This is a genomic window from Allobosea sp. P5_A5 (assembly GCF_056400625.1).
This window is the reverse complement of record NZ_JBFUKY010000019.1, coordinates 1-42,002: the sequence shown is the minus strand read 5'-3', so window position 1 is coordinate 42,002 and position 42,002 is coordinate 1. Positions and strand designations below refer to the sequence as shown.

The 42,002-nt window shown below is 61.2% G+C and carries 65 protein-coding genes, 4 tRNA genes and 1 pseudogene; 28 read left to right on the top strand and 42 right to left on the bottom strand.

Annotation, left to right across the window (positions count from 1 at the left end; all coding sequences use genetic code 11):
- Window positions 1-88 precede the first annotated feature (88 nt).
- Window positions 89-163, bottom strand: a tRNA-Val gene (locus AC1DR6_RS22630).
- A gap of 221 nt (window positions 164-384) precedes the next feature.
- Here AC1DR6_RS22630 and AC1DR6_RS22625 point away from each other — a divergent pair.
- Genes AC1DR6_RS22625 through AC1DR6_RS22565 form a run of 13 tightly spaced genes read left to right on the top strand, consistent with a single transcriptional unit; the run spans window position 385 to window position 6,386 of the window.
- Window positions 385-762, top strand: a complete 378-nt coding sequence (locus AC1DR6_RS22625; RefSeq protein ID WP_476831528.1) for a hypothetical protein — start codon at window positions 385-387, stop codon at window positions 760-762.
- Window positions 759-1,040 carry a hypothetical protein gene (locus AC1DR6_RS22620; protein ID WP_476831527.1) on the top strand — a complete coding sequence of 94 codons (282 nt, stop codon included), beginning with the start codon at window positions 759-761 and terminating at the stop codon, window positions 1,038-1,040. Before AC1DR6_RS22625 ends, AC1DR6_RS22620 begins: the two co-directional genes overlap by 4 nt.
- Window positions 1,037-1,894: a DNA-methyltransferase gene (locus tag AC1DR6_RS22615; RefSeq protein WP_476831526.1), complete on the top strand. Its 858-nt coding sequence runs from the start codon at window positions 1,037-1,039 to the stop codon at window positions 1,892-1,894. Before AC1DR6_RS22620 ends, AC1DR6_RS22615 begins: the two co-directional genes overlap by 4 nt.
- A complete protein-coding gene (locus AC1DR6_RS22610; RefSeq protein ID WP_476831525.1) occupies window positions 1,891-2,538 on the top strand; it encodes a hypothetical protein in 648 nt (215 codons plus the stop codon). Before AC1DR6_RS22615 ends, AC1DR6_RS22610 begins: the two co-directional genes overlap by 4 nt.
- Complete coding sequence (locus AC1DR6_RS22605) at window positions 2,538-2,885, top strand: hypothetical protein (protein ID WP_476831524.1); 348 nt, start codon at window positions 2,538-2,540, stop codon at window positions 2,883-2,885. Before AC1DR6_RS22610 ends, AC1DR6_RS22605 begins: the two co-directional genes overlap by 1 nt.
- Window positions 2,878-3,501, top strand: a complete 624-nt coding sequence (locus tag AC1DR6_RS22600; RefSeq protein WP_476831523.1) for a hypothetical protein — start codon at window positions 2,878-2,880, stop codon at window positions 3,499-3,501. Before AC1DR6_RS22605 ends, AC1DR6_RS22600 begins: the two co-directional genes overlap by 8 nt.
- Entirely contained in the window at window positions 3,498-4,412 is a 915-nt protein-coding gene (locus AC1DR6_RS22595; RefSeq protein ID WP_476831522.1) for a hypothetical protein, read from the top strand. Before AC1DR6_RS22600 ends, AC1DR6_RS22595 begins: the two co-directional genes overlap by 4 nt.
- Entirely contained in the window at window positions 4,409-4,768 is a 360-nt protein-coding gene (locus AC1DR6_RS22590) for a hypothetical protein (protein WP_476831521.1), read from the top strand. The genes AC1DR6_RS22595 and AC1DR6_RS22590 overlap by 4 nt, the downstream gene beginning before the upstream one ends.
- Window positions 4,765-5,010, top strand: coding sequence for a hypothetical protein (locus tag AC1DR6_RS22585; protein WP_476831520.1), 246 nt, complete (start codon window positions 4,765-4,767; stop codon window positions 5,008-5,010). Before AC1DR6_RS22590 ends, AC1DR6_RS22585 begins: the two co-directional genes overlap by 4 nt.
- Window positions 5,007-5,273 (top strand): hypothetical protein, encoded by a 267-nt coding sequence (locus AC1DR6_RS22580; protein WP_476831519.1) that lies wholly within the window; start codon window positions 5,007-5,009, stop codon window positions 5,271-5,273. Before AC1DR6_RS22585 ends, AC1DR6_RS22580 begins: the two co-directional genes overlap by 4 nt.
- On the top strand, window positions 5,270-5,704 hold the full coding sequence (locus AC1DR6_RS22575) for a hypothetical protein (RefSeq protein ID WP_476831518.1): 435 nt from the start codon (window positions 5,270-5,272) through the stop codon (window positions 5,702-5,704). Before AC1DR6_RS22580 ends, AC1DR6_RS22575 begins: the two co-directional genes overlap by 4 nt.
- Window positions 5,704-5,964 carry a LexA family protein gene (locus tag AC1DR6_RS22570; protein ID WP_476831517.1) on the top strand — a complete coding sequence of 87 codons (261 nt, stop codon included), beginning with the start codon at window positions 5,704-5,706 and terminating at the stop codon, window positions 5,962-5,964. Before AC1DR6_RS22575 ends, AC1DR6_RS22570 begins: the two co-directional genes overlap by 1 nt.
- On the top strand, window positions 5,961-6,386 hold the full coding sequence (locus AC1DR6_RS22565; protein WP_476831516.1) for a hypothetical protein: 426 nt from the start codon (window positions 5,961-5,963) through the stop codon (window positions 6,384-6,386). The genes AC1DR6_RS22570 and AC1DR6_RS22565 overlap by 4 nt, the downstream gene beginning before the upstream one ends.
- A gap of 307 nt (window positions 6,387-6,693) precedes the next feature.
- On the opposite strand, the gene AC1DR6_RS22560 is transcribed toward AC1DR6_RS22565, so the two are convergent.
- The 7 genes from AC1DR6_RS22560 to AC1DR6_RS22530 form a co-directional block, all read right to left on the bottom strand.
- A complete protein-coding gene (locus tag AC1DR6_RS22560; protein ID WP_476831515.1) occupies window positions 6,694-7,215 on the bottom strand; it encodes a hypothetical protein in 522 nt (173 codons plus the stop codon).
- 48 nt (window positions 7,216-7,263) lie between these two features.
- Window positions 7,264-7,869 (bottom strand): hypothetical protein, encoded by a 606-nt coding sequence (locus AC1DR6_RS22555; protein ID WP_476831514.1) that lies wholly within the window; start codon window positions 7,867-7,869, stop codon window positions 7,264-7,266.
- The gene (locus AC1DR6_RS22550; protein ID WP_476831513.1) at window positions 7,866-8,573 is read right to left on the bottom strand and encodes a hypothetical protein; all 708 of its coding nucleotides are present in this window, start codon (window positions 8,571-8,573) and stop codon (window positions 7,866-7,868) included. Before AC1DR6_RS22550 ends, AC1DR6_RS22555 begins: the two co-directional genes overlap by 4 nt.
- A 62-nt stretch (window positions 8,574-8,635) precedes the next feature.
- Window positions 8,636-8,995: a hypothetical protein gene (locus tag AC1DR6_RS22545; protein ID WP_476831512.1), complete on the bottom strand. Its 360-nt coding sequence runs from the start codon at window positions 8,993-8,995 to the stop codon at window positions 8,636-8,638.
- 3 nt (window positions 8,996-8,998) lie between these two features.
- On the bottom strand, window positions 8,999-9,760 hold the full coding sequence (locus AC1DR6_RS22540) for a hypothetical protein (protein ID WP_476831511.1): 762 nt from the start codon (window positions 9,758-9,760) through the stop codon (window positions 8,999-9,001).
- A 485-nt stretch (window positions 9,761-10,245) separates the two neighbouring features.
- Window positions 10,246-10,581 carry a hypothetical protein gene (locus tag AC1DR6_RS22535; protein ID WP_476831510.1) on the bottom strand — a complete coding sequence of 112 codons (336 nt, stop codon included), beginning with the start codon at window positions 10,579-10,581 and terminating at the stop codon, window positions 10,246-10,248.
- A gap of 71 nt (window positions 10,582-10,652) precedes the next feature.
- Window positions 10,653-11,243 carry a phage antirepressor N-terminal domain-containing protein gene (locus AC1DR6_RS22530; RefSeq protein ID WP_476831509.1) on the bottom strand — a complete coding sequence of 197 codons (591 nt, stop codon included), beginning with the start codon at window positions 11,241-11,243 and terminating at the stop codon, window positions 10,653-10,655.
- A 231-nt stretch (window positions 11,244-11,474) separates the two neighbouring features.
- On the opposite strand from AC1DR6_RS22530, the gene AC1DR6_RS22525 reads away from it, so the two are divergent.
- Window positions 11,475-11,750 carry a hypothetical protein gene (locus AC1DR6_RS22525; RefSeq protein WP_476831508.1) on the top strand — a complete coding sequence of 92 codons (276 nt, stop codon included), beginning with the start codon at window positions 11,475-11,477 and terminating at the stop codon, window positions 11,748-11,750.
- A gap of 206 nt (window positions 11,751-11,956) precedes the next feature.
- Here the strand turns inward: AC1DR6_RS22525 and AC1DR6_RS22520 are convergent, their stop codons facing one another.
- The 33 genes from AC1DR6_RS22520 to AC1DR6_RS22360 form a co-directional block, all read right to left on the bottom strand.
- On the bottom strand, window positions 11,957-14,002 hold the full coding sequence (locus AC1DR6_RS22520) for a hypothetical protein (RefSeq protein ID WP_476831507.1): 2,046 nt from the start codon (window positions 14,000-14,002) through the stop codon (window positions 11,957-11,959).
- On the bottom strand, window positions 14,002-15,903 hold the full coding sequence (locus AC1DR6_RS22515) for a phage tail tip lysozyme (RefSeq protein ID WP_476831506.1): 1,902 nt from the start codon (window positions 15,901-15,903) through the stop codon (window positions 14,002-14,004). Before AC1DR6_RS22515 ends, AC1DR6_RS22520 begins: the two co-directional genes overlap by 1 nt.
- Before the next feature lie 4 nt (window positions 15,904-15,907).
- On the bottom strand, window positions 15,908-16,699 hold the full coding sequence (locus tag AC1DR6_RS22510; protein ID WP_476831505.1) for a hypothetical protein: 792 nt from the start codon (window positions 16,697-16,699) through the stop codon (window positions 15,908-15,910).
- A gap of 18 nt (window positions 16,700-16,717) precedes the next feature.
- On the bottom strand, window positions 16,718-17,380 hold the full coding sequence (locus tag AC1DR6_RS22505) for a hypothetical protein (protein ID WP_476831504.1): 663 nt from the start codon (window positions 17,378-17,380) through the stop codon (window positions 16,718-16,720).
- Window positions 17,380-17,682, bottom strand: coding sequence for a hypothetical protein (locus AC1DR6_RS22500; protein ID WP_476831503.1), 303 nt, complete (start codon window positions 17,680-17,682; stop codon window positions 17,380-17,382). Before AC1DR6_RS22500 ends, AC1DR6_RS22505 begins: the two co-directional genes overlap by 1 nt.
- Complete coding sequence (locus AC1DR6_RS22495) at window positions 17,682-18,308, bottom strand: hypothetical protein (protein ID WP_476831502.1); 627 nt, start codon at window positions 18,306-18,308, stop codon at window positions 17,682-17,684. Before AC1DR6_RS22495 ends, AC1DR6_RS22500 begins: the two co-directional genes overlap by 1 nt.
- Complete coding sequence (locus AC1DR6_RS22490) at window positions 18,308-19,510, bottom strand: hypothetical protein (RefSeq protein WP_476831501.1); 1,203 nt, start codon at window positions 19,508-19,510, stop codon at window positions 18,308-18,310. Before AC1DR6_RS22490 ends, AC1DR6_RS22495 begins: the two co-directional genes overlap by 1 nt.
- Before the next feature lie 173 nt (window positions 19,511-19,683).
- Window positions 19,684-20,022, bottom strand: a complete 339-nt coding sequence (locus AC1DR6_RS22485; RefSeq protein ID WP_476831500.1) for a hypothetical protein — start codon at window positions 20,020-20,022, stop codon at window positions 19,684-19,686.
- Window positions 20,023-20,071: 49 nt separating this feature from the next.
- Window positions 20,072-20,356 (bottom strand): hypothetical protein, encoded by a 285-nt coding sequence (locus AC1DR6_RS22480; protein ID WP_476831499.1) that lies wholly within the window; start codon window positions 20,354-20,356, stop codon window positions 20,072-20,074.
- Window positions 20,357-20,364: 8 nt separating this feature from the next.
- Window positions 20,365-20,772: a hypothetical protein gene (locus tag AC1DR6_RS22475; protein WP_476831498.1), complete on the bottom strand. Its 408-nt coding sequence runs from the start codon at window positions 20,770-20,772 to the stop codon at window positions 20,365-20,367.
- Window positions 20,773-20,830: 58 nt separating this feature from the next.
- Window positions 20,831-21,970, bottom strand: coding sequence for a phage capsid family protein (locus AC1DR6_RS22470; protein WP_476831497.1), 1,140 nt, complete (start codon window positions 21,968-21,970; stop codon window positions 20,831-20,833).
- 3 nt (window positions 21,971-21,973) lie between these two features.
- Window positions 21,974-22,798, bottom strand: coding sequence for a hypothetical protein (locus AC1DR6_RS22465; protein ID WP_476831496.1), 825 nt, complete (start codon window positions 22,796-22,798; stop codon window positions 21,974-21,976).
- Between the two features lie 104 nt (window positions 22,799-22,902).
- A complete protein-coding gene (locus AC1DR6_RS22460) occupies window positions 22,903-23,298 on the bottom strand; it encodes a hypothetical protein (protein WP_476831495.1) in 396 nt (131 codons plus the stop codon).
- Window positions 23,299-23,390: 92 nt separating this feature from the next.
- A complete protein-coding gene (locus AC1DR6_RS22455) occupies window positions 23,391-24,866 on the bottom strand; it encodes a hypothetical protein (RefSeq protein WP_476831494.1) in 1,476 nt (491 codons plus the stop codon).
- Window positions 24,867-25,328: 462 nt separating this feature from the next.
- Window positions 25,329-27,422 (bottom strand): portal protein, encoded by a 2,094-nt coding sequence (locus tag AC1DR6_RS22450; protein WP_476831493.1) that lies wholly within the window; start codon window positions 27,420-27,422, stop codon window positions 25,329-25,331.
- Window positions 27,413-28,693: a phage terminase large subunit gene (gene terL, locus AC1DR6_RS22445; protein WP_476831492.1), complete on the bottom strand. Its 1,281-nt coding sequence runs from the start codon at window positions 28,691-28,693 to the stop codon at window positions 27,413-27,415. The genes AC1DR6_RS22450 and terL overlap by 10 nt, the downstream gene beginning before the upstream one ends.
- A gap of 94 nt (window positions 28,694-28,787) precedes the next feature.
- Entirely contained in the window at window positions 28,788-29,225 is a 438-nt protein-coding gene (locus AC1DR6_RS22440; protein ID WP_476831491.1) for a terminase small subunit, read from the bottom strand.
- Between the two features lie 56 nt (window positions 29,226-29,281).
- Window positions 29,282-29,353 (bottom strand) — tRNA-Asn (locus tag AC1DR6_RS22435).
- 7 nt (window positions 29,354-29,360) lie between these two features.
- Window positions 29,361-29,434, bottom strand: a tRNA-Trp gene (locus AC1DR6_RS22430).
- 145 nt (window positions 29,435-29,579) lie between these two features.
- A complete protein-coding gene (locus tag AC1DR6_RS22425; RefSeq protein ID WP_476831490.1) occupies window positions 29,580-30,104 on the bottom strand; it encodes a hypothetical protein in 525 nt (174 codons plus the stop codon).
- A gap of 10 nt (window positions 30,105-30,114) precedes the next feature.
- Window positions 30,115-30,612, bottom strand: coding sequence for a hypothetical protein (locus tag AC1DR6_RS22420; protein WP_476831489.1), 498 nt, complete (start codon window positions 30,610-30,612; stop codon window positions 30,115-30,117).
- Window positions 30,613-30,813: 201 nt separating this feature from the next.
- Window positions 30,814-31,065 carry a hypothetical protein gene (locus tag AC1DR6_RS22415; RefSeq protein ID WP_476831488.1) on the bottom strand — a complete coding sequence of 84 codons (252 nt, stop codon included), beginning with the start codon at window positions 31,063-31,065 and terminating at the stop codon, window positions 30,814-30,816.
- A complete protein-coding gene (locus AC1DR6_RS22410; protein WP_476831487.1) occupies window positions 31,052-31,276 on the bottom strand; it encodes a hypothetical protein in 225 nt (74 codons plus the stop codon). The genes AC1DR6_RS22415 and AC1DR6_RS22410 overlap by 14 nt, the downstream gene beginning before the upstream one ends.
- A gap of 139 nt (window positions 31,277-31,415) precedes the next feature.
- Complete coding sequence (locus AC1DR6_RS22405; protein ID WP_476831486.1) at window positions 31,416-31,667, bottom strand: hypothetical protein; 252 nt, start codon at window positions 31,665-31,667, stop codon at window positions 31,416-31,418.
- Window positions 31,664-32,518, bottom strand: a complete 855-nt coding sequence (locus tag AC1DR6_RS22400; protein WP_476831485.1) for a hypothetical protein — start codon at window positions 32,516-32,518, stop codon at window positions 31,664-31,666. Before AC1DR6_RS22400 ends, AC1DR6_RS22405 begins: the two co-directional genes overlap by 4 nt.
- Window positions 32,518-33,003 (bottom strand): endonuclease domain-containing protein, encoded by a 486-nt coding sequence (locus AC1DR6_RS22395; protein ID WP_476831484.1) that lies wholly within the window; start codon window positions 33,001-33,003, stop codon window positions 32,518-32,520. Before AC1DR6_RS22395 ends, AC1DR6_RS22400 begins: the two co-directional genes overlap by 1 nt.
- On the bottom strand, window positions 33,000-33,182 hold the full coding sequence (locus AC1DR6_RS22390) for a hypothetical protein (RefSeq protein ID WP_476831483.1): 183 nt from the start codon (window positions 33,180-33,182) through the stop codon (window positions 33,000-33,002). The genes AC1DR6_RS22395 and AC1DR6_RS22390 overlap by 4 nt, the downstream gene beginning before the upstream one ends.
- Window positions 33,182-33,430, bottom strand: a complete 249-nt coding sequence (locus tag AC1DR6_RS22385; RefSeq protein ID WP_476831482.1) for a hypothetical protein — start codon at window positions 33,428-33,430, stop codon at window positions 33,182-33,184. Before AC1DR6_RS22385 ends, AC1DR6_RS22390 begins: the two co-directional genes overlap by 1 nt.
- Complete coding sequence (locus tag AC1DR6_RS22380) at window positions 33,427-33,768, bottom strand: VRR-NUC domain-containing protein (RefSeq protein WP_476831481.1); 342 nt, start codon at window positions 33,766-33,768, stop codon at window positions 33,427-33,429. The genes AC1DR6_RS22385 and AC1DR6_RS22380 overlap by 4 nt, the downstream gene beginning before the upstream one ends.
- Window positions 33,765-34,226 (bottom strand): helix-turn-helix domain-containing protein, encoded by a 462-nt coding sequence (locus AC1DR6_RS22375; RefSeq protein WP_476831480.1) that lies wholly within the window; start codon window positions 34,224-34,226, stop codon window positions 33,765-33,767. The genes AC1DR6_RS22380 and AC1DR6_RS22375 overlap by 4 nt, the downstream gene beginning before the upstream one ends.
- A 99-nt stretch (window positions 34,227-34,325) precedes the next feature.
- Window positions 34,326-34,754 (bottom strand): hypothetical protein, encoded by a 429-nt coding sequence (locus AC1DR6_RS22370; protein ID WP_476831479.1) that lies wholly within the window; start codon window positions 34,752-34,754, stop codon window positions 34,326-34,328.
- 379 nt (window positions 34,755-35,133) lie between these two features.
- Entirely contained in the window at window positions 35,134-35,400 is a 267-nt protein-coding gene (locus tag AC1DR6_RS22365; RefSeq protein ID WP_476831478.1) for a DUF2312 domain-containing protein, read from the bottom strand.
- Between the two features lie 2 nt (window positions 35,401-35,402).
- Window positions 35,403-35,633 carry a hypothetical protein gene (locus AC1DR6_RS22360; protein WP_476831477.1) on the bottom strand — a complete coding sequence of 77 codons (231 nt, stop codon included), beginning with the start codon at window positions 35,631-35,633 and terminating at the stop codon, window positions 35,403-35,405.
- Window positions 35,634-35,738: 105 nt separating this feature from the next.
- Here AC1DR6_RS22360 and AC1DR6_RS22355 point away from each other — a divergent pair, with 105 nt between their 5' ends.
- The 14 genes and pseudogenes from AC1DR6_RS22355 (at window position 35,739) to AC1DR6_RS22290 (ending at window position 41,841) form a co-directional block, all read left to right on the top strand.
- Window positions 35,739-36,308 (top strand): helix-turn-helix domain-containing protein, encoded by a 570-nt coding sequence (locus AC1DR6_RS22355; protein WP_476831476.1) that lies wholly within the window; start codon window positions 35,739-35,741, stop codon window positions 36,306-36,308.
- An 86-nt stretch (window positions 36,309-36,394) separates the two neighbouring features.
- Window positions 36,395-36,670, top strand: a complete 276-nt coding sequence (locus AC1DR6_RS22350) for a hypothetical protein (RefSeq protein ID WP_476831475.1) — start codon at window positions 36,395-36,397, stop codon at window positions 36,668-36,670.
- Window positions 36,667-36,867: a hypothetical protein gene (locus AC1DR6_RS22345; protein WP_476831474.1), complete on the top strand. Its 201-nt coding sequence runs from the start codon at window positions 36,667-36,669 to the stop codon at window positions 36,865-36,867. Before AC1DR6_RS22350 ends, AC1DR6_RS22345 begins: the two co-directional genes overlap by 4 nt.
- Window positions 36,864-37,103, top strand: a complete 240-nt coding sequence (locus tag AC1DR6_RS22340) for a hypothetical protein (RefSeq protein WP_476831473.1) — start codon at window positions 36,864-36,866, stop codon at window positions 37,101-37,103. Before AC1DR6_RS22345 ends, AC1DR6_RS22340 begins: the two co-directional genes overlap by 4 nt.
- Window positions 37,104-37,108: 5 nt before the next feature.
- Window positions 37,109-37,321 carry a hypothetical protein gene (locus AC1DR6_RS22335; RefSeq protein WP_476831472.1) on the top strand — a complete coding sequence of 71 codons (213 nt, stop codon included), beginning with the start codon at window positions 37,109-37,111 and terminating at the stop codon, window positions 37,319-37,321.
- 1 nt (window position 37,322) lies between these two features.
- Complete coding sequence (locus AC1DR6_RS22330; RefSeq protein ID WP_476831471.1) at window positions 37,323-37,604, top strand: hypothetical protein; 282 nt, start codon at window positions 37,323-37,325, stop codon at window positions 37,602-37,604.
- Complete coding sequence (locus AC1DR6_RS22325) at window positions 37,597-38,205, top strand: ERF family protein (protein WP_476831470.1); 609 nt, start codon at window positions 37,597-37,599, stop codon at window positions 38,203-38,205. Before AC1DR6_RS22330 ends, AC1DR6_RS22325 begins: the two co-directional genes overlap by 8 nt.
- Complete coding sequence (locus AC1DR6_RS22320) at window positions 38,202-38,603, top strand: recombination protein NinB (RefSeq protein ID WP_476831469.1); 402 nt, start codon at window positions 38,202-38,204, stop codon at window positions 38,601-38,603. The genes AC1DR6_RS22325 and AC1DR6_RS22320 overlap by 4 nt, the downstream gene beginning before the upstream one ends.
- A gap of 25 nt (window positions 38,604-38,628) precedes the next feature.
- Window positions 38,629-38,985, top strand: coding sequence for a hypothetical protein (locus AC1DR6_RS22315; RefSeq protein ID WP_476831468.1), 357 nt, complete (start codon window positions 38,629-38,631; stop codon window positions 38,983-38,985).
- A complete protein-coding gene (locus tag AC1DR6_RS22310; protein ID WP_476831467.1) occupies window positions 38,982-39,116 on the top strand; it encodes a hypothetical protein in 135 nt (44 codons plus the stop codon). Before AC1DR6_RS22315 ends, AC1DR6_RS22310 begins: the two co-directional genes overlap by 4 nt.
- A 3-nt stretch (window positions 39,117-39,119) precedes the next feature.
- The gene (locus tag AC1DR6_RS22305) at window positions 39,120-40,199 is read left to right on the top strand and encodes a pentapeptide repeat-containing protein (protein WP_476831466.1); all 1,080 of its coding nucleotides are present in this window, start codon (window positions 39,120-39,122) and stop codon (window positions 40,197-40,199) included.
- Between the two features lie 243 nt (window positions 40,200-40,442).
- A pseudogene (locus AC1DR6_RS22300) lies at window positions 40,443-40,610 on the top strand (hypothetical protein); the annotation flags it as partial.
- Window positions 40,611-40,624: 14 nt separating this feature from the next.
- Window positions 40,625-41,671, top strand: coding sequence for a tyrosine-type recombinase/integrase (locus tag AC1DR6_RS22295; protein WP_476831465.1), 1,047 nt, complete (start codon window positions 40,625-40,627; stop codon window positions 41,669-41,671).
- 23 nt (window positions 41,672-41,694) lie between these two features.
- Window positions 41,695-41,841: a plasmid mobilization protein gene (locus tag AC1DR6_RS22290; RefSeq protein WP_476831464.1), complete on the top strand. Its 147-nt coding sequence runs from the start codon at window positions 41,695-41,697 to the stop codon at window positions 41,839-41,841.
- Here AC1DR6_RS22290 and AC1DR6_RS22285 read toward each other — a convergent pair.
- A tRNA-Val gene (locus AC1DR6_RS22285) sits at window positions 41,842-41,916 on the bottom strand. It abuts the gene before it with no gap.
- Window positions 41,917-42,002 lie beyond the last annotated feature (86 nt).

Here is a 42,002-nt window from a genome sequence, read left to right as displayed (position 1 = left end):
GATCGCGGCTGCCGCAGCTATCAATGGAGAGACGGTTTCAAACTGGGTTCGCCGCACGCTTCTGGCGGCTGCCAGGAAGACCAAATGATGGTGGGCGATACAGGGATCGAACCTGTGACCCTTCCCGTGTGAAGGGAATGCTCTACCGCTGAGCTAATCGCCCTAGGGTTCAAGTGAACCGAAGGTCCGGAGATAAACAGATGCAGCGATTGATGTCACCCCTCCCGTGTGAAGGGAGGCTTCCACTCAGAACCCGTTGGAAAACAACGGATGGGTCGGATGGTGCAGGGGCCTTTAACGGCGCTCTGTTCCCCGTAGGTTCTTGCCTGCCGGTTCAATCTCACCAAAGAGCACTCCCTATGCTCGTTCGCGAGGGAGGCAGGCATGTCTGACCTCACCACCCCCCGCCCGGATGCGGCGCCGTTCTCGGATGGCTCTGGGTTCACGCCGGGGCCTTGGGCGTTCGAAGGCCGCAGCGCGATCACCGCACCGGACGCGGTCGTGGCGCATGTGATCAGAGAGAGCGGGGCTGACCGCGAAGGTGCTGCTAACGCCCGTCTGATCGCGGCGGCTCCGGAGCTATTCGCTGCTGCTGCGTGCTTGCCAATCCGCTGGCTCAAGCAAGGCATTTTGCAGAACCCGTCTTCTGATGAGCTTCGCATCGAGGTTCGGATTGTCGGCACGACCTACAAGGCGGAGCTGACGGTGGCAGAGCTTCGCGCCGCCGCTCAGGCCCTCACCAAAGCGGGAGCCTCATCATGAGCGCCCCCACCCACGCCGTGCCGTCCTCTGCTGAGGAGACGAAGCTGACGGCGCGCGAGATGTCGGCGCTGGCGTGGCTATTCGCCATGCACGAGAAGTTCCCGGCGAACACGTGGGGGTTCAACCCGCAGCCCGGAGCAGCGTTACGGTATGCCGTTATGCGCCGTCGCTTGGAGCCGAAGGGCTTCGTCGCAATCGATCGTATTTCGCCGACCCACTTTCGGTACAGCCTGACCGACGCCGGTCGCGCCGCCCTCCGTTCAGGCTCCCCCTCATGAGCCAGAACCCCAACACGGTGCAGGGCTCGGGGGTGGGCGTCCGCATCATCAACGGCGACTGCCGCGACGTGCTTCGGACGTTGCCCGATCAGAGCGTGCACTGCTGCGTGACATCGCCGCCGTATTTCTGGCTGCGTGATTACGACCACCCGGACCAGATCGGGCACGAGGACAACCTCGATAGCTTCACGTCTGTTTTGGCTGACGTGTTCGACGAGGTGCGGCGCGTGCTGCGCGATGATGGCGTGCTGTGGCTGAACCTCGGGGACAGCTACTATAGCGGGAACGGGCAGCCTCACGGTTCAGACCCTCGTAGCTCGTCGCGCAACTTCTCTCGCACAAAGCTTCGCCCGTTGGACGTGAGCGGCTGGGACATCCCGAAGAAGTCGCTATGCGGCGTACCGTGGCGCATGGCCTTCGAGCTGCAACGCCGGCAATGGACGCTTCGCTCGGATGTCATCTGGTGTCGTGAGACGGCGCTTGCCGAACCGTCCGTCAAAGACCGGCCGGGGCGGCAGCACGAATATCTGTTCCTTCTATCGAAGTCGCGTCGCTACTGGTTTGACCGGTCGGCCCTGAAGGAAGAGAGCGTCTGGCACATTCCGCACCAGCGCGGGTTAGATGGCCATAGCGCAGCGTTCCCCGCCGCTCTTGCCGAGCAGTGCATCCTATCGGGCTGCCCTGAAGGCGGGACCGTCCTCGACCCGTTCGGCGGTGCCGGCACGACCGGTCTCGTTGCTGACCGCCACGGTCGCAGCGCCGTGCTTATCGAACTCAACCCTGAATACGCAGCCATGGCCCGTGCCCGCATTGTCGGCGACGGCGGCATGTTCGCGAATGTGGAGGCAGCATGACCGCCCCGATGCCTGACGCCCCGCTCCCCACTGCGCTGGTCGAGGAACTGCGGTCTCTCGCCGGCAAGGCAACGACGGGCAAGTGGTACATCTACACCGGGGAGGACGGCGAGCCGATTTCGCTAGCCGCTGATGGTGTCGGCCCAAACGGTGGATGGGTAGGCAAGACGGTCGCGCAGTTCGGCGTTCCGTACCGCACGCGCACCGCTGAGCAGATCGCGGCTGATGCCGCCTATCTCAAAGCCGTCCAACCCGTAGCGGTCGTATCTCTTCTCGACGCCCTAGAGGCCTCCACCCGCGAGGTGGCGGCGAAGGATGCGCTGATCGACCGACTTAGGCTGGAAGCGCAGATCCACTCAGGCGAGGCGCGCGCTCACAAGGCCACCGTGCACGAGGCCTACCAGGCTTGTACGGGCGCGACTGGTGAGCCCGGCAACTGGCACGGCGCACAGCCGATCAAGCAAGCACTCGCCACCGCCGAACGCCAGCGCGACGAAGCCATGGCCGCTCTGCGGGCTATCCGAGAGAGTTTCATCGTCGCAGGCGCGATGCCGCTGTCAGACAGTGATGCACTCGACCTTATCGACACCGTCCTCGCGACCCCAACCGCTTCTGTCCCGGCACGAGAGCAGGAGGGGCGGTGATGCCTATCTCTGCCGAAAAGATGAAGCGGTATCCAGGCGGTTCGATCCGCTCGAAGGAATGGCTGGCATTCCGCGCCGAGCTGCTGGACCGCGCCGGCAATGCCTGCGAGGGCACGCTGCAAAACCCGGATTGCCGGGCCGCCAATGGCGAGCCTCACCCTGTTACTGGTGGCCGCGTGGTCCTGACGATCGCGCACATGGATCACGACGAGACGCACGCCGATCCCGAGCGGTGCCGCGCGCTTTGCCAGCGCTGCCATCTGCAATGGGATGCGAAGCGGCACGGAATGAACGCTCGCAAGACGCGTTTCAAGAAGATTGGCCAGGAGGACTTGCTCGATGTTTAGCGCTATCGGGACCGAGCCTGCCGAACTTTTCGGCGCGGCCATGCGTTCCACAATCGCTGATTTACAGGAGCAATCGGGCTTCGACGCGATCCGCGATCCCGCGTTCTGGGAGTCTTGGCTAGCAGTGCAATTCGGAGCGGAGCAAACCGCCCAGAAGGCTGGCGTCGACCTTCGCGTCACGATAGCCGGCCGAGAATGCACCGCGGAGGTCAAGTTTTCCAATGCCTTCTTCTGCCGTTTCACTCAGATCCGAGGAGCAGATTGGTCGCGCCACATGTTCAAATGGGCGCTCACGCGCCCACAAGAGCACCGGCGCGAAGCTGACGCCATCCTGCTCATAGGCGTCGATGTCGACAGCAAGATCTATTCTTGGGCGGTTCCCTACTCTCACGTCCCCGCCGGGCGTCTCTGGATATCCATCACAGCGCCGAGCAACAGGCGAACCCGCAGCGTTGGCCGTATCGACGCATTCTCTGCGCCAGTCACCGAGTTGCTGCCGGCTTTCGCTCGGCTCTCCCACGGGTTGGACGCGCCCATGAGGCGGGTCAACGCCAGCAAAACGATACACCGCAAGCGCGGACAAGATGATCTCTTCATTGAGGAGCCCCGCCCGTGACCTCGACCCCTTCCCCCTCGAAGGCCGCCTCCGTCTCGCAGGGGGTGCCTGACGGATGGAAGCTCGTGCCGATCGAGCCGATGCCGGAGATGTACATCAAGGGTGGCATCGCAATCGCTGACGCGAAGCCCCATGCCGAGACCTTTGCGGATGAGGCATGTGCTGCGTACGCTGCCATGCTCTCCACCTCCCCCGAGGCCCCATCGCTGGATGCCACTGTGCCGGCGAGCGGCGGGGTGTCGCGCAAGCTCGTAATGCAGAACGGCGACACGCTGGAATGCGACTATCCCGATAGCGAGAAATGGGCGGCATCGTGGACGATAACCGGCCCGACCGGCGCGGTGGCGACGCAAGAGCAAGATTGGGAGATCGTCGAGATCTACGGCCTTACGGCTCTTTTCGCTGCCTACCGTTCGGCCCTCTCCCCGGCCGCGACTAGCGGGTCTGTCGTAGAGCACCGACTTGCGGCGGCCAAGGCGTTTATGGGCGCGACGAGCGGGTCGGAGGCTGGGGGCGAGGTCGATCTGATGATCAGCTATTTGCGCTGCGCCGATGATGATCTTGCCTCGGCTGGTGAGAAGTTGATCAGCACGCGCTTCTCTAACGTACGAGGCGTAATCCGCGATGCGATTGCGATCCTTGAACGCCAAGCCCTCGCCAAGCCCACCTCGGAGCCTGCGGGCGGGGTGCGACGCGCTCTTGAGCCGTTTGCCCGCTATGCTGCGCACCCGATTTTCAAGTTCATCCACGAGAACGCGCCGGGTGACATGGTAGTGCTGCGACTATCCGGCGATCCCGGCGATCCGGCCAGCGCAGTCACCATCACGACCGAAGACTTCCGCCGAGCCGCGCGAACCGCCGCCCTGTCCGCTCCCGCATCGTCATCCCCTGCCGAGGAGGCGCAGTCATGAGCGCGGACAGTAAAACTCAAGAATGGCTCAAGTCGGGCGACTACCTGCCTTTGTTCATGCGTGACTTCCACGATCAAAAAGACCTGTTCAAGGCTCTCGATGAGGTCGTTCAAAACCGCCAGGATACCTACACTCACGGCATCAGTTGGGTCGCCGCTCAGGTCTACACCGTCGATATCTTCCTCTGGCTGATGGCGAAGAACGGGTACACGCTTCAGCGCTCTCGGAAGCGTGTTGGGTTCAACGATATCTATACCTGGGTGGCGGCGGCAAAAAGTCGATGGCAAACACACTTCGCGTCGGTTTTGGGTCTCGCCGCCCCTGCCGAGGCAGAAGCGCGGGAGGATCGGTCGTGAGCGTGGACAAGAAAATTCAAGCGTTCCACCGAGCTTTGGCGGAAGGTATCGACGATGCGCTGAACGGTACACGGCGGCCGAAAAAGGTTGGGTTCGCCCTTTTCGTTTTCGAGTTCGGCAAGACCGAAAACGGGAACGTAAATTACGTCAGCAACGCCACGCGGACTGACATGATCGTAGCCGTCAAGGAATGGCTGGCGAGAGCCGAAGGGCGCACGTCTGAGACGGAGACGCGGCAATGATAATCGGCCGCATTGAAGGCACCACGCGCGTCCTCGGAAAGCCTCAGGGCTATCTCGGGCTCCCCCTCAAGGATGTTCTGCTCAACACCACTGTCGATGGGCCGACAACGCCCGCGATGGAGACCGCATGGCTTCCGACACCGGACGAGATTGAGCGGATCAACGCAGGCGCACCTGTCATCCTTCGCATACTCGGAGTGACGCATCCGCCTGTCATGATTGAGGTAGCAGGACTCTCCGATACTGAGGACACCCGCCCATGACCGCACCAGCGCAGCCCGTGCAGGGCGTCGAGGCGGTGTCTGTGAAGCCGCTCAAGTGGTCCGAGGTGCCGACCGCAGGCGTCGCCAAATGGCAAGCGGAGTCGAACTTCGGTTTCTATGCCGTCCACGCGAACCGGGATAATTCTTGGTCGTTCAACCCGCCGCAGCTTTTCGGCGGCAAGAATGGCTTCCATTCGCCGAAGAAGGCGATGGCCGCAGCCCAAGCCGATTACGAGGCCCGTATCCGCTCTGCGCTCATCGCCTCCCCTGCGCCGGCACCGGAAGCCCCTGCTATGGCAGCGCTGCGCCTCTACAATCTCTATGCCGCGATGCCTGCCGGAACGAAAAAACGGGAGGCCTATGCCGATTTTACTTCTGCAAAACGTGCCGCCCTCGCGACCCAGGCAGACGCTACGAAGGGGGATGCGTGATGAAGCTGACGAAGGCGCAATGGGCTGTGCTCGAAAGGCTTGCCCGTCGCGATATCCACCTTGATGGCTGCCCATCTGGACGGGAGTTGTCGCGTATGATGGGCCATAGACTTAAGGACTGGGCCTCTTCACGACTGCGGGCATTGGAAAAGCTCGGCTACGTCCAGCGCATGGGCAAGACTTTCACCAACGGTCAGTGCTGGGCAGCTACCCCCGCCGGCCACGCCGCCCTGGCACGCGATACGGAGCAGAGCCGATGAGCGACCCCATCCCCTCCGCCCCCGTCCCTGCCGCGATGCCGGGGGAGAGCCTGGTCGAGCAAATCGCCGCGTTCCTGCTCCTGCGCGACGAAATGGTCACGGACCCTGACGAGCGAACCGACGATGAGCGCGCCGAATCCGCTCAGGAGATCGCGAACCTCTTCGCCCCGATCCTGGCGGAGAAGGAGCGGCTGGAGTGTGCGCTTGAGGAGATGGAGCGCGTGTCCGAGATGCACCGAGAGAAACGGCACGAGGAAGCCGCCCGCGCTTTAGCCGCAGAAGCCGCCGCCACCCGCCTGACAGAGGAGAACGAAGCTCTGTCCCATATTGCAGGAGCGGCTATGGCAGAAAGGGATAAGGCGAAAGACGCGCTCGCGGGGGGAGAGGGAGCGGTGCGCGAAGGTAGCTGTTGCCGAGGTTGAGCGCAGTGCGGCTATCTTGCGTCCGTCTGAGTTTGCCGTAACGGTTGACGCAGCCATCCGAGCGGCGCAGGAGGGGTGAGATGAACAACGAGTGGACGCCTTTCGTCAGAATGTATGGGTATGGCTTCCCGACGAAATCACCCTACGATTATAAGCTGATCGATGTTCGAAAAGGCGACGACGGGATATCACGACGCTCGACCCGTCTAAGATGCCTCCAGAGAGCAACGTCTTCGACTGGTATTGGCGTCCTGCAAAAAGCGCTAACTCGACAACCCCGCCCCGCTCGTGAAGATGAGGGGATGCGCTAGCCCTTCTTCCCCTCGAGAAAGTCGATGCGACGCTGCATCTGGAGAAGCGCGTCTCTCAAGCTGAAGGTGTCTCCGAATGCCTTCTTCTGGTCATCGACCTGCCGTTGAAGGTTTGCGTCTGCAAGCTCCATAGCCCGGCGAACCGCCACCTCTTGGGCATTGAGATCCGTGTTGAGCCGGTCGATCTCGGCACGCGTTCTGGATGAACGGGCGTCCAATTCCCGCACCGTGACGAACTCGCGCGTGAAGGTCGTCATGGCCTTGTTGGTCTCGATCATCGCCAGCTTCAGATCAGCTTGGTTCTCACGGATCGGCAGATAGGCCAATCCACCCACGGCGCCCGCAAAAGCGAGCGAAAAGCCGGCGATGCTGATTAAGACGCCCCAGTTGGTTTGTCCCCTCGCATCGATCTTAGAGGCCAAAGACCCGATCTGTTGCGAGATGCCGCCGATAGCTTGTTCAAGCCCGTAGACCCGCTGCTGGAGCGCGCCGATATTAACAGAAGCTTCATCAGACATAGGCCGGTTGGTTCCGTTTGGCATCGGGACGCCTCCGAAGGGCAACGTCTAGCGCTTCGTTACGTTCTTGACGGCTGCATCGACCACCTTGCCTACGACTTGGCCTGCGCTCGGAGTAGAAGCATTCTGCGCAATGGCCCGCATCGCGTCACCGTTCCGGGCCGATCCTGCCGAGCTGCCGAGGTAGTAGTTCACAACCTGGGCGAACTGGACCACCAGACCGCCAAGCATGATGTTCAGCAGCGAGGTTTGCAGAGGCGTGAACTCGACCGGCTTGACGAGCATCAGCAGCACGACTGCCGCAAACAGGAGCGTGATGAGAACGGAGATAACCGCAGTGGACCACGCCAGGGGCGAGCCATGCTCGACAAGCGCAACCTGGGTTCGGCGCGCATCCTGCACATCGGCAAGTCTCGCCTTCAGCTCGTCCAGATATTCCGGTGCCTTATCGGCCTCTACCTGCCTCACAATGACCGCAGCGGCCTCGCCACCGGCCGCGACCTTGGTCGCCACAGCATCCGGCGTCGGCTCTGTCCCAAGGGCGTCAGCGAGCGCCCCTAGGGCAGCAGAGGCCAGCGCACCGACAGGACCGCCGATCACAGTAGCCAGGACCGGCGCGCCGATCGTCTTGAGGAGGTTGACGAGATCGGTCATGCGGAAGTCCTCTTGCGGAAGGCAGCCAGAAAGCGAGCCCAGAATCCCTTCGGGATGGGCTCGTCGCTGGTGATGGTGGCGGGCGGGGTATCGGGGCTCTTGGGGAGGTCTTCGACCTTCGCAGGCTGCTGTGCCGCAACGACGGTCTTGCCATAGTCGGCATTCGCCAGCGCCGCCGCGAACACGCGCGCATAACCCGCGATCAAATCGGCCTTGTCCGTGCCGTTGATGATGCGCCTGGCGTTGCGATAATCGGGGATCGGGCTGTTGAGGTAGTCCGAGAGCTTCTTGCCGGTGAACCAGCCTTCCGACATGCCCCGGATCATGATGGCGGCAGCGATGTCCGTCCGCATTGCAAAGTCAGGCTGGGAGCTGAGCGGGAAGCCTAGCTCCTTCTGCGCTTTCTCGTAGTTTGCGAGCCAAGTGAGCTGGACGAACCCCCGGCCATAATAGGTCTGCCCGGTGAGGGGGTCGGGCTTGCCGTATGGCTTGCCGTTACCTTTGCCGATTTCGTAGATCGGCTGCATCGTCGCCGCCGTCTCGTGATAGGCCGTTGCCAGCCCATATGCCGCCCATGCGACGGGCCAGCCTGCCCTCTCGAAGGCCGAGACGAGAGTACCCACACCCTCCACCTGCCGTTGACGGATCTGCCCAGGGAACGGATTTGAGCGAACCGCCGCGTAGAACCGGGTTAGATCGGTCATGCTGGCTCCAATAAAAAAGCCCGCACGAGGCGGGCTAAAAGGTGCGGGGTATTGAGAGTCGTTCAGGCCGGCCAGTTTATGGCGGGCAGCTCGGCTAGGAGATACTCAACAGACGGTTGCTCGCGGTCGCCAGCCTGCACCTTGGCAAGCTCGCCATAGGCGTAACCCCACACAGCATCCCTCCAACTAACGAATGCGGCAGCCTCGGCTGCCCATCCATCATTGGTCGAGCCGAGGTATGACGAGCAAGTCACGCCGCTGTCGTACCTGCGGGACTGGGCGGTTGCGTCGATGCGCAGTTGAATTGCGCGACGGTACTCTTCGACCGTGACAGTGCGGACCGGCAGGCTTGCAAGGAAATCCGCCTCCTGCTGTGCCGTCATCTCTACCGTGGCGCCATCGATCATCCGCTTGAGAGCCATAGATCACCTCTGCCCGATCAGTTCGTAGCGGGCGCCAGTCGCGATGTTGCCGGCGCTGAACAACAATTGCAGCGCGTTAACGTCCCCGGCAGACACCCCCAAATAGCCCCCGCCTCTGTAGCTCGTTGCGCTATATTCGGTGTCCCACCTGACGGATCCGAACCGCCCGTTTGAACGTGGCAAAATCAACACCCTTGATGCCATGGAAGCGCCGCTTGCTGCCCCGAGGACGCCAGGGGACAGCTCTATCCCCGTACTGGCAAACGTCCCGCTGGTTGCGGCCTTATAAGTCGTGCTGCTCGTCGTTCCGCCGTTGTCATACCCGCCGTTCCACGCGTAGTTGCCGCTAGATCCATAAAATGTCGCGCCACCGTCGATGCTGAGCCGCAGGCCTAGGGATGCGCTGGTGGACGGCTCCCAGCCATCGAGATCAAGGGTGAAAGCCTTGAACTCACTTGGTAATGTGAGCGACAATGTCGCGAGCGCCGTTGCCGTGGTCACGCTGGCAATGACTGAATACGGCGACTGAAACAGCGCATGCCAGCCTGTTCCATCGCATGCGAGTTTGACGGAATCTCCCGCGTAAAGCGTAAGCGTCAGCGCACCGTTGACGGTCTCGGACCCGTTCGGGTCAATCGTAATGCGTCCCGTTCCAGTGTTCCGAATCTCGATCGGGAAGTCGTTCCCGGACGTGGCGGCTGCAAGGAGAGAGAAGGTCCACGTCCCGTTTGCAGCGAACACCTTGCCTCGATCAGCCGCGACCACACTATAAGCGCTGCTTTGGGCCGAAACTGGCGATGCGATACCGATAGTTGATCGCGCTGTAGCTGTGTCAGCAGCAGAGAAAAGAGACGACCCGACAGTCGAAGCCCCTAGGCTAGTTCGGGCGACTGAAGCGTTGGCACTATCGATTAGTGAGCGGCCGAAACTTGTCAGGTTAGCTAAAGCCGCCGCCGTCGGGCCAGTGAAGTACGGCAGCTTATCGGCTACCGGTGTAAGCCCCCTTATGGCAGCGAGAGTCGCCTGCGTGACGGTCCACGATGCGCCGGACCCCGAAACGGAGATATCGCCCTTGACGCCATCAGTGACAGAGCCAGACGGGCCTTGTGGGCCTTGGATGCCTTGGATGCCTTGGATGCCTTGTGGCCCGATAGGTCCTTGGGCGCCCTGTGGCCCCTGAAGGCCTGTCGCCCCCGGCTGAAAACGCAGCTTGAGTGCACTTTTCTGCTTCAGAATAAGCTTCGTCTGCATCAGAAGTTGCCCTCGGTAACTGTGACCGTCCCATCGAAGATCTGATCGACCTGGCCAGTGATGATGTCTGTCTTGCGCAAGCCGTGGCTGTAGGTGCCGCGCGCAAGCCGGTCGGCGACGCCGGGGGAGATCGTCAGCGTGCCGGTCGGCGCGTCTTTGACGATGCCGCTCGTCTCGTTCAGCGTGAGGTCAGGGGCGCCGCAGCCCCGGAGGGAATATTCGAACGTGTAGTCCGCGACCTCGAACACGGTTCCGTCCGACTTCAGCAGCTCAAGCGTGAGCAGGAACGTTTCGTCGTCGGTGCACGAGACGTTGCACTCGTAGGCTGCGGCCATGCGATGGCTCCAAAATGCAAAAGGGGCGCCGGTTAGGGCGCCCCTTGGGGTTATCGGATGGTGGTGTTGGGTTAGGCGGCTTGTTCACCTGGGACGGCATCACGCCGGATCGCAGTGTAGGTGAAAAAGTCCCCTTGCCGCTCGTCCGAGTACATGGACGGCACGGTTGGCATTCCAAGCTTGAACCAAAGCTCGCGGGCCGATTGGCATCCGAAGGTTTGGCGCGCTTCCGTTACCAGCGACCGTTTCATCTGCATCGGCTCGTCGGCGTTCGGGGTGCCTTCGATCGAAGCCACGCGGTCAGCCTGCGACTTCCCATAGAAGTGCTTGAAGAGGACCGAGTAGCACTCGCGCTGGTACAACAGCACCTTGCCGCGAACCTCCTCGTTCTCGATCCGCGAGGTGTCGATCGTCAGAAGCCAGCCATTCACAAGCTCAAGCTTGATGCTGACTGCCTCTTGGTCGCCACCACGACCGAAAGGTGTGGCCATGATGGCCATACCTTCAGCTAGGATCGGGTTGCGCTTTACCCGCTTCAACTGCGCCGACCAGTCCATGCCCATGCTTTCGACGATGGGCTTCAACGCCACGAACGTGCCGTCGTCGTTCTCGAACCCGTAGAGCTGGTCTCCACGGAAATTGACAGTGATAATCTGACCCATGATAGGGTCCTTTCGCTTCTCGATGCCCACCACGGCATCGGGGCCAAAACGGCTACGGGGTTGCGAGCGCCGCGACCGGATCGACCGTTGGCGCTCGAAACAGCGGCCCATCCCATCCAGGTCGGAGGCAATCCGCGAGATGGTGAAAACGATGCTCGATATCATTGAGAAGGACCGCTGACTCGACTCCTGCCACCCTCCCGGTCAGGATCGGGTAAACGGGAGGGTTGAATGGCCGGCGACGCAGATATGGGTTTCAACGAGATTATCGGGCGCATTGCGACGCTCGAAGCTCTTGTTCTCAGCCTTTTGGAGATTGAGGGGCGGCGGCAGAAAGAAGCAGGTCAGGCCAGCCTTGACGGGTATGTCCATTCGCTGGCGGAGGCTGCTGCATTGCGAGCGGCGGGCTGCCCAGAGATGCAAAAGCAATTCGTGAACGCTCATGCCGACAACATGCTTCGCGTGCTCTCTGTGCGACTTGAGCCAGATGATCGGCCTCAGAATTGACCAAAACCATGATAAGCTCCTTATGATGAAATACCTTTGGTACATCGCCCAAGCCGTATTTATCGGGTGGATCATGTACGGGTATTGGGCCTCAGACCCAATGATGTCGGCTGGCAAGCTGGGGGGGATGTTACTAATCACCATTGTTTTGTGCGCCTTTCTGACCGCCTGTATCACGCAGTCATCGGACTGGGTTCGCCGTAAGTTCAGCGCCCCGAAGACGCGTTCCCCTGTTGGGCGATGGCCAGAAGCCGAAGTGTTGCCGCCTGAGCCTTCGCACCGCTTGAATTCGCGAGAGCCCTGAACATCGGTAGAGCCTGCGGGTCGGTGATGAGCTTTGCCAGCTGCTCGGTGTTCTTGCCGAGCTGATACTGAGCGTACCGATCGCGGATCATCCCGGGCAGTGCAGTACCGCCAGATTTGATGATCGGCACGGCATCGGAAATGACGCCGCCTTTCGACAGGTTGTCCATGAACTCTTTGTTGAAGGCCGTCATCGAACCAGGGCGCTGACGCTGGCCAGTGGCTTCAGCGATATCAAGGAACTTGCGAAACCCGTCCCAGCGAGCATCACCATTCGGGAGCGCGCGGACAGCGGCTTCCAACGAAGCTGCTTGCTCGCTGTTTCCGGTCAGGGCGCTGCTAAACTTTGCTGCCCCGAACTCGTTTGGGCCGGCGATGTTGCTCCGCATCGCATCGTCAAACACGCTTTCGGCATGAGCGCGAACCAATCTCTCGGCAACGATGGGGTTGCGCTGAGCAAGCGCCCCAACAGCATCCCCAACCTCACCGGCCGCGCCCGGCAAGGGCTTGCGAGGAAATAGCGCCTGAATGGCCGCATCTGTAGTTGTATCCTTGGCAGCGATCTTACCAAGCGGGCCGTCTATGATCGGCTGAAGATACCTATCTCGAAACTGCGCCTGCGTCTGACGGGCCTGCGCATAAGTGGGAGCGGCGGCATCAGCGGCATTAAGAATGTCGCCGCGCTGCCCACCGATAATGTCGGCACGATAATTTTCGCCCGCGATCTTGGCCTTGCTGCCAAGGTCTCGCGCCTGCTTTTGGATCGCATCAATGACTGCAACGCTGTCATCGCCATGCTGAGCGAATTGAGGCCCCATGATCGGGTCAGCGCGTAGTGCCGCCAGCTCCTGCTTAAACGCGGGAATTTGGCTGATGCGAGCGAAATCTGCTGGATCAAGCTTCTGGGCTTCTGCGGCCTGATAAAGCGGTCTAGTCGCTTGGTTGATGACGCTTCTGCCCTGGTCAATGACACCTTGTGCCTCGCGCTGGGCTTGGGGACCAACCGTCGAAGGAGCGGCTACCGGCGCCCCGAGATCATCCAGGGCAGACCGCCCCGCGGCCTGCATTTGCGCGGGACGCTGGGACATGAATCCCCTCATGACCTCGCCGCCACGCTCCGACCCTTCTACAACGCGCTGAAGGCTTGTCAGGCTTGCCGAGTTACCCGTCGTTTGTGCAATGGCCTCAGGCCATGTCAGTGGCGCGCCGCGCGCAGCGGCATCCTCCATCAACCGGCCAGCGGCTACCACTTCGGCGTCGGAGACGTTGGACATATGCCGAGAGGCGGCAGTCGTCGCGCTCTGGGGCCGAGAGGCCGCCGCAGCTCCAAGGCTAGTACCTACCGCGCCGACAAGACGCGCAGGGCCTTCCAGTTCCGGTGCCACTTGGCGTGCAACTTGTCCCGCCGTCTCAGACACAACGGCGGGGGCCAAAACACCACCGACGACCTTGGCGAATGCCCCGCCCGGGACTAGTGCCCCAGGCGCAAATTCCCCGACCGTCCTCGCATACTCGCCTTCTACGGTCTTGGGCTGATATTTGATGCCGGGGACCACGCTGGCAGCAGCGTCGATGAGCTTCTCACCCGAGATCACCTGCCCAGGGTCGGAAATGCCGGTCGCTTGCCGAATGAGGTCGGTAGAGGGCGCAGGGGATGGTGCATCCCAAGAGCCAGTTTTGGCGTAGTTGACGGCGCGCCCGACCGTTTGATCTGCGGCTTGATCTGCAAGCCACCGCGCGCCCTGAGAAATTGTCCCTGGAAGGCCGGCTAAACCCAACCCACCGCGCGCTAGACCGGATGCCCCCGACTTCGCCACATCTTCGACAACGCCAGGCGCCGCCACCTGCTGGGGGACGTTAAATTTTTGGAATGCCGCAAAAGCTGATGCCTGATCAGGCGCCTCGATTTCGTAGCTTTTACCTCCATGTTCGACCTCAAAAGCGCCCATCAACGCTTCTCCCGAATGCGAACGCCGCCGCCCATGTCCTGCCAGCCGCTTGCATCAGGTTTGACCGGATTTGGAGTGGGCGTGCCTTCAGGCAAATTCTTCATCCCGCTCTTGGCAGAATCCTTGAACGCAGCAAACGGGTCAGGCAAATCGCGCAGCTTCCTGATGACCTCTGCCGGCTTTTCATTCGTCGCCATGCTTTCGGCCACGAGATCGCCTCGTTGACGCTTGTAGGCGTTCAACGCTTCCAGGGTGCTCATGATGAGTTCGTTGCCGCCGGGCCGGTTCATAAGGCTCGGGAGCGCGCTCTTGAACATGCGGGCATCGTAGTCGGAGGTCGCACCAGCGCCTGCGATGCGCTGTGTCGGTGTCAGTTTGTCGATCAGGGCTTTATAGGCGGTGATCTCATCGACGTTCTCACCGACCTTAATGCCAGCCTCGGCTAGGCGAGCCTGGATGGCCGCACCTGTACCCATGTTCTTGATGCTGCCCCCGAGGTCGCGGATACGGGCCAACAGACCGGCTTCCTGATTAGCCGCGTCTCCTTCCTCGACGATGCCCTTGAAGCGGTCCGAAATCGCCTTCCCGTTCGAAGTGGCATAAGCCGTCTCGGCTTTTTGATCGATATTGACTTCAGTTGTCGGCTTTCCGGGGTAATGAAGCTGGTTATCCCGATCAACTTGGACTGAACCCTTATAGTTAGGGTCTACGCCAGCCGCTTCCCGTTCCTCGGGCGTAATCAGAGAACGAAAGCCCTTGCCCTCAAGCTCCCTCTGCGACTTCTGGATGTCGAGCTGCGCCTTCTGACGGGCAAGCGGCCCGCCCTGGTCCTGATTGTTCTTTGCATCCGCAATCTCAAGATCGAGCATCTGCTTGATCGCGGTCTTTGCGCCGTCGGTTCGTGCGGCAACAAGCGCTCGCGTCAGGTTCTGGATACGGGGGTTGCTGGCGAGGCTTTGCGGGACAGCCGTATCAGTGCCCGGCACGTAGAACTGCGCTTCGGCGGCGCCCTGTCGCTGCGGTGCAGCCTGTGCGACCTGTACCGGCGCAGGGCTGCCGATGACGGGGTTGCCCTGTTGCGCTTCGAGGCGCGCCACGTCTGCCTCGTTCTGAGCGACCTGAACCGGCGCAGCGACAGGCGCGCCGCCTTGACCGCCATAGCGCTGCGCGTAGCCCTGCGTCAGCGCAAGCCGGCGTGCATTCTCACCGCCGGGCTGGTTGTACCCGGCAAAACGCCAGGCGCTGGCCATGATCTGGTTAGCCTCCTGCGGGGACTTCGCGGCCTGAAGCTTCGGCAGAAGCGACGGATCTTCCTGAACAAGGAATGCAGCCTGCGTCTCAACCGAGGGCTGGCTTTCGCCGCGCTGCTGCGCAAAAGAATACAGGTTCTTGAGCCGATCAGCGCGCCACGACATGATGCCGCCGGCTGTGCCCGCCTGACCGCTCTGCGAAGGGTCGCTCCACGTCCGGTTGACGTTTTGGGGCTGAAACCCGCTTTCGGCTTTGCCATAAGCCGCCACAGCACCAAGGCCGATAGGGTTCGTCAGCCCGGCGCCTTTGACGCTATCGACGAAGCGGGACTCGATCTCATTCGGCTTTCCGAGGTTGGCCAGACCAGCGCCCGTTGCAGCAGGAGCGCCGCCGCCGAAAATGCCTTGCACAAGGCTAGCGTCGGCTGACCGGTCTTTGGCTTGCTCTCCTAGCTTCAGAAGACCTAGCCCGGTCGCACTATCGCCGTAACCGAACGCTTTCTGGGCAGCGCCGGCATAGTCGCCACCTTGAAGCGACGTGCCGATGTCAGCCTGCGCTTCCCTCAACCAACGCGTATCGTTCTGCTTGCCAAGGTTGGCCAGCGCGTTGTTGACGTTGCCGAAGGCGCCGTCGAAATTATAGGCCGCCATCAGGTCACCTCGTCGCAAACTTCAGTATATTGCCGCCGAGCGTGTTTCCGCCGCCCATGCCGAGCCCGAGCAGGCCAACACCTGTACCGATCGCATTGATGCCGAGATTATAGCCCGACGCCACGCTATCCGAAGCGGCCTTCTGAGCATTATTGACCGCCCCAATACCGGCATTCGTGCCCTGCCAGAGGTTGTTGACGCCAAGCCCGGCGAGACCCGTGTAGACGCCCGCTTCGGCATTGCCCTGCTGACCGCTCAGGCTGGCCAAGGACTGGCCTAGCTGGCCCTGGAGGCCGGCCTGTGTGCCCGATGCCTGCAAGCCCTGTGTGCTGAGCCCGTTAAGGCGATCCTGCCAGGCGCCGTATTCCTGGTTCTGCATGTTCTGAGCGCGGTCAGCGATAGCCGCCATCGTGTTGCCGGAACCCAGCGCGCCCAGTGCAGAAGCCTTCCGAGCCGTGGCATCGGAAGCCTGATCGACGGCATACTGATAGCCCGGGGAGTTCTGAAACTGCGAGACTGCTGCATCGCGTGCGCCCTGACCGCCCTGACCGAGCGAGCCCTGATAGGTCGTCAGCGCATCGGTCCCAGCCGAAACCCAAGGGTTCAGCCGGTCAATCGCACCGCCGAACTGCGTCGTGAGATCATCGCGGCCTTGGGCAAAGCCCTTGCCGAGAGACGCAAGCGCGCCGTTCTGGGCATTGTCGAGAATGCCCTGTCCCTTGCCGATGGCATCCTGAGCCTGTTGATAGCCCCAAATGCCGATATTCCGGGCGCTCGTCCCAGACCCGATAGCCATGGCGATGTCCTCTGGGTTTCAGTAATTCGTGACATCGAGCGCGGCATAGGCGCCCGGGTTGGGGTAGACACCGGTTGCACCGAAGGCGCCCGGCCCGGTCAGGCTTGTGATGATGCTTGAGCCCGAGACCCGAAGAGTGTGGAAGGCCAGACGCGAGCCGCCACCGGCCGAAATGCCATGAGCCGAGCTGCGCATGATGAGCGGGACGTAGGAGCGTCCCGGCGTACCGTTGAAAGCCGTATCGCAGCCAAGAACGCCAGAGAGCCGCATCGGCAGGGCGTCAGAGTGGAATACGAGCGATCCGTCGCCTCTGAGAACCTTGACCCCAAGGCTGCCGAAGCTAGAGCCATCAAGGACATCGAAGATGTAGAACTGCACCGTCTCGGTGACGGCTATCGCGCCTGGGATGACGAACACCCAGTTGAAGGTCCACGTTCCGCCCGAATAGTACGAGTGCAGCATGCAGGGTTGCAGCACTTCGGCGCGACACGCGACAAGCAAGCTTTGCGTCCCCGAAACCGTCAATCCAACCGGCATACCGTTGTAACCGGCGGGGTTTGGAGGCGACGTGTTATAGGCGGTGACCGTCACCGGGATCTTCTGGACCAGCCCGTAATTCTGCCAAGTCTCGTCAATCTGCACCGTTCCTGACGTGTTCATGAACGTCAGACCGAAGGTCATCAGTAGACGCCGTACTGAATGCGGGTGGTTGGGCGTCCGTTGACCAGGCTCCAACTCATCAAATTGCCGGAGAACGACACGTCAGCCGGCAAAAGCCCCTCGCCAGGCCAGAATGAGGACGAATTGGCAGAGTGCATCGTCGAAAACCAGAACGGTGTGCCGGTCAGGAACCCGTCGTCGGTCACACTGCCGGAGGCCGGGCCTGGCCCAACGATGATGGTCCCCAAGAAACGCAGCAGGCGATCGGAGATATCGACCTTCAGAATCCCCGAGGGGTCGAAAATCTGCATCCCGAATGCCATCAGGACAAGTCCCCGATGACCACGCGCCTCACATTGCTGGCGTCGTAGACCTCGATCTTGTTGTTCGAGATGACGAGCCGAGCACCGCTTGATGCATTGCGGATCACAACAGGCACCTGAAATACGAAGGCAGTGCCGTCATAGGCGAAAACCGGCTGAGCGGTGCCGCTATCCGTGAAATAGAACTTGTTCGCCGTGAACCCGATGGCAGAGCCGCCCCCTGACAGGGCGATCGCCTCCATCCCGGCGAACGAACTTCCGGCGGTCAGATACCAGCCATAGGACGCCGCTGCACCGGCTGGCGTCGCTTTGGCTGCGAGGTAGACCTGCCCGTTTGCGGTGGCGTTCCCAGCCTTCACATTGATGCTGGAAATGTAGGAACCGTAGGCGCCCGTTCCGTCCGTCAGCGCCTGCCCGATTTGCTCGATCGTGGCGCTGTTGTCGTCGGTCTGGTCTGTGAGCGTCGTGATCTTGGTTTTGAGGTTGGTGACGTTGACCGACATCCACGACTGGGTGGCGAACATCCAGTCGTGCATTGCCGTCTTCGGGCGGCCGGTCGTGGTGTCGACAAGCGCTACATCCGTCGAAGGGACGAACGGTACGGTATCAAGGTCGAGATCAGCCATCAGGCAGCCCTCGATTCAACGCGCGTCGCGGTCGCGCCCATGAAAGCGAAATCCTGCGGCCCCTCCCACCTGAAGCGAACAATCGCCCCAGTCTGTCGGGATAGCCCGAGGTTGGAAATCTCAACCGGCCACCTATCGGCGTTCGTGATCGGGCGCGGCAATTCGGTGCTCCAGGTCACGCCACCATCAAGAGACCATGAGACAAGGATGGTGATCGCGGCAGCCGTGAAGTCAGCGCTCATTCGCGCGGCAACCCGTGCCGGGAAATCCTTCAGAGGGCTAGACTGGATCAAGCCCCCCAGAGCCGCGCCGTTCTCGGTCAGGGTGTTGGACATGACGAGCAGATCGCCGCTCAGACGGTCCCCGAACACCCATTGGTCATTCGAATAGGTGGACCATTTGGCACGCCAGCCCGTGGCACCGATGCTGGTTCGCTCATGCCACCCGCGCGCTTCGACATCGAGGACCCACGTGCCTTGATCGCTTGTGACAGCGATGAAGGAGCGGCCCTTCCAGACAAAGGCCAGAACCTCGATGGTCGAGACGGTCGATGCAGCCAGGAAGCGCTCGACATCGGGCGTGGACACGGGCGCGGTCTCATAACCCGACAGCGCCATGACGCGCTTGTCAGCCGAGATGAAATAGGTCGGAGCGTTCCAGGTATCTTCGAAGCCGGCCACCGCCATCGTGGTCAGCAAGCCGACCTGCATGACGGTCGGAGCTCGCTGCAACGGGAACGGAGACGTGCCGACGTTCTTCCATGGCTCGATCGTCGTGCCGCCCATGGCGTAGGAGATATTCCCGCGCACGATGATGCGCCGCAGCCCGTCAGAGCGGGCCTCTGCCGTGGCGAAGCTCAGCGCATTGACGGCAGTGGTGTTCAGATCTGAGGCAAAGATACGGCCATCAGGGATCGAAAAGAGGAAGAAGCCTTCGAGGAAGGTGACGGAATTGACCGTCGCCGGCAGATCAGCGTCGGGATAGGCGGTGACCGCGCTGCTGGTGAGAACATAAGCCCCGCCGCTCTCGCGAACCGCCACGATATCGGGCGTGGAAACTCCGCCTGTAACTCGATTGTTGCGCGAGAGCGTGACGCCATCGCTGCCGGGGATACTGCCGGTCAGCGTGGATGAGGTGCCCCCGGATGCTCTTGTTACAGACCCGGACCAGACAACGTAGATATCGCCGTTCACATCGAGCAAACCCCGGATTCCGACTTTATCTGTCGAAAGGTATTGGGCTAGCCCTGCCGTCCGCCGCACATAGCTGCGGTCGCCCTCGGTGATGCTGAAGCAGTTCAGTAGCCGCCCCTCGCCTTCACCGGGTCTGGAGCCGGGCGTTGAGCTTTTGGGGATGGGGAACGGAGTGCCGGGCATCAGAAGTAGGCCACCCGAACAGGGCGATATTCGAAAGGCCCGCGTTGCGAACGCAGCATTGAGTTCGCCAGATCAACAGAAGGCAGCCCGGAGGGCTTGTAGAAGCCGACGAGGGCCGGCGCGTTAGCAATCAGTGCTGCGACCCACTGCAAGGCGCCTGGGGGCACGCTATCAGCGTCGGCAGCATAGATGATGCGACGCAATGCTAGATCGTCGAGCACATCTTGGAGAAAGGGCTGCACCTTAGCGATGTCGTCAGCATAGTAGCCTTGTCCCGACCCTGCCGGTGCGCCCAGAACATCCAGAACGGCACCAATCAATTGCGCTTCAGTCGCCATTCCACGCCCTCCAAATGCGAAAGGGGCGCCGAAGCGCCCCAATCCTTGATCAGTCCTGTTTCACGCTATCGAAGCCGTTCAGCCAATCTTCGGCTTCGGACTTCCCGCGATAAGCAGGCGGGACGTTCCGGTTCTTGCCGTTCGTGGCAGCAGCCGCGCCCCGGCTGAACGGGGTATCGACTTCGGTTTCCGCGCCAGTGACCTCGAACAGCGGGTGTTTGCCCGCCGCCTTGATCAGCTCAGCATTGTCCGTCTCGACAGCCTTGCCCTGCGCGAACGCCTGACCATGCCATTCGACGTTGTCGGACTCACCGTTGTAAGTGATCTTGGCCATCGCTGGCCTCACTCGATCACATAGGTGACGTGGGTATAGACGATGCCGCCGGCAGTCGGAGCAGCGCCCCACTTCACATCGACCGTGCCTGCGGCCGGCAGGTTGTAGCCGAAGGCCGTCGCCACGTTCGTGCGCGCGATGGCGCCGGCCGAGACGGCGCCGCTGGTGATATAGCGGTCGTCATCGTTCACATCACCAACAGCAGCGGTGATGCCAGAGCCGACAGCCGCGATTGAAACACCGATGACACGAGCGCGCGCCGGAAGCGGGATCATCGCGGTGACGGAGCCGTTGGCAGGCGGGGTAGCAGGCACGACATACTTCGCCGTGCTTTCATAGATCACGCCTGCCGAAATCGGCTGAGCGCTGGGAGGCGACGGGAACTGTTTGTTCGCGTCGATCAGGAAAAAGGCCATGGAAGGGATTCCTTTCCAGAATGAGGAAAGGGGCGCCGGATTAGGGCGCCCCTGCTGATCACGCGTCGTCGACGCTGGCGAAGAAGCCGGTCACAACCCCCCAATCCTTGATCGGGGAGGTTTCCCCCAGCTCACGATTGCGGAACTGCGACTTGCCGATGCCGTAGATGGTTTCGACGCCACGGCCGATGATGAAGCCGTAGTCGTCTTCCTTGCGCTCGGTGGGCTTGGGCAGCTGACCGACTGCGTAGCCCATGGCCTGACGACCGACGAGCCAGGCAGGTGCAACATTGATGCCCGACGTGCCCGCCCCGGCGATCGTTGCCAGGTCGTCCATCTCCGGGATTTCGCGAACCCACACGCCGTTGAGGATCAGGTCACCGTCCTGGAAGATCGGGTTGCTGTCCACGCCGCGAGCTCGGGCATCCTTGTTGGCAGCCACGACTTCGGCATCGTTTGCGAAGTCGCGGAAGAGGTTCGAACCGACGAACACTCCGAAATACTCGCGACCGCCCTCGACAGTGATCGGGGAGATCTTCGGCTTGGCACGCTTGGCCATCCGCTTGAGCATCTTGGCTGACTTGCCAACGAAGCGATCGTTGGTGCTATCGACGGTTAGCAGCGAGGCCGCATGATCGCCCGCGACATACTGCGAGCGCAGGTTGCCGTAGGCGATGCGGTCCGGGTTCGCAGCGTGCCAGGTGTTCTTCTGCCCCGTCGTTGCCTTCGGGTAGTAGATACCCATCACGTTGGCCACATCGAGGGTCGTGCCGAGTTCGGCCTGACCGACGTTGTGGAAGCCGCGAATGATGTCATTCCGCAGCTTGTTTGCCGCGATCTGCGTCAGCGCAGGGCGAACCTCTTCCATCTGGTCGACGACGGAACGCCGCATCTGCTTTTTGTTCAGCAGAATGGCGTCGCGCCACCAATCGATGCGGACCTTCCAGCCGTAGTGCTTCAGATCATGCTCATTGCCGACGAGCGTCTGATCGCCGGACACGCCGCCATCATCAGGAAGCATGAAGAGCGGGATGGTGATTTCTTCACCGTCGTCCTTCAGCTCATAGATGCGGTGAATGACAGCGGTCGGACCGTTGCCCATGAACTCGGCAAACAGGTTTTCACGCTGATAGTCGCGCCAGACGGTCTTGCGCCACTTTTGGACAACGAGGTTGTCCGGGGGGGTCATCACAGGCATGGGTTAGCCCTTTCGCTTTCCGAAAGCCGGGGCAGCGTTGAAAATATCTTCGTCCGAGATCGAACTGCTTTGCGGTGCCCCGGCATTGCCGACCGCGCGGTTCAAGGACGGTATGCTTGGGATGGGGGCTCGCTCGCCTTCACCAGCCTGCGGTGCGGCACCGGGGATTTCGCCGGAAGCGCGAAGCTCCGACAGAATCTTTTCCCGTAGGCGCTTTTCCGCGTTTGCTGGCTGGTTTTCGAACCAAGCCATCACTTCGCCAGCAGGGTCTTGAGACTTCCTCAGCGTCGCCTCGACGCCATCGGCGGGCATATTGCCGTCGGCAACGGCCTGCTTCAGTGCGGTGTATGCTTCCTGAACTTTGTCTGCGCCGTGCTGCTGAACCGCAAAGCGCTCCGAGAGCACAAGGCGGGTCTGATACAGCTCGTCATTGACGGGGCTCAGGCGTTCGCTGAGTTGGCTTTCCAGTTGAGCTTTTACCCAAGCTGCGGGGTTCGTCAGCAGTGCATTGACTGCCTCATCCGCTTCTTGGCTTTCCTGCTCTCTGGTCTTAGCCGCCGGCTGGGGCGTCTTTGGAGCAACTCGGTCCATCAGCTCGACGAGCTGGGCCTGTAGTCGCTTCCGCTCTTCCCGCTCCTGTCGCAGCGCAACGCTTAGATCACCGCCGTTTTGACGGGTCTCAGGCTGTGATGCGGGAGATTCGGGTTCCTGCGTCGGGTTAGACTCATTGGCTACGCTTGCCGGCGCCTCAATGGGCGCTGTGGGTTGCGATTCCACATGGGTGTCCGACGCCGGGGCGGATGCCTCAGCGTAAATCTCGTCTTCCAAGTCTGGCATTGTCCCACCTGTGCGTCGGTGCGGTTACGAAGCTCCCGTGCGCGGCCGGGAGAACGCCGAAGTTCCGAGCGATGCGCCCACTCGGAAAGGCGAAGTCACTGTGAAGCCTGGATCGCCGTCACAGACACGCGGGAGCCGGCCGCAGCCTCATAAGGCGCGAACCCAGACAGGCCCGTCAGGATAGTGTTGAGCCCCGTGATGAGGTTGGCCAAAAGCACGATGCCGCCCGACAGCGGGGCTATGGTCGGAAGAGATCGATTGCGTTGACCGTAGACAGTCAAGCCTGTGTAGATCGCACCGGTCTTGATAAACTCGCCTCTGAAATCAGGAACAGGTGCGGTCCCTGTTCCTAATGCGCCGAACACAATTACTGGCTCAGCGGCAAATGTCCGGCTGAAGGTAATCGTTGCCATCCCATTGGCGTCGAGCGTGACATTCTGAGCGGAGGTTAGCCGCTCATGCTTGTGATCAGCCCTCGAAGCCATATCCATCGTCCCAGCCGCAGGTGAGACGGCTTCAGCGGATGGAACGGTGTTCGCTAGGGGCAGAGCCAGGGAAGCCGCAACATCCATCGCCGCCGCCTTTAGCCGTAGGCGCCGGCAAGCTTGGCTTGCGCAATCGGCCCGTCCGCAAGGGACTGAATGATGTCGGTTCCGGGGTGCGTGCCGTCCGTGATCGGTGCTTTTTGCACCACGGCGGCGCCAGCGGTATGGGCTGCGGTCGCGGCGGTCTGCGTAAAGTGCGTGAACGGCCCCGTTCCGCTGACTCCCGTCACCAAAAGCGTTTCCGGGCTGCCATCATTGAACGTCAGATGCGACCCGATGGGTAGGTAGATCGGCAAATCGAACTGCCCCGCCGAAATCGCACTTGAAGTCGAAAGAGTGGTGGCGATGCCCCGATCCGCCAGATCCGTTCGCCACTTCCCGCGCTGCCCACCCTTCGAGAAACCGTCACAGGCATCCAGCAGGTCAATCGTGGCGTCGATGAAACGGTTGTTGGGCTGCCGAATGAAGGCATCTAGTGACCAGGCTGTACCGGTAGGATAGGTCCAGTTTGCCGTCTGACCGCTTTGGTTGGCCTGTGTCTGGAAGCCATCCGTGGACTGTGTGCGAGGCATAAGCGAGCCCTGCACGCGGCGAACCATAGGCCAAGCCGTTGCGATAGCGGCCCAAAACGCAACCATCGCCGCCTGAGGCACGCTGAAGGTGGCGCCCACGTCGTTTGTGCCATAGCCGCTGTGCGTCGCCGTGAAGGGGACGTTCGGAAGCGTGCCGACAAGTCGCATACGGCGAGTGAGGCCTTGGTTCGCACCAACACCCGCAATCCCGGCAGCAAGCGAGCCCGCCACTGCCCAGTTGCAGAAGGGCAGGCGAAGCGCTCCACCGGCCTTGCTGTCCATTCCGCGTTCAAGATAGCTGCACGCTCCCGTGGGCGTCCTGAGGGCGCGGTAAGGGCCTGCGCCGGCATCGATCGATGTCCCGAAGCCGAGAACGCAGGGGCGGCCGTCCCAACCCTGCGCCACCATCATGGCCGGGCCATAGGCGTAGGCATCCGGCGTTCCAGGCGTCGTGCCCGAGATGCCGCCAGCCATGACCTTCGCAGCGAGCGAGGTCGTGCTGTTCTCTACGCGGTCGCCGAACATGATCGAAGCGCCGGGATACTGCCCGCAAAGCGTTGAAGCCGCATTTGGGACGGCGCGGGCTACGCGCACGCAGCAGCGGGTCCCAGGCGGAATGACAACGCCATTCGGTGCGTCGGTCCAAACTTCCGTATCGTTGACTAGCGTGTAAGCCGCAGCCGAGCCGGCAATGGTGAGCTGAACGGGCGAGCCGTTGACGCCGACCTGAAGCGACACAGCCTCGATTGTGATGTCGTTGCCGTTCGCCGCTTCCTGCCCGCCAGCACCGTTGGCAGTCAGATACGAGTTGACGAACCCGAAGCGAGGGTTTGCCGTCCAGTAGTCGTCCGAGACGAACCACTTCTCATAGACGCCAAAGAGCTTCGAGGCGCCCGGCGTGTACCGCTGCACCGGCCACGAAAAGCCGTTGCTCGACACCATGAACGGGCCTGTAGCTCGGGCCACGGCATACGGAGCACCTGGGGAGACGACCGAGGGGTTGCCTATATCCACATCAGGTCTCCGTTGCCGTCCAGGCTTGACCAGTGGTCCCGCCTATCACCGAAACCGCTCGGTTCGTCTGGATCGAGAACGTCGCGCCGCTTGTCACTTTGTAGGACCCCGCCGCGTTCACCGTCGCGGTGCCACCAATTTCGTTGATCCAGAGGTCAGCGGCGCTAATATTCTGCCCCTTTAGGGCAATCCGCGACGCGTTTGCAGGCGCCATCTGCTGCGCCGCGCCACCGGTCCCAATGGTCCCCGAACGGTTGTTTCCGCTCGATAGACTTCCTCCTGAACCAGGCCCCCCATCAATGCGGAGACGGCCTTGTTGCGTCAGTGTCGCGGGTGCTTCACTGCCGACATCATAATTCGGGTCGGACGTAACGACATTTCCAAAAATGCTCACTGCTGCCCTCCGAATGGCTGCCTCATGGCGTCAGCGCGCATCTGCGCTTGATGACCCCGCTGCATCAGCTCAAGCGGGGCCAGATTTGCTTCAGTTTCAGCCCGGAGCGCCTGAGCACGCTTAAGGTCTGCTCCGGCCATCATTTCGTTGATGCGGGCCGACATCTCGGACAGCTCTTCCGGTGTCAGTTGCTTGGGTTGGTCGATCGTGACCGCTTGAGGCTGCTGAGCCTGCCCCGCCTGGGCCATCTTCAGCATGGCCGATGCCTCGGTTTCCTTGACCTTTGCGGCGCCCTGGGCGAGCTGAATCTGCTCTGCCTGCTGCTGTGCCGGGTTCGGCTGGCTAGCGGCCTGCTCGATCTGGTCGTAAGCGCCCATGATGCGCTTCTTGTCGCTCGACGGCAGGTTCATGGTCGAAATGAGCGCACGAGAAAGCTGCGTCATGACCGGCGGCGGTATTGCCTGACCACCGGCCGACATTGCCTGTCCAATTGCCTGCTGCGCATCCTCACGAAGCGTGATCGTGTCTGGACCTTCATCCAGAACGAAGTCGACCATCACCTTGCCAATAGGGTTCTCGACCCCTACCACCTGCCCGAATTCATTCTCACGGGGCTGGTTCACGCCCATGAAGCCGGCAAGGCCCTCATCGTCCGTGAGCCGAATATACCGAGGCGTCTTCCAGAATTCGCGTACTGCTTCCCATGTCTGGGCATAACAGCGTAGCTTCATGGCACGGACGCGGACGATAAAGGGGCCAAGCTCGGCAATCGCAGCTTGTTGCAGGAGCGCAATGGCCCGGCCGGATTTGTTATCGAGGCCCTGACCGATCAATGCAGAGTTTGGTCCAAAGTTCTCGATTTCCTCTTTCGCCTCTTGCAGCATCTGCACGTTGGCGACAGCAATATCGGTATTACTCTCAATGCGAAGCTTGCCCGCCTGGCCAGCGGGTAGAGCAACGACGCCATCAACCCGATGCGCTTCGGCGCGGATCTTCTCCACGTCGTCGACAGCGCCTTCCTCGATGATCACCTGTTTCGTGTTGAAGGCGTGCAGCGCGCGCGAGCGACGATGATTAATCTCGTCCTGGGCGCCTTTCAGGTTGCGGACAAACCCGTACCTGTTGCCCTTCTCGTCGACATTTGCCGACTGCATGATGAAACGGGCAGCCGACTGTCCTTTGCTATCCTTGAACGGGCTATCGCCCTCTTGCAGCACAATCATGCCGGTATGGATCGCGTAGCGCCATTTGCCCTGATCGCGATACCAGACTTCGACGATGCGCAGTTTCTTGAGTGCCGTGTCCCACCACAGGTTATCTGTGTCCGGGGTCAGCGCCTCGGCATCAGTGCCGTTCGCCAAGCCTGAAACGCTGGCCTCAATGTCTTTGACCGAGTCCGGCAGGAAAGCCTTTGCCTCGTCCTCGCGCATCCACTTCGCTACACCGACAAAATGAGCGTCCGAGAAGTCGTGTTTCAGCGAGCGCGGGTCGTAGAAGAACGTATCGCCAGGCTGCCGCGCCAGGATCGGATCAGCCGACCCGTCCTCCGTCTGCTCTAGCGACTGTTCCCAACCGCCGATGCCGCCAACGGCAAGGTCAAGGTTGACCTCCGAAAGCTGGCTCTCCCAATGCGAGGCATCGAGCACATAACGCATCGCCTGCGTTGCGACTTCGGCGCCTTGCTCGTGGGCCGGTGTACGCGGATATGCCTTAGGGTCCTGCCTCAGTCGCTCCAACAGGCCGATGATGCCGTTGATCTTCTTTGCGATGCGGTTGTAAGTGATCTCAGGCTGGCCGCGATCCTCAAGCGTCTTGCGCTCTTTCTCGGTCCATTGCTTGGCGTGGTAATAGGCCCAGGCACTACGACGCTCGTCGATCTCGTCCATTTTCAGGTCGACATAATCGCGGAGCATCCTGCGGAAACGATCAACGTCCGGCTTCTCCGATGAAGCGACGACAGCGCCGTTTGGCTCGCTCGACGGAATGACGCCCTGCCTGCGGTCTGTCGAAGGAACCACGCCTTTGCGGGCATCGTCAGGAGCGATAACGCCGGGAGCTAGCGCACTCCTTTCCGATGCAATCAGCGCCATGAGGGACGTTCCTTTGCCGCTGTAGAGCGGTAACCAGACGACTTGTCTTTGGTAGGCTCAGGCGGCTTTGCGCCGTTGAACATCTTGTCGAGCAACTGGCCCACGAGACCTAAAGCATCGACCTGATCGTCATGAACGCCCGCCGGAAAGCGCAGGCACTCCGAGATCAGATCGGCCTTCCACGGAGCATCAGGCCTGATCCTGAGCCCATCCATAGCGATGCGGCCACGGATCGATTGAGCGCGAACAGCTTTGTCGCCCCTGGTCGGAAATTGGTCCCGAACGACGTAGGCGCGACGCTCCCTAATCCGCTTGTCGAGGAAAGGCCCGACGCCAGATTTGATCTGCCCTTGCTCCTCGGCCCAGCCGATCGGCTTCCATTTCAGAACAAGGTCGCAGAACGCTTCAACCCAATCGTCAGAGGCCGCTTGCTGACGCCAGACATCGAGCAGATGTAGCTTCCCGTCTGGGTCGACGCCGATAACGACATGAACCGTGAAGTCACCGCCCTGAGCAGTGACGGCATAGTCCGAGCCACCATAAATCCGCATCTGCTCACGCGGTGGCGGAGAAATCGGCTTAAACCACTCTTCCTTGAAATAATCGCCCTCATCAGGCGTGGGCTGCTGCTGATATAAAGCTGACCAAAGGCGCGTATCGCGCTTGGCATCAGCCCGCATCTCAGCAGTAAACCACTCAGGCCATAGCGCCTCGCCAGGAGCGCGCCCTAGCGGATCCTTGAGGCCCGCTTCCATCGGTAGGGATACGACACGCCAGCGCCCACCGTTCTCACGGTCGCCTTCCTCTGCGAGCAATCGCCCGGCTAGGTCATCCTCATGCCAGCGGGTCTGAATCAGGATGACAGCTGCACTAGGCTTCAGACGCGTACCGAGATCGAACTTGTACCAATCCCACTGCTTGTCGCGGACAAGCTTGCTGTCGGCATCTTCCCGAGACCGAACAGGGTCGTCGATGATGGCGAGATCAGCGCGTCGGCCCGTGATCGAGCCCCCAACGCCCGCAGCGTAATACTCGCCTTCCTCGTCAGTTTCCCAACGGCCGGCTGCCTTGTTATCGCCGGCTACCCCAAAGCCGAGAAGCGGCTGGTGCTCGGCTACCAGATTGCGAACCTTGCGACCCCAGCGCTCTGCAAGCTCTGCCGTGTGCGACGCGGCGATGATGGACCGATGAGAACCCTGTGAAAGATACCAGGGTGGGAATAAAACGCTTCCGTATGTGCTCTTTGCCGAGCCAGGCGGGAGGAACAGCATGAGCCGATCCGTCTCGCCTCTCGCTACTGACTCAAGCTCCCTGACGATTAGCTGGTGGTGGCGTGCTGGCTCGTAGCCGCACTCTCGGCACCATTCAGTGAGTGACGCCCTTGCGCGTCGGCGGCGCAACAACTCCTGCGCTGCCAGCGCTGGCGATAAGTGCAAGCTCATCGTCGGTCATGGCTTTCGGGTCAGTCTTGTGCGTGCTCTCGCGCTTCTCGACGCGGACACCAGCAAGAACGCCCTTCTCTCGAATGGCTGCGATGGCTGCGGAAAACTGGCCTGCTGCGAGGGCCTTTTCACGGACTTGCTCGGCTTCCTCAATGAGGCTTGCCGCAGTGACTTCGGCCTTGATAGCGCCGCGCTCCTGAAGCTCGGCAACCCGTTTTAAAATGCTTTGATCGTTAGCGAGGGTTGAGGCATTGCCCCGGTTCGCTGAGTATCCGGCTTCGGCCTGGGCCTCTGTCGCGCTCTTGCCTTTTGCAAGCTCCTGAGCAAAGCGCTCGTGGCGTTGGTTCGGCAGTGCGCCCATCGCCTCATGTCCTGACATGGAAACGCCCGGTAGCCTTTCGGGAACCGGGCGGGGAATGGCTGGAACGGCAGGGCTCGAACGACATGGGCGTTAACAGCGCCCCGCTCTACCGGCTGAGCTACATTCCAATGAACTTGGCACCGGAGCCCGGAATCGAACCGGGACCGCATGGTTTTGGAGACCAGCAGGCTACCTTACAACACACCGATGTGTTGCTAGGCTCGCCAGTACGGCGAGACGATGATCGTCTGGCCCATGCTCGTCATCCTGGAATCAAAAGCGCCCGGCCATCTCTGAACCGGGCGCAAATCAGCACAATTTCATTTCGGAAATTAGCAGGGGCAAGATTCGCCGTCAAGCGGCTTGAGGAACGACGGAGCGTTGCTCATAACCGAACAGATAAGAAAGCTCTTGCAGACCAGCAACAAGGAAAGCCTGATCAACAAGAGGGCAGCGCTGATCAAGCAAGACAGTCGCGTAGATTGAACGCCACATTGAACCCTCGGGACCGCGCAGCACGTCAGCCATTTTGTCGCGTAGGGCCTTGATCTTCTCGACTGCTTCAGCATCAAGGTCCCGGCGGTTATCGCCGCCAGCTTCCCGCCGGCCCATTTCGTAGTCGGGGCTGCGTGCGGTGCGAGAAGGATTGCCTACCACCGCATCATAGCGCCCGATCGCATCTGCAAAGCGGCTAGCCGATGAGACCAAACTTGCGCTGATGATGCCCTGCAAATGCATGATACCGATCTGGGTCCCGAAAAGAGGATCGACAAGTTTCTTCTCAGCGAGAGAAACAAGCTGCCGAATGGCTGCGGGGGAGCGGTCAGGCCGAAGCTTGCCGCATGCGTAACGTTCGCCTTTAGACTTTTTGCGACCCACCTGAGTTCTCCTAGCGAAGGTTCTTGGCGATGCCGTCAGTCCGCTTGTGTAATTCACGAAGCGCGGCTGACAGAGATACGACGCGACTATCTGTTTCGGCAAGGATCGACATAGCTTTGTCCACGCTATCCTTACAAATAAGCAACTCTCCTTCGACTCGCGAGACTTCCGGGGCTATTGCGCGGAAAGCTTCATTTTCGCCGGGGCCAAATTCTGAGCCCCGCACTTCTTTCACCCAAGCCGGCGGCACCGAAAGCCGTGCAGCTACTGCATCATCACTTTCAGATCCCGAGTAGCAGTTCTCAAGATACACCTCTTTGACTGCCGCTCGGACGCGCTTTGCATCCTCATAGGTCATAACTCGCGGAGCATCAGGCTTGACGTTCATGTATTTCCTTTCGGCGTCAGTTCGACGCGCCTCTTCTTCGGCATTGACGCAACCAGGGCATTTGGTCCGACTATCGTCTGGGCCGAGTAGCCATCCGGCATCATTGAAATGCTTGAACACGACCTCCTTCGAGGCGATACCGCTTGGGTGAGAACAGACCATCCGACCGCTGACACCGCATGATGCGCATGCCAGTCGATAGACCGACCGCATCACGCCGCCGTCGCGCTCCTGAGTGGGCTTAAATAATCGCATTGATGCGACTGCCGGGGGGATTGGCTTGAGGCGGGTTTGCGCCCTCTTCCCTGTTAAGGCCACGCATCAATCCTTTTCGGCGAGGGAGCAGATGTCGCTCGCAAACTCCGAGGCAAGCTTCGCCAAAATATGCGCATTGGCGTCGCGCCTCCGTTCCAACATGTAGTCTCGGTTTCGTTCGAGGAGAGCCGCCGCCTCTTCCAGCTTTGCGTTTCCAGCTTCACGGAGGGCGGTGGTGATGAGGGCGTTCCACTGCTTGGGGTTCGCGCCGTCGAGACGGTTCGCAAGCTCCTTCGCCTTCTGCTCAGCGTTGGTCATGGGGTTTCCTTTCGTCATAAGCGATGGCGAGGCCACAGACTGCTAGGATGACGACAAACAGCGAGATCTGCGTCGCAACACTTGCGTCAGCCTGTGAGAGACCGGCATAGGCGACGAAGAGATATGCCAGCCCCGCACATACGGCGATGAAACCAGCCATGGCGATTACCCCGACAACTACGAACGCGAGCGGGATCAGCACGTACCTCATCCCCCGCTCCTGCTGTTCGGGTTGGTGGACCGACCGCATGGGCAGTTGTGAGGGTAGAGGCTGCCAAACAGCCATTGGAAGGCGCGCCCTAGCCAGCCGATAGGCGCACCGCACCGTTGGCAGCAATATGAGGGATAGCTCATTCCACCTCTCCATTGGCTGGGGTGTTGGGGGTGCGCTGGGCGATCTTGCCGCAGCGAACGCATACGTCCTGGACGTAGCGCCGTTCGCCCAAGGGATCGTCTTGCCACGTCACGTTGTTCGTTCCCTCGACCTTGTGCCAAGAGGAACTGCCCGTCATGCGCTGCATCTCGGATAGGATCGGCTCGTCATAGCGAGGCTCAAACCGGCAGCCTCCGAAGAACTTGCCGACGCGCGGACACTCGCTCACGACGCTCTCCTCTCGTTCCATTGGTCAAACATCCAGCCTTCAGACTTGTGGGCCGGGTAGTATTTGCTCAGACCTGGCTTATGGCCGGCGGCAACCCGCTCGAACCATTCGGGGCTGTCCTTGGCGATGAAGACCTTCGGAGGGCCTTGGCTTTTCGAGGGTGGGGCGGCTTTGAGCAGCGCTTCAGCCAGGATCGGCAGGTAGTAGCGCCATGAAACGACGCTCTTGCCGCGACGAGAGCGCAGCGTGGGGAGGATCACGCCTTCGACATCGGCGTTCTGGCTCTCGATCAGCTCGTGGATCGGAGCGAAGCTGCCGAGGGTGTCGCTTGCTGCGGCCTCACAGCATTGGCGTTCTATGTCGATCCAATCGAAATCAGGCGCGCTCGCAGAAGATGCCGCGCTAGCGGTATCTTCTTTCTCTCCTTCCCTACCTCCTACATCCTCCATCTGCGGAGCGATTTCCGCTTTTGGGGGAAATGGGGCGGGCTCATCTCCAGCCCTTTCCGAAATTGCGACGTATGAGCGTAGTTCGGTGGGTAGCGGATGGACCGCACTGGGGGACTTGGGCCGCTGATATTTCCGGAAATTGCGGATCGCGCCATACTGCTTGCCGTTCGCCTCGAAGCGCTTGGCGATGTTGTTCTCGGCAATCTCGGCTAGCAGCGCAGACACGTCCGCGCCGTCTACAGGCAGCAGGCGCATCTTGAGGGTGACAGGCTTCCATTCGAACACGCCTTGGTCGTCAGCCTCGGTCCAGAGGCCGAGGACAAGCAGGCGTGCGAGCGGGCTGCACGAGACGAAACTTTCATCCGTGAAAAGGCCGGGGTGGATTGAGCGGATACGTGCCATCAGCGGGCCTCGCCTGCGGCGGCAACGGCCCAACGCACCACGTCTTGGGCGCACTTTACCGGATCGGTGTAAATCTCAGAACCGGTGAACCGATAGACCGTATACCCCAGCTCTTGCAGGCGTCGGTCTCGCGACCGGTCGGCCTTCGCCTGTTTCTTTGTGCGCTCGTGGAAGTCATGCCCATCGCATTCAACAACAAGGCGCTTGTACTCTTTGCCGGCGAGCACCGTGACCATGAAGTCAACGCGGAATTTTTCAATGCGTGCCTGCCCAAGAACAGCAAGCTCTCCCTTTTGCGGCTCTGGGCCAACCACTGGCGTGCCGAACAGCGATTCGAGCTCTGCAATGTTCCAAAGGGCGGCAAAAAATATTCCCTCGATGGGGGACATGCCCTTTGCCTCAACACGGGCCGCAACCTCATTGAGGTTTTCGAGAATGCGGCGGTGCATGTAATCCGCGATGGCTTGATATGGCCCTTTCATCATGCAGCCTCCCGCGTCGAGATGACTTCGAACATCGAAAGCGAAACAAGGATCGGGGCGCCCTCGAACTCTATGAAGGCGAAGCCCTTGGGTGGCTTTCCACCACCCCTGACAATGCGACCAATCCGACCGTCTTGGGTGACGATCCGGCTACCGATCAAGGCATCCTTGACGAGCGCCATCACGACGCCCTGAAGCTTTGGCTATCGAGGGCATCGAAAAGCCCATCACGAAGGGGTTCAAGCAGCCCAAGCTCGATAGCCTGTCGCGCGCTCTTTGGGCCTGCCTGCTTGCCGCTGGGCTCAAACCAGTATGTCGGCTCCGCATTGCCGGTCTTCATGACTACGTTGCAATGGTGGAGCGTCTGACCTGACTTGCAAGTCTCGACAATCTTCAGGACACGCTTAGGTAACTTGACGTCTTCCGTCATGGTTGACCTCCGGTTTTCTTGATGACACCCCAATTCTCAAGGACGCGGATAGGCTCATCGCGCCCGACCGCGATGGCGTAGGGCACGCCTATCGCGATGCAAAAATCCTTGAACTCAACCTGATGCGGCCCAAGTTTCCCGGCCTCAGTCTTCAGCTCTAGCCAGCCGGTACGGTCGCGCAGGACAGGGCCGCCCATAACGATAAGGTCGAACAGGCCGCGCTTAAGCCCAGGCTGCCGGAAAGCGCCCGCATTCGGCACGGCCGCTACGAGCGTGTTGGGCAGCCCGAAAGCCTTCCAATGGCTGATAACTGCGGCTTGGATGGCGGCCTCCTTCATTCCGCCACCCGCGCTTTAACCTGAGCCACGAGGTCATCAGTGACGCGACGCATCTCCTCGTTCGTCTCGCGAAGATGCTGAATCTTCCTGGCTGCGTGCAGGACGGTCGTATGATCTCGACCGCCGACATGGCGCCCGATCTGAGGCAGGGAGAGCGTCGTCAGCGTCTTCATCAGCCAGCAGGCAATCTGCCTGGCCTTGACGATATGCGCCGTGCGGCGGGCGCTCTTCAGGTCAACACGCGTCACGTCGAAGTGCAGCGCGACCGTCCGCATGATGTTGAAGGTGTCTGCGCCCCCTTCTCGGGACTTGATGCGGCGGGCAGCGAACAGCCGGCAGTGAGGGTGTCCGCGCTTGTATCGCTGCACGATCTCTTCAACCGAAACCGGGCGCGAAATCGGGAATACCAGGATCTTCGGCAGAACCGGCGCCGGGATCGTCTGGACCTCTTCGGCCACAGGCAAAGACGGCGCGTACATGCGCGCTCGCCTTGCGGCATAGTCCGCAAGCATCTGGGCGGGGTCTGTGTATTCCTTGGTTGCTATGAGGGTCATCGCCTAAACCTCCTCGCCAGCAAGGACACTCCGAACGCGATGAGCCAGCCGCCTAAGGCGATCGATTTCCTCGCAATGAAGGTCCGGATTGGAGAGCGCGAGACGGGAGGCGTAACCTTCCAGTCGGTTTGCATGGGTGAGAATTCCTGTGCTCAGCTCCCGCTCGGAGATGCGGGCGATTTCGCGCTCAAGCACTTCGATCTCCGCATGGAGGATCGTGCGGCTTTCCTTGTGCCAAAGGGCTTTTGCGCGACGGGCGGTGATGCCGAGACGAGCCGCCACGCGCGGAAGCGCGCTCTTCAACGGCAAGCCAGCGGCGTAGTGGGCGATGATCGTGCCGAGATGAGCACGAGCGGTAGCTGCAACGGCCATATCAGTGACTCGGTAGCGCTTGGACGTTTCGTCCAAGGAGGCGGGCGACATAGACGCCATGGCGGACTCTCCGACTGCGATTTTCAGGGCGCAGAAGGAGCGGAGACGCATGGAGCGGTTGAACGAAGCTGTTGCCCGAGTGCTTGCAGGCTTGCGGGCTCAGCTTGACGATAGAAAAGCCGGCGGGGTTGTTGAGGCCCCGCCGGAAGGTGCCGCGCGTCGAGTGGCTGTGAATGCCGCGCGGGTGGGGAACGACGATCACGGCATCGCCTCAAACAGGCGGAACCAGAGGAAGGCTGTCGGGATACCTGTGAAGGTGAGCATGAGACGGTAGGCCATGGCTCAGCGGTCCCGAGAGGCGACACACAGCGCACAGGCCATCAGGCCGATGGGGGCGCCTAGGAACATGCCGAGGATGATGAGAGAGGCAGCGTACATGTCAGGCGGCCTCCCCTCGCGCGCGTCCCGCGTGTGCACGCGAGGCGGCTTCGATTTCACGCTCATAGGTGTCGATGATCGACTCGAACTCGGTGCGCTCGGACGGGTCTTTCGCCCGGCGCTTCACCAGTTCGCGGATGGCCTTCGTGTCGTAGCCTTCGCCCTTAGCTTCGGCGTAGACTTCCTTCGCGTCGCCTTCGATGGCGCGCTTTTCTTCATGAAGGCGCTCAATGCGCTCGATGATGGAGAGGAGACGCTGACCGGACATGGCTACGAAGCCTCCGCCATGGGCTGGGGCTTGGCTGGGTGCGCCGCTGCGATCTGCGCCACCGTGAGGGGTTTCCCGATCGCTACTGACGCTTCCGAGACAGCGTGCCAGTGTACCCTCGGGATACGGCCTCGCATCTTCATGATGCGGGCGTACGAGGGGTACTTCAGGCCAATCGCCTTGGCGAAAGCCTCGGCGGACGGCCAGCGGTCGATGATGTCGATCGGTGTCATGCCCCGCACGCTACATTTGTAACGATGCGTCGTCAATACCTTTGTAGCGATCAGCCCGGCTATCAATGCGGGATGAACGCTAGAACCGACAGGCTGGGGTCCGCCATGAAGGCGGCCGGCATCACGAACAAGGCAGAGCTCGCCCGCCGGGCGGCACTGAACGCTGTTACTGTGAGGGCCTATGTCAGCGGCACGCGGAATCCCCCTCTCGACGACTGCGACAAGATGGGTCGCGTTCTCGGGGTCCGGGGGAAATGGTTGTTCGACGGGACCGGGCCGCGCTCAGCGTTCAAGCCGTCTACGGTGCCTCTAGTGGGCTACGTCGGCGCGGGGGCTGCGGCGGCTTATTTTGCCGATGACCAAGGCTCTTTCGATGAAGTCGATGCGCCGCCGGACGCGAACGAGGCAACGGTCGCAGTGGAAATTCGTGGCGAAAGCCTGGGCGCCTTGTTCGATCAATGGGTGGTATTTTACGACGACAAGCACGATCCGCCACATGAGGGGATGATCGGCCAGCTCTGCGTTTGCGGGCTTGAGGATGATCGGATCCTCATTAAAAAGCTGGTGCGCGGTCAGATACCGGGTCACTTCACGCTCCTCAGCAACACCGAACCGCCGATCTATGACGTGCTGGTAGCATGGGCCGCTATCGTCACGTCGATGAGGCCGCGGTAAAAATATTTGCGCCTGACCGCTACAAATGTGTTGACGGCATAGCGCTACAAAAGTAACGTCTTCCTAAGAGCACGGGAGACAGCGCCATGCGCACCGACACATTCACACTAGACCTCGACCAGATCGAATTCGGTGACGGCCTGACCCTCACCGCGATCATGACCGCCGATGTCGAGAGCGACGAGGAAGGGACGTTTTTCGACCTCTACGCGCTCCGCTGCGAGAACGTCCGCGTTGAGAAGGCGGATTGGCGTTGGGCTGCGGTTGCCCAGTGGATCGCGTTCGACGCTGCCCGCGACAGGATGGGCCGGGTCCGTATGGCTCATGCCGAGGCGCCTGAGTTTCAGCGGGTGGCGGCGTGAGCCTCCGTCGCCTTGCGACCCGCGTCACAGCATGGTGGCTCGCCCGCCGCGTTGAGCGCCGCAATCCCGAGTTGGTCGCCCTTCGCAAAGCCGAAGCTGAGCGCCGCCGTCAACACCGCCCCGTCAAGGACATCCACAAGATGCGCCGCGCTCTCGTCATCGAGAACCTGCGCTCTGAATTGGGAGTGCCGAAATGAACGACGCATTCTGTTCCGCCGCCCGCTTATTCGAAGCGACCGCCGCCGTGGCGATGCCAATCCAGTCGGTGGTTTCCCAGGCTAACGCTATCCACCGCTGCGCTTCGGATGCGCCTAACTCGGTCGATCGTAAGGCGCTCAAGGCTGAGATTGAACGGCTTGAGGGTGCGACCGCGACCCTTCGTGAAGTCTTGGACCTCGGCAAGCCCGTTCTGCGGCTTGTGGCGGCGGAGTGATGGCCATGGCTTGGAGCACAATCGAAACCGCCCCGACTGATGGCGATACGGTCCTTTTCTATGACCCCCTCCTAGGCGTCATTTTCGGCCACTTTTCTGAGCCGGACGAGGACGAGGGCGAAGAGAGCTACTGGGTCTTCCAAGACTTCGTAGGCGATTACGTCGAGGGCGCTGAGCCGACCCATTGGACGCCGCTGCCGAGCAAACCGGATCAGTGACATGCGGATCGCCCCGATCGACATGAAAGACGACTTCGACCCTACCGGCGGCTTCCCTGACGAAGCCACCCTCTGTGTCGAGTGCGATCACGTCCACCCCGACAGCAAGAGCAAGTCGCCTTTCCAGTGGCGGTGCCTGAAGTTCCCGGCGCCCCCGATGGGCGGGTTTGTGGACCCCTCCTATCGACCGTCGCCGCCGTACCACCGCTGCGAAAAGATCAACAACGGGCAGTGCCAGCACTGGACCCCGATCAAGACGCCGAAAGAGGCTCATCATGATTGAGAAGAGCGCAGATATCTCCGAGATCGCCAAGGCGCTGCTGACCTTTCAGGCCCAAGCCCACGGCGTCGTCAAGGACAGCAAGAACCCGCACTTCAAGAACCGCTATGCCTCGCTTGAGGCTGTGGTCGAGGAAGCCCGCCCGGTCCTTCAGAGCGTTGGCATCTGCTGGATGCAAGCCCCCGGCAAGATCAACGCCGGCAATATCGGTATGACCACGCTGCTCATGCACGCCGCGTCGGGCCAGTGGATTTCCTCCGACATGGAAATCCCGCTCGGCAAGCAGGATCCGCAGGGCGCCGGTTCTGCCATCACCTATGCCCAGCGCTATGCCCTGATGGCCTCGCTCGGCTTGCCGCCGCTCGATGATGATGCCGAAGGCGCCATGCCCCGCAATCAGAACCAGAATCAAGCGCCCACGCTCTCCGAGTCTGCCAAGGTTTTCATCTTTGCGGCTGACCGCGCGAAATCGGCTGAAGAGCTTAAGCAGTGGATCGATGATGTCGAGCCCGAGCTGAGCAAGCTGAAGCAGAACGAGGTTGAGGCCGTGAAGGCCCATGCCCGGCTTCGCTACCGGCAGCTCGCGCAGAAGGAGGCAGCATGAGCCGCCGGACCTTCATCATTCGCGGCAAGCACGACCGCCAAAACGTCGCTCGATGGGCTCACGAATGCTCTGACGGCGTGACGGTCGAGTTCAAATCTGCCCGGCGCTCAATCGATCAGAATGCGATGCTCTGGGCCATGCTGAGCGAAGTCAGTCGGCAAGTCGTCTGGTACGGCACGAAGCTGTCGCCGGAAGACTGGAAAGACGTGTTTACCGCCTCGCTGAGGAAGGCTCGCGACGTGCCCGGCCTCGATGCCGGCACCTTCGTCCCGCTCGGAATGCGCACGTCCGAGATGACCAAGGGCGAATTCGCGGACCTCATTACGCTCATCCAGGCTTTCGGAGCAGAGCGCGGCGTCGTCTTCGCTGACGATCAGGAGGCCAGTCATGCGGCGTGAGTTTTCACGGGCTCAGAAAGCTCAGATGCTCAAGCGCGCTTCCGATGCGCAGGGCAACGTCTGGTGTGAAGGCTGCGGCCTCAACGTCACCGGCAAGGTCGTCGAGTTCGACCACACCATTCCTGAGGCTCTGGTCGTCGATAAGACCAAGCCGCTGACGATCGATGACGGCAAGGCTCTAGGCCGCGATTGCTGCCATCGTGCACCGGGCGGGAAGACCGCTCAGGACGTAGCGACCATCGCAAAAGCCAAACGCCAGGAAGCCGGACACTACGGCATCCGCACGAAGATGAAGGGCGCCGGCTTTCGCAAATCCCCTCCGCAGAGGCGGGCAAGCTCCGTCCTTGCCAAGCCCCTTCCTTCACGAAGGATCACGCCATGAACGGCAACCCCGTCTACCAGCCCGAGCCCATCTGGACCCGAGATCCGATCTCCACAACGGCCCTGAAGCTCATCGCCTTGCTTTTCATGTTCGCCGGCCTCGGTGGCCTGCTTGCTGTTTGGGGGAATTGACCAATGATCAAGTTTAATGTGCTCAAGCGCTGGTCTTCTGAGGTCGCGTTCACTGCCGAGATCGATTGCGCTGATGATGCGCCGCCGAGCATTAAGATGGGCTTCGCGGTCAAGTGGGCAATTTCCTACGGCGCGAACCTCTCCCGCGCGGACCTCTCCGGCGCGAACCTCTACGGCGCGAACCTCTCCCGCGCGGACCTCTCCGGCGCGAACCTCTACGGCGCGGACCTCTCCGGCGCGAACCTCTCCCGCGCGGACCTCTCCCGCGCGAACCTCTACGGCGCGAACCTCTCCGGCGCGGACCTCTCCGGCGCGAACCTCTCCGGCGCGAACCTCTCCCGCGCGAACCTCTACGGCGCGAACCTCTCCGGCGCGAACCTCTCCGGCGCGGACCTCTCCGGCGCGAACCTCTACGGCGCGAACCTCTCCCGCGCGAACCTCTACGGCGCGAACCTCTCCGGCGCGGACCTCTCCGGCGCGAACCTCTACGGCGCGAACCTCTCCGGCGCGAACCTCTCCCGCGCGGACCTCTCCGGCGCGAACCTCTACGGCGCGGACCTCTCCGGCGCGAACCTCTCCGGCGCGAACCTCTCCCGCGCGAACCTCTACGGCGCGAACCTCTCCGGCGCGGACCTCTCCGGCGCGAACCTCTCCCGCGCGAACCTCTACGGCGCGAACCTCTCCGGCGCGGACCTCTCCGGCGCGAACCTCTCCGGCGCGGACCTCTCCGGCGCGGACCTCTCCGGCGCGAAAAACGCCGATCTGGCGATTGCCAGAACCAGAATCCTACCCGATGGCGCCCTGATCGGCTGGAAGAAATGCGAGCGAGACGTAATCGTTAAGCTCTCAATCCCGGCTGACGCAAAGCGCAGCCATGCTTTCGGGAGGAAGTGCCGAGCTGAATACGTGGACGTGCTGGAAGTCATCGGCGCAGAAATCGGCATCAGTCGTCACGATGGTAAAACTGAATACCGCGTTGGCGAACGCGTCATGCCTGACGCCTTTGATGAGAATTGGCAGGACGAGTGTTCGTCTGGCATCCACTTCTTCATTACTAAAGAGGAGGCGCTGGCTTATGCTTGAGAAGGCTTGCTCGACCTGTAAAAAAACATTGCCAGCCGCTGAGTTCTATCCGCACAGGCGGATGAAGTCCGGGTTGCAATCTCAATGCCGCCAATGTGCGCGCCAATGGCACCGGGATCGTCCCGAGATGATGGATGCGGCCATAGCGCTTATCGAAGCGGGCCCCTGCTTCCCGCAGGACATCTACGCCGCGATGATCAAGGCCGCCCCCAATCCCCCGGCTTCACTAGATCGGAGTGAGCCATGAGGGGGGCAACGGCAGAGCGCGTCCTTGACCGACGCCCTATGACGCCGACGATGCTGGCTGAGCGCTGGCAGTGCTCAGAGCGCCATATTCGCAATCAGATCGCAGCCGGGAAGTTGCGCGCCTTCAGGGTGGGCGGCAGGCTCCTGCGCATCTCAATGGATGCCGTGGAGGAATACGAATGCCAGAGTACCGCCTGTGCTTCTACCGAGGAAAGTTCGCCGTCACATGGATGGACGAAAAGCTCGGCCGACAACGCCGCTCGTTTGGCACGACTGACCGTTCGGAGGCCAATCGACTCCTAGTCGATTTCGAGGTTTCGCAAACGAGAGTGCAGGCCAAGGCCGCACCGCAGACGATCGGGTCTATATGGGCAGCCTACCGTAAGCAAACTGATGGCCGGCCCGTGGCCGTTACAATGGGTCATGAGGAGAAGGCTCTGAAGGAGCGCTTCTTTGACCTGCCCCCGGAAGCCATCAAGGATGCTATCGTTGACGAGCACATTGCGGCTAGGCGAGGGCAGGGGAGGTCAGACGGCACAATCTGGACCGAGCTGGGCCATTTACGAATCGCGCTGTCATGGGCCGTCAAGAAAGGGCTGATCGATAAGGCACCATACGTGAAGCGCCCACGCCAGCCTAAGCCTAAGCGCGATTTCCTCACCCGCGATCAGTTCAACCTCTTCCTGTCCAAGTGCGAGCATCCGCATCTGCGGCGTTTCGTCATCATCGCCATCACGACCGGCGCGAGGGCTTCGGCCATCCTAGATCTGACGTGGGATCGCGTGGATTTCGAACGCGGCCTAATCGACCTTTCGACAGAAGCTGAGATTGCCGACCCCAACAGGCGCAAGAACCGCCCGACCGTGCCGATGAATCGAAGCCTTCGAGCTGCACTCGCAGAGGCCAGGGAAGGATCCATCAGCAAGTATGTCATCGAATGGGCTGGCGAAAAGGTCGGATCTGTCAAGAAAGGCATCTCAGCCGCCGCGAAACGGTCGGAGCTGGAGTTCGTCACGCCGCACGTCCTGCGTCATTCGGCAGCGGTGTGGATGGCGGAGGGCGGCCGCGACATGGAAGAGATCGCGCAGTACCTGGGCCACTCTGACAGTCGCATCACGGCGCGCGTCTATGCCCGGTTTTCCCCACAGTTTCTTCGTGAAGCGGCCAACCTTCTTGAGCTTGATTCGGTTAGCGAAATATCTGCGAAAAGGCCCTTGCGCGCGTGACTCATTCGTATTACGTTTGAGGTATGCTGAAAGACGTTAGAAAGCCCGTCACATTCCGTTTTTCGAATGCCGAGCGCGAACAGATCGCGGCTGCCGCAGCTATCAATGGAGAGACGGTTTCAAACTGGGTTCGCCGCACGCTTCTGGCGGCTGCCAGGAAGACCAAATGATGGTGGGCGATACAGGGATCGAACCTGTGACCCTTCCCGTGTGAAGGGAATGCTCTACCGCTGAGCTAATCGCCCTAGGGTTCAAGTGAACCGAAGGTCCGGAGATAAACAGATGCAGCGATTGATGTCACCCCTCCCGTGTGAAGGGAGTGTGAAGGGAG

Excerpts from the sequence above, each read along its gene's own strand:
- AC1DR6_RS22475 (WP_476831498.1), bottom strand. The coding sequence starts at position 20,772 with ATGGCCTTTTTCCTGATCGACGCGAACAAACAGTTCCCGTCGCCTCCC.
- AC1DR6_RS22535 (WP_476831510.1), bottom strand. The coding sequence starts at position 10,581 with ATGGCCGCAGCCTACGAGTGCAACGTCTCGTGCACCGACGACGAAACG.
- AC1DR6_RS22520 (WP_476831507.1), bottom strand. The coding sequence starts at position 14,002 with ATGGGCGCTTTTGAGGTCGAACATGGAGGTAAAAGCTACGAAATCGAG.
- AC1DR6_RS22395 (WP_476831484.1), bottom strand. The coding sequence starts at position 33,003 with ATGATGAAAGGGCCATATCAAGCCATCGCGGATTACATGCACCGCCGC.
- AC1DR6_RS22310 (WP_476831467.1), top strand. The coding sequence starts at position 38,982 with ATGAACGGCAACCCCGTCTACCAGCCCGAGCCCATCTGGACCCGAGAT.
- AC1DR6_RS22410 (WP_476831487.1), bottom strand. The coding sequence starts at position 31,276 with ATGAGGTACGTGCTGATCCCGCTCGCGTTCGTAGTTGTCGGGGTAATC.
- AC1DR6_RS22550 (WP_476831513.1), bottom strand. The coding sequence starts at position 8,573 with ATGACCGATCTAACCCGGTTCTACGCGGCGGTTCGCTCAAATCCGTTC.
- AC1DR6_RS22385 (WP_476831482.1), bottom strand. The coding sequence starts at position 33,430 with ATGACGGAAGACGTCAAGTTACCTAAGCGTGTCCTGAAGATTGTCGAG.
- AC1DR6_RS22570 (WP_476831517.1), top strand. The coding sequence starts at position 5,704 with ATGAAGCTGACGAAGGCGCAATGGGCTGTGCTCGAAAGGCTTGCCCGT.
- AC1DR6_RS22510 (WP_476831505.1), bottom strand. The coding sequence starts at position 16,699 with ATGGCTATCGGGTCTGGGACGAGCGCCCGGAATATCGGCATTTGGGGC.
- AC1DR6_RS22485 (WP_476831500.1), bottom strand. The coding sequence starts at position 20,022 with ATGGCGACTGAAGCGCAATTGATTGGTGCCGTTCTGGATGTTCTGGGC.
- AC1DR6_RS22615 (WP_476831526.1), top strand. The coding sequence starts at position 1,037 with ATGAGCCAGAACCCCAACACGGTGCAGGGCTCGGGGGTGGGCGTCCGC.
- AC1DR6_RS22605 (WP_476831524.1), top strand. The coding sequence starts at position 2,538 with ATGCCTATCTCTGCCGAAAAGATGAAGCGGTATCCAGGCGGTTCGATC.
- AC1DR6_RS22560 (WP_476831515.1), bottom strand. The coding sequence starts at position 7,215 with ATGTCTGATGAAGCTTCTGTTAATATCGGCGCGCTCCAGCAGCGGGTC.
- AC1DR6_RS22295 (WP_476831465.1), top strand. The coding sequence starts at position 40,625 with ATGCCAGAGTACCGCCTGTGCTTCTACCGAGGAAAGTTCGCCGTCACA.
- terL (WP_476831492.1), bottom strand. The coding sequence starts at position 28,693 with ATGCTGTTCCTCCCGCCTGGCTCGGCAAAGAGCACATACGGAAGCGTT.
- AC1DR6_RS22350 (WP_476831475.1), top strand. The coding sequence starts at position 36,395 with ATGCGCACCGACACATTCACACTAGACCTCGACCAGATCGAATTCGGT.
- AC1DR6_RS22625 (WP_476831528.1), top strand. The coding sequence starts at position 385 with ATGTCTGACCTCACCACCCCCCGCCCGGATGCGGCGCCGTTCTCGGAT.
- AC1DR6_RS22480 (WP_476831499.1), bottom strand. The coding sequence starts at position 20,356 with ATGGCCAAGATCACTTACAACGGTGAGTCCGACAACGTCGAATGGCAT.
- AC1DR6_RS22455 (WP_476831494.1), bottom strand. The coding sequence starts at position 24,866 with ATGGTGTCGAGCAACGGCTTTTCGTGGCCGGTGCAGCGGTACACGCCG.
- AC1DR6_RS22315 (WP_476831468.1), top strand. The coding sequence starts at position 38,629 with ATGCTCAAGCGCGCTTCCGATGCGCAGGGCAACGTCTGGTGTGAAGGC.
- AC1DR6_RS22590 (WP_476831521.1), top strand. The coding sequence starts at position 4,409 with ATGAGCGCGGACAGTAAAACTCAAGAATGGCTCAAGTCGGGCGACTAC.
- AC1DR6_RS22555 (WP_476831514.1), bottom strand. The coding sequence starts at position 7,869 with ATGACCGATCTCGTCAACCTCCTCAAGACGATCGGCGCGCCGGTCCTG.
- AC1DR6_RS22450 (WP_476831493.1), bottom strand. The coding sequence starts at position 27,422 with ATGGCGCTGATTGCATCGGAAAGGAGTGCGCTAGCTCCCGGCGTTATC.
- AC1DR6_RS22580 (WP_476831519.1), top strand. The coding sequence starts at position 5,007 with ATGATAATCGGCCGCATTGAAGGCACCACGCGCGTCCTCGGAAAGCCT.
- AC1DR6_RS22565 (WP_476831516.1), top strand. The coding sequence starts at position 5,961 with ATGAGCGACCCCATCCCCTCCGCCCCCGTCCCTGCCGCGATGCCGGGG.
- AC1DR6_RS22515 (WP_476831506.1), bottom strand. The coding sequence starts at position 15,903 with ATGGCGGCCTATAATTTCGACGGCGCCTTCGGCAACGTCAACAACGCG.
- AC1DR6_RS22320 (WP_476831469.1), top strand. The coding sequence starts at position 38,202 with ATGAGCCGCCGGACCTTCATCATTCGCGGCAAGCACGACCGCCAAAAC.
- AC1DR6_RS22440 (WP_476831491.1), bottom strand. The coding sequence starts at position 29,225 with ATGGGCGCACTGCCGAACCAACGCCACGAGCGCTTTGCTCAGGAGCTT.
- AC1DR6_RS22500 (WP_476831503.1), bottom strand. The coding sequence starts at position 17,682 with ATGGCATTCGGGATGCAGATTTTCGACCCCTCGGGGATTCTGAAGGTC.
- AC1DR6_RS22415 (WP_476831488.1), bottom strand. The coding sequence starts at position 31,065 with ATGACCAACGCTGAGCAGAAGGCGAAGGAGCTTGCGAACCGTCTCGAC.
- AC1DR6_RS22530 (WP_476831509.1), bottom strand. The coding sequence starts at position 11,243 with ATGGGTCAGATTATCACTGTCAATTTCCGTGGAGACCAGCTCTACGGG.
- AC1DR6_RS22305 (WP_476831466.1), top strand. The coding sequence starts at position 39,120 with ATGATCAAGTTTAATGTGCTCAAGCGCTGGTCTTCTGAGGTCGCGTTC.
- AC1DR6_RS22390 (WP_476831483.1), bottom strand. The coding sequence starts at position 33,182 with ATGGCGCTCGTCAAGGATGCCTTGATCGGTAGCCGGATCGTCACCCAA.
- AC1DR6_RS22525 (WP_476831508.1), top strand. The coding sequence starts at position 11,475 with ATGGCCGGCGACGCAGATATGGGTTTCAACGAGATTATCGGGCGCATT.
- AC1DR6_RS22335 (WP_476831472.1), top strand. The coding sequence starts at position 37,109 with ATGGCTTGGAGCACAATCGAAACCGCCCCGACTGATGGCGATACGGTC.
- AC1DR6_RS22290 (WP_476831464.1), top strand. The coding sequence starts at position 41,695 with ATGCTGAAAGACGTTAGAAAGCCCGTCACATTCCGTTTTTCGAATGCC.
- AC1DR6_RS22365 (WP_476831478.1), bottom strand. The coding sequence starts at position 35,400 with ATGTCCGGTCAGCGTCTCCTCTCCATCATCGAGCGCATTGAGCGCCTT.
- AC1DR6_RS22370 (WP_476831479.1), bottom strand. The coding sequence starts at position 34,754 with ATGGCGTCTATGTCGCCCGCCTCCTTGGACGAAACGTCCAAGCGCTAC.
- AC1DR6_RS22325 (WP_476831470.1), top strand. The coding sequence starts at position 37,597 with ATGATTGAGAAGAGCGCAGATATCTCCGAGATCGCCAAGGCGCTGCTG.
- AC1DR6_RS22355 (WP_476831476.1), top strand. The coding sequence starts at position 35,739 with ATGAAGGCGGCCGGCATCACGAACAAGGCAGAGCTCGCCCGCCGGGCG.
- AC1DR6_RS22470 (WP_476831497.1), bottom strand. The coding sequence starts at position 21,970 with ATGCCTGTGATGACCCCCCCGGACAACCTCGTTGTCCAAAAGTGGCGC.
- AC1DR6_RS22505 (WP_476831504.1), bottom strand. The coding sequence starts at position 17,380 with ATGACCTTCGGTCTGACGTTCATGAACACGTCAGGAACGGTGCAGATT.
- AC1DR6_RS22360 (WP_476831477.1), bottom strand. The coding sequence starts at position 35,633 with ATGACACCGATCGACATCATCGACCGCTGGCCGTCCGCCGAGGCTTTC.
- AC1DR6_RS22400 (WP_476831485.1), bottom strand. The coding sequence starts at position 32,518 with ATGGCACGTATCCGCTCAATCCACCCCGGCCTTTTCACGGATGAAAGT.
- AC1DR6_RS22545 (WP_476831512.1), bottom strand. The coding sequence starts at position 8,995 with ATGGCTCTCAAGCGGATGATCGATGGCGCCACGGTAGAGATGACGGCA.
- AC1DR6_RS22495 (WP_476831502.1), bottom strand. The coding sequence starts at position 18,308 with ATGGCTGATCTCGACCTTGATACCGTACCGTTCGTCCCTTCGACGGAT.
- AC1DR6_RS22380 (WP_476831481.1), bottom strand. The coding sequence starts at position 33,768 with ATGAAGGAGGCCGCCATCCAAGCCGCAGTTATCAGCCATTGGAAGGCT.
- AC1DR6_RS22340 (WP_476831473.1), top strand. The coding sequence starts at position 36,864 with ATGAACGACGCATTCTGTTCCGCCGCCCGCTTATTCGAAGCGACCGCC.
- AC1DR6_RS22460 (WP_476831495.1), bottom strand. The coding sequence starts at position 23,298 with ATGGATATGGCTTCGAGGGCTGATCACAAGCATGAGCGGCTAACCTCC.
- AC1DR6_RS22575 (WP_476831518.1), top strand. The coding sequence starts at position 5,270 with ATGACCGCACCAGCGCAGCCCGTGCAGGGCGTCGAGGCGGTGTCTGTG.
- AC1DR6_RS22620 (WP_476831527.1), top strand. The coding sequence starts at position 759 with ATGAGCGCCCCCACCCACGCCGTGCCGTCCTCTGCTGAGGAGACGAAG.
- AC1DR6_RS22330 (WP_476831471.1), top strand. The coding sequence starts at position 37,323 with ATGCGGATCGCCCCGATCGACATGAAAGACGACTTCGACCCTACCGGC.
- AC1DR6_RS22610 (WP_476831525.1), top strand. The coding sequence starts at position 1,891 with ATGACCGCCCCGATGCCTGACGCCCCGCTCCCCACTGCGCTGGTCGAG.
- AC1DR6_RS22600 (WP_476831523.1), top strand. The coding sequence starts at position 2,878 with ATGTTTAGCGCTATCGGGACCGAGCCTGCCGAACTTTTCGGCGCGGCC.